The sequence below is a fragment of the Streptomyces sp. R-74717 genome (assembly GCF_047305335.1).
Lineage (GTDB): Bacteria > Actinomycetota > Actinomycetes > Streptomycetales > Streptomycetaceae > Streptomyces > Streptomyces atratus.
In genome coordinates this window covers 6,566,060-6,623,730 of record NZ_CP102361.1, presented here as the reverse complement: position 1 = coordinate 6,623,730, position 57,671 = coordinate 6,566,060, and the positions used below count along the sequence as shown (strand labels likewise).

General features: G+C 69.8%; 43 protein-coding genes, 2 tRNA genes and 1 pseudogene (2 of these 46 running past the window's edge). 12 read left to right on the top strand and 34 right to left on the bottom strand.

What is annotated here, in order from left to right; genetic code table 11:
• The 3 genes in view from NRF20_RS30335 to NRF20_RS30325 are tightly spaced (each overlapping or abutting the next) and all read left to right on the top strand, a layout consistent with a single transcriptional unit that may run on beyond the window.
• Positions 1–1,065: the 3' portion of a hypothetical protein gene (locus NRF20_RS30335; RefSeq protein WP_413753665.1), read on the top strand. It extends 210 nt beyond the left edge of the window; 1,065 of the gene's 1,275 nt are visible here — the last part of the coding sequence; its start codon lies off the left edge, out of view; the stop codon is at positions 1,063–1,065.
• Complete coding sequence (locus NRF20_RS30330; RefSeq protein WP_398628712.1) at positions 1,043–2,644, top strand: glycosyltransferase; 1,602 nt, start codon at positions 1,043–1,045, stop codon at positions 2,642–2,644. The genes NRF20_RS30335 and NRF20_RS30330 overlap by 23 nt, the downstream gene beginning before the upstream one ends.
• Positions 2,641–3,255 (top strand): acyltransferase, encoded by a 615-nt coding sequence (locus tag NRF20_RS30325; protein ID WP_266361544.1) that lies wholly within the window; start codon positions 2,641–2,643, stop codon positions 3,253–3,255. The genes NRF20_RS30330 and NRF20_RS30325 overlap by 4 nt, the downstream gene beginning before the upstream one ends.
• Positions 3,256–3,329: 74 nt before the next feature.
• On the opposite strand, the gene NRF20_RS30320 is transcribed toward NRF20_RS30325, so the two are convergent.
• From NRF20_RS30320 to NRF20_RS30230, 19 genes are all read right to left on the bottom strand, one after another.
• Positions 3,330–4,613, bottom strand: coding sequence for a nucleotide sugar dehydrogenase (locus NRF20_RS30320; RefSeq protein ID WP_266361543.1), 1,284 nt, complete (start codon positions 4,611–4,613; stop codon positions 3,330–3,332).
• A gap of 4 nt (positions 4,614–4,617) precedes the next feature.
• Positions 4,618–6,273: a glycosyltransferase gene (locus NRF20_RS30315; protein ID WP_398628713.1), complete on the bottom strand. Its 1,656-nt coding sequence runs from the start codon at positions 6,271–6,273 to the stop codon at positions 4,618–4,620.
• Positions 6,270–7,847 carry a glycosyltransferase family 4 protein gene (locus NRF20_RS30310; RefSeq protein ID WP_413753664.1) on the bottom strand — a complete coding sequence of 526 codons (1,578 nt, stop codon included), beginning with the start codon at positions 7,845–7,847 and terminating at the stop codon, positions 6,270–6,272. The genes NRF20_RS30315 and NRF20_RS30310 overlap by 4 nt, the downstream gene beginning before the upstream one ends.
• Positions 7,837–8,856: a Gfo/Idh/MocA family protein gene (locus tag NRF20_RS30305; RefSeq protein WP_266361540.1), complete on the bottom strand. Its 1,020-nt coding sequence runs from the start codon at positions 8,854–8,856 to the stop codon at positions 7,837–7,839. Before NRF20_RS30305 ends, NRF20_RS30310 begins: the two co-directional genes overlap by 11 nt.
• Positions 8,853–9,971 (bottom strand): DegT/DnrJ/EryC1/StrS family aminotransferase, encoded by a 1,119-nt coding sequence (locus tag NRF20_RS30300; RefSeq protein WP_266361539.1) that lies wholly within the window; start codon positions 9,969–9,971, stop codon positions 8,853–8,855. Before NRF20_RS30300 ends, NRF20_RS30305 begins: the two co-directional genes overlap by 4 nt.
• 388 nt (positions 9,972–10,359) lie before the next feature.
• Positions 10,360–14,382 (bottom strand): Rne/Rng family ribonuclease, encoded by a 4,023-nt coding sequence (locus NRF20_RS30295; RefSeq protein WP_413753663.1) that lies wholly within the window; start codon positions 14,380–14,382, stop codon positions 10,360–10,362.
• A 232-nt stretch (positions 14,383–14,614) separates the two neighbouring features.
• Positions 14,615–15,397, bottom strand: coding sequence for a TIGR03936 family radical SAM-associated protein (locus tag NRF20_RS30290; RefSeq protein WP_398628717.1), 783 nt, complete (start codon positions 15,395–15,397; stop codon positions 14,615–14,617).
• A 122-nt stretch (positions 15,398–15,519) separates the two neighbouring features.
• Positions 15,520–16,719 carry a hypothetical protein gene (locus NRF20_RS30285; protein WP_413753662.1) on the bottom strand — a complete coding sequence of 400 codons (1,200 nt, stop codon included), beginning with the start codon at positions 16,717–16,719 and terminating at the stop codon, positions 15,520–15,522.
• Between the two features lie 82 nt (positions 16,720–16,801).
• Complete coding sequence (locus NRF20_RS30280; protein WP_398628719.1) at positions 16,802–18,727, bottom strand: TIGR03960 family B12-binding radical SAM protein; 1,926 nt, start codon at positions 18,725–18,727, stop codon at positions 16,802–16,804.
• Between the two features lie 50 nt (positions 18,728–18,777).
• Entirely contained in the window at positions 18,778–20,310 is a 1,533-nt protein-coding gene (locus tag NRF20_RS30275) for a CHAD domain-containing protein (protein ID WP_413753661.1), read from the bottom strand.
• A 51-nt stretch (positions 20,311–20,361) separates the two neighbouring features.
• Positions 20,362–21,552 carry a rod shape-determining protein RodA gene (rodA, locus tag NRF20_RS30270; RefSeq protein ID WP_398628721.1) on the bottom strand — a complete coding sequence of 397 codons (1,191 nt, stop codon included), beginning with the start codon at positions 21,550–21,552 and terminating at the stop codon, positions 20,362–20,364.
• Positions 21,552–23,726, bottom strand: a complete 2,175-nt coding sequence (mrdA, locus tag NRF20_RS30265; RefSeq protein ID WP_266361532.1) for a penicillin-binding protein 2 — start codon at positions 23,724–23,726, stop codon at positions 21,552–21,554. The genes rodA and mrdA overlap by 1 nt, the downstream gene beginning before the upstream one ends.
• A 61-nt stretch (positions 23,727–23,787) precedes the next feature.
• Complete coding sequence (gene mreD, locus NRF20_RS30260; RefSeq protein ID WP_383037261.1) at positions 23,788–24,450, bottom strand: rod shape-determining protein MreD; 663 nt, start codon at positions 24,448–24,450, stop codon at positions 23,788–23,790.
• Between the two features lie 11 nt (positions 24,451–24,461).
• Positions 24,462–25,514: a rod shape-determining protein MreC gene (mreC, locus tag NRF20_RS30255; protein ID WP_398628722.1), complete on the bottom strand. Its 1,053-nt coding sequence runs from the start codon at positions 25,512–25,514 to the stop codon at positions 24,462–24,464.
• Between the two features lie 125 nt (positions 25,515–25,639).
• Positions 25,640–26,659: a rod shape-determining protein gene (locus tag NRF20_RS30250; protein WP_266361529.1), complete on the bottom strand. Its 1,020-nt coding sequence runs from the start codon at positions 26,657–26,659 to the stop codon at positions 25,640–25,642.
• Positions 26,660–26,948: 289 nt separating this feature from the next.
• The gene (gene ndk, locus NRF20_RS30245) at positions 26,949–27,362 is read right to left on the bottom strand and encodes a nucleoside-diphosphate kinase (protein WP_093898216.1); all 414 of its coding nucleotides are present in this window, start codon (positions 27,360–27,362) and stop codon (positions 26,949–26,951) included.
• 96 nt (positions 27,363–27,458) lie between these two features.
• Positions 27,459–27,818 (bottom strand): DUF4233 domain-containing protein, encoded by a 360-nt coding sequence (locus tag NRF20_RS30240; protein ID WP_266361528.1) that lies wholly within the window; start codon positions 27,816–27,818, stop codon positions 27,459–27,461.
• A gap of 3 nt (positions 27,819–27,821) precedes the next feature.
• Positions 27,822–29,345: a bifunctional tetrahydrofolate synthase/dihydrofolate synthase gene (gene folC, locus NRF20_RS30235; RefSeq protein WP_398628724.1), complete on the bottom strand. Its 1,524-nt coding sequence runs from the start codon at positions 29,343–29,345 to the stop codon at positions 27,822–27,824.
• Positions 29,346–29,478: 133 nt separating this feature from the next.
• Positions 29,479–32,100 (bottom strand): valine--tRNA ligase, encoded by a 2,622-nt coding sequence (locus NRF20_RS30230; RefSeq protein ID WP_413753660.1) that lies wholly within the window; start codon positions 32,098–32,100, stop codon positions 29,479–29,481.
• Between the two features lie 153 nt (positions 32,101–32,253).
• On the opposite strand from NRF20_RS30230, the gene NRF20_RS30225 reads away from it, so the two are divergent.
• Positions 32,254–33,306, top strand: coding sequence for a hypothetical protein (locus NRF20_RS30225; RefSeq protein ID WP_413754622.1), 1,053 nt, complete (start codon positions 32,254–32,256; stop codon positions 33,304–33,306).
• 70 nt (positions 33,307–33,376) lie between these two features.
• Here the strand turns inward: NRF20_RS30225 and clpX are convergent, their stop codons facing one another.
• From clpX to NRF20_RS30200, 5 genes are all read right to left on the bottom strand, one after another.
• Positions 33,377–34,675 carry an ATP-dependent Clp protease ATP-binding subunit ClpX gene (clpX, locus tag NRF20_RS30220; protein WP_266361525.1) on the bottom strand — a complete coding sequence of 433 codons (1,299 nt, stop codon included), beginning with the start codon at positions 34,673–34,675 and terminating at the stop codon, positions 33,377–33,379.
• Positions 34,676–34,832: 157 nt separating this feature from the next.
• The gene (locus NRF20_RS30215; RefSeq protein ID WP_093898221.1) at positions 34,833–35,513 is read right to left on the bottom strand and encodes an ATP-dependent Clp protease proteolytic subunit; all 681 of its coding nucleotides are present in this window, start codon (positions 35,511–35,513) and stop codon (positions 34,833–34,835) included.
• 80 nt (positions 35,514–35,593) lie between these two features.
• Complete coding sequence (locus NRF20_RS30210; RefSeq protein WP_266365601.1) at positions 35,594–36,199, bottom strand: ATP-dependent Clp protease proteolytic subunit; 606 nt, start codon at positions 36,197–36,199, stop codon at positions 35,594–35,596.
• Between the two features lie 264 nt (positions 36,200–36,463).
• Positions 36,464–37,861, bottom strand: coding sequence for a trigger factor (gene tig / locus NRF20_RS30205; protein WP_398628726.1), 1,398 nt, complete (start codon positions 37,859–37,861; stop codon positions 36,464–36,466).
• 164 nt (positions 37,862–38,025) lie between these two features.
• Positions 38,026–38,102 (bottom strand) — tRNA-Pro (locus NRF20_RS30200).
• Between the two features lie 167 nt (positions 38,103–38,269).
• On the opposite strand from NRF20_RS30200, the gene NRF20_RS30195 reads away from it, so the two are divergent.
• A tRNA-Gly gene (locus NRF20_RS30195) sits at positions 38,270–38,343 on the top strand.
• A 118-nt stretch (positions 38,344–38,461) separates the two neighbouring features.
• Here the strand turns inward: NRF20_RS30195 and NRF20_RS30190 are convergent.
• Positions 38,462–38,656 carry a hypothetical protein gene (locus NRF20_RS30190; RefSeq protein ID WP_266361523.1) on the bottom strand — a complete coding sequence of 65 codons (195 nt, stop codon included), beginning with the start codon at positions 38,654–38,656 and terminating at the stop codon, positions 38,462–38,464.
• Between the two features lie 479 nt (positions 38,657–39,135).
• Here NRF20_RS30190 and NRF20_RS30185 point away from each other — a divergent pair, with 479 nt between their 5' ends.
• Positions 39,136–40,290, top strand: coding sequence for an acyltransferase family protein (locus NRF20_RS30185; RefSeq protein ID WP_398628727.1), 1,155 nt, complete (start codon positions 39,136–39,138; stop codon positions 40,288–40,290).
• A gap of 10 nt (positions 40,291–40,300) precedes the next feature.
• Here NRF20_RS30185 and NRF20_RS30180 read toward each other — a convergent pair whose 3' ends face one another.
• Genes NRF20_RS30180 through NRF20_RS30170 form a run of 3 tightly spaced genes read right to left on the bottom strand, consistent with a single transcriptional unit; the run spans position 40,301 to position 44,136 of the window.
• A complete protein-coding gene (locus NRF20_RS30180) occupies positions 40,301–40,807 on the bottom strand; it encodes an HD domain-containing protein (RefSeq protein ID WP_398628728.1) in 507 nt (168 codons plus the stop codon).
• 9 nt (positions 40,808–40,816) lie between these two features.
• On the bottom strand, positions 40,817–43,291 hold the full coding sequence (locus NRF20_RS30175; protein ID WP_413753659.1) for an FtsX-like permease family protein: 2,475 nt from the start codon (positions 43,289–43,291) through the stop codon (positions 40,817–40,819).
• Complete coding sequence (locus NRF20_RS30170) at positions 43,291–44,136, bottom strand: ABC transporter ATP-binding protein (protein ID WP_266365599.1); 846 nt, start codon at positions 44,134–44,136, stop codon at positions 43,291–43,293. The genes NRF20_RS30175 and NRF20_RS30170 overlap by 1 nt, the downstream gene beginning before the upstream one ends.
• Positions 44,137–44,452: 316 nt before the next feature.
• Here NRF20_RS30170 and NRF20_RS30165 point away from each other — a divergent pair, with 316 nt between their 5' ends.
• Positions 44,453–45,655, top strand: a complete 1,203-nt coding sequence (locus tag NRF20_RS30165; protein WP_398628730.1) for a cation:proton antiporter — start codon at positions 44,453–44,455, stop codon at positions 45,653–45,655.
• A 122-nt stretch (positions 45,656–45,777) separates the two neighbouring features.
• Here NRF20_RS30165 and NRF20_RS30160 read toward each other — a convergent pair whose 3' ends face one another.
• Positions 45,778–46,923 (bottom strand): PP2C family protein-serine/threonine phosphatase, encoded by a 1,146-nt coding sequence (locus tag NRF20_RS30160; protein ID WP_266361518.1) that lies wholly within the window; start codon positions 46,921–46,923, stop codon positions 45,778–45,780.
• A gap of 104 nt (positions 46,924–47,027) precedes the next feature.
• Between NRF20_RS30160 and NRF20_RS30155 the strand changes: the two genes are divergently transcribed.
• On the top strand, positions 47,028–48,260 hold the full coding sequence (locus NRF20_RS30155; protein WP_413753658.1) for a GNAT family N-acetyltransferase: 1,233 nt from the start codon (positions 47,028–47,030) through the stop codon (positions 48,258–48,260).
• A gap of 7 nt (positions 48,261–48,267) precedes the next feature.
• Here NRF20_RS30155 and NRF20_RS30150 read toward each other — a convergent pair whose 3' ends face one another.
• Positions 48,268–49,077, bottom strand: a complete 810-nt coding sequence (locus NRF20_RS30150; protein ID WP_413753657.1) for an Fpg/Nei family DNA glycosylase — start codon at positions 49,075–49,077, stop codon at positions 48,268–48,270.
• Positions 49,078–49,185: 108 nt separating this feature from the next.
• Entirely contained in the window at positions 49,186–49,674 is a 489-nt protein-coding gene (locus tag NRF20_RS30145) for a ribose-5-phosphate isomerase (RefSeq protein WP_266361515.1), read from the bottom strand.
• Positions 49,675–49,954: 280 nt separating this feature from the next.
• Between NRF20_RS30145 and NRF20_RS30140 the strand changes: the two genes are divergently transcribed.
• Positions 49,955–51,427, top strand: coding sequence for an amino acid permease (locus NRF20_RS30140; RefSeq protein ID WP_398628733.1), 1,473 nt, complete (start codon positions 49,955–49,957; stop codon positions 51,425–51,427).
• Positions 51,428–51,570: 143 nt separating this feature from the next.
• Positions 51,571–51,876, top strand: a pseudogene (locus NRF20_RS30135) (FAD-binding oxidoreductase); the annotation flags it as partial.
• A gap of 116 nt (positions 51,877–51,992) precedes the next feature.
• Here the strand turns inward: NRF20_RS30135 and NRF20_RS30130 are convergent.
• Positions 51,993–52,589: a biotin transporter BioY gene (locus tag NRF20_RS30130; protein ID WP_266361513.1), complete on the bottom strand. Its 597-nt coding sequence runs from the start codon at positions 52,587–52,589 to the stop codon at positions 51,993–51,995.
• Between the two features lie 416 nt (positions 52,590–53,005).
• On the opposite strand from NRF20_RS30130, the gene NRF20_RS30125 reads away from it, so the two are divergent.
• Positions 53,006–54,424: an amino acid permease gene (locus NRF20_RS30125; protein WP_398628734.1), complete on the top strand. Its 1,419-nt coding sequence runs from the start codon at positions 53,006–53,008 to the stop codon at positions 54,422–54,424.
• Here the strand turns inward: NRF20_RS30125 and NRF20_RS30120 are convergent.
• Positions 54,414–55,049, bottom strand: coding sequence for a histidine phosphatase family protein (locus NRF20_RS30120; RefSeq protein ID WP_398628735.1), 636 nt, complete (start codon positions 55,047–55,049; stop codon positions 54,414–54,416). The two genes, NRF20_RS30125 and NRF20_RS30120, sit on opposite strands and share 11 nt — an antisense overlap.
• Positions 55,046–56,473 (bottom strand): FGGY-family carbohydrate kinase, encoded by a 1,428-nt coding sequence (locus tag NRF20_RS30115; RefSeq protein WP_398628957.1) that lies wholly within the window; start codon positions 56,471–56,473, stop codon positions 55,046–55,048. Before NRF20_RS30115 ends, NRF20_RS30120 begins: the two co-directional genes overlap by 4 nt.
• A gap of 160 nt (positions 56,474–56,633) precedes the next feature.
• Here NRF20_RS30115 and NRF20_RS30110 point away from each other — a divergent pair, with 160 nt between their 5' ends.
• Positions 56,634–57,671 carry the 5' portion of an ABC transporter substrate-binding protein gene (locus NRF20_RS30110; RefSeq protein WP_398628736.1) on the top strand. It continues 390 nt past the right edge of the window, so only the first 1,038 of its 1,428 coding nucleotides appear in the window; its start codon is at positions 56,634–56,636; its stop codon lies off the right edge, out of view.

Below are 57,671 nucleotides of genomic sequence, written 5' to 3'. Positions count from 1 at the left end.
GAGGTCGTCCGGAGCGAGAAACTCGACCCGCTGACCGGTGAGGCCGGGCCCGGCGCGGCCGGGGCGGCGAGCCGGGCCGCATGTCTGGCGCGGTGGTCCCACGCCCCCGACATCACCACCGGGGACTCCCGTTACCAGTCGATCTTCTCGTCCCGGCCCGGCTATCCCCTGCTCGCCGCTCCCTTCGTCGGAGCGCTCGGAGTGCTCGACGGTATGCGGGCACTCGGGCTACTGCTGGCCGCGGGCGGCTCACTGGCCCTCTGCGGGCTGCTGCGCGGCGCCGGCCTCTCCCCCGCGGCCGCCGTGGCCGGCCAGATCGCCTTCCTCGCCTCACCGCTCGGCCGGTGGAGTCTCCAGGCGCTGGGCGAGGGGCTGGTCACGGTCTGCGTGCTCGGCGCGGTGTGGGGCGGGGTGCTCATGGCGCGGAACAGACGTGCGGCAGGTGCGGCGCTGTTCATCGGCTCCCTGGCCGTCTGCACGGTCACCCGTTACTCGACGGCACTGGTGCTGGCCGCTCTGATCGCGGTCGCGATGCTCGTCTCCTGGCTCCTGCGGCGGTCCCGGGCGGACCTGTCGCTCGCCGGGGTGGCCACGGGATGCGCCGCCGCCGTGGCGCTCGTGATGAAGCTGCTCGGGCTTCCCTCGTCGGAGATCACCCTCCAGGACACCTTCACCCACCATTTCCGCGCCCCCGAGGTTCCGGACCCCTGGACCCGGCTCGTCGACCTCGATCTGCAGTACTGGAGCCACTGGATCGGCGAGCAGGCCTCGATGCCGTTCTTCCTGACGGCCACCGTGCTCTCGTTGTGGGTGCTGCTGCGTCGCGGCGGGGTGCTGGGCCCACTGGCCTGCGCAGTGACGCTGGCCGGCGCCTTCCAGGTCGCGGCCCATCCCCTGGTCCAGGAGGCCGACCGGCTGGGGGTACTCATGTGGATTCCGGTGACACTCGGAATTGCCTTGATTACAGAAGCAGTTCGGGACTTTCCCTTGCTTCCGTTTGACCGTACGGTCCGAGTTCCTGCCTCAACAGTGGAGCCGTACCGTGCCAATACCACAGATCCCTGATGAACTTCTGGCCAACATCGCCCGGCGCGCGGTCGTCCGGATGGCCCGCGCCGACCGGCCGTTCGTCGCCGAGCGAGTCCTGGGTGTCTGCGCGCACCGCGTACGGAGCCGTCGGCTCAAGGCGGACCTGCTCGGTGAGGCGGCCGCTGCTCAGCTCGGCCGGGGCCTCGTCCCCCGTCATCTCGTCCAGGCGTACGCCGCCGAGCTGGCCTACGCGGACTCCAGGTTCAAGGCGGGCCACAGGAAGGAGGCCGCCGCGGCTCTCACCCGGGCCCTGCTGCTGGCTTTTCACCGGGTTCCGCACGTCGACCGGCTCCACTCCCCCCTGTCGGACGACCCGGCCGGCTTCACCGCCCGGCTGCGCGCCAGCTCCACCGCCCGCGCGGTGGCCGCGCCCCGCGGTCGCAGGACACCTCCCGCCGCGCCGCCGTCCGGCCGGCCGCTGCGCCTGCTCGTGGTGAACCTGGCCAACGCCAACTTCCTGGGTCTGCTCACCGAGCGTTACGCGAACCATCCCGGTGTCGAGCTGCGCACCCTGGACCTGGCGGCCGATCCGGTACTCGCGCCACTGGCCAAGGGGCTGCAGCGAATGGTCGAGCTGCCGCTCGGAGGTCAGGCCGCGTACGGAGCCGCGGTCGAAGCAGCGCTCCGCCCCCATCTGGACTGGGCCGACACGGTCTTCGTCGAATGGTGTTCCACGGCTGCCGCGTTCATGACCCTGGTCGATCCCGGCAGCACCCGGATCGTCGTCCGGCTCCACAAGTACGAGTCGTTCACCCACTGGCCGCACATCATGGACTTCTCCCGGGTCGACGATGTCGTCTTCATCGCGGAGCACATGCGGGAGATGACCACCGCTGCCGTCCCCCGGCTGCTCGCCCCCGACGCGCCGCGCCTTCATTTCCTGCACAACGCGCTGGATCTGCGGCGGTTCGACCGTCCCAAGAGCGATGACGCGCGGTTCACCGTGGGCCTGGTGGGGATCGGGCAGATCGCCAAGGACCCGCGCTGGGCCCTGGAGGTGCTCCGGTTGCTCCGCGCCCGGGACGAGCGGTACCGCCTGCTGATGGTCGGCGGCGGCATCAACCCGGCGCCGAGCGCGGCGGCCGCCGCCTATCACTCGGCCCTGGAGAAGGATCTCGCCGAGCTGGAGCCGACGGGTGCCGTGCGCAGGCTCGGGCCGAGCGACGACGTACCCGGCGTGCTCACCGGAGTGGGAGTGATCCTCAGCAGCTCGGTCCGTGAGGGCTGTCATGTCGGCCTGATGGAGGGAGCGGCGGCCGGTGCCGTGCCGGTCGTCCGGGACTGGCCGTTCGTGGCCGGCCGCCCGCACAGCACGCGGACCCTATTCCCCGAGGACTGGGTCGTCACCACCCCGCAGCAGGCCGCCGAGCGCATCCTCGCCGTCACCACGTCCGAGGAGATCCGGGCCGCCGCCGGGCGCGAGGCGTCGCGGTACGCTCTTTCGACCTGGGACTGGGAGACCGTGCGGGGCGACTACGACCGCCTGCTGCTGGGCGCGGACCGCGACGTAAGCTCGCCGGTCGAGGCCCCACTCCGAAAGGCAGACGCGCAGTGAACTACAGAGTCCAGCCCACCGCCCAGGTCGACGAGACCGCCGAGATCGGCGCCGGCAGCAGTGTCTGGGAGCTCGCCCAGATCCGCGAGCAGGCCCGGCTCGGCGAGGGCTGTGTGGTCGGGCGCGGCGCCTACGTCGGCACGGGTGTCCGGATCGGCGACAACGTCAAGATCCAGAACTACGCGCTCGTGTACGAACCCGCCGAACTTGCGGACGGTGTCTTCATCGGCCCGTCGGTGGTCCTCACCAACGACCACAATCCGCGCTCCGTCGACCCCGACGGCAAGCAGAAGCGCGGCGGCGACTGGGAGGCCGTCGGGGTGAAGATCGCCGAGGGGGCGTCCCTGGGCGCCCGTTCGGTCGCCGTCGCCCCGGTCCGGATCGGCCGCTGGGCCATGGTCGCGGCCGGTGCGGTGGTCACCAAGGACGTCCCCGACTTCGCTCTGGTCGTCGGTGTCCCGGCCCGGCAGGTCGGCTGGGTCGGTCACGCCGGTGTGAAGCTGGTCGAGAGCGCGGGCGAGCCGGGTGTGTGGGAGTGCCCGCAGACCGGTACGCGCTACCGGGAGACCGATGGGTCCACGCTCGTCGAGGCCGGGCCCGCAGCATCGTAGGCACGCCGGAGCGGAACGCGCGAGGGGCCCCGGTCGACCTGGTCGGCCGGGGCCCCTCGTACGCGTACGGGTGATCAGCCGCCGATGACGACGCGGCGGACGCCCTCCCAACGGGCCGGGTCCGTCGTGCGGCGGCCGTCGACCAGGACGCGGACGTCCGGGAGATCGGCGGCGGCGAGCTCGCGGTACTCGGCGTGGTCGGCCTGGAGGATCGCGGCGGTGACGGTCTGGCCCTCGTGCGGGACGAGGCCGTGCGCGGTCAGCTCCTCGGCCGTGTACATCGGGTCCGAGACGAACGGCACCGCGCCGCGCGCCTTCAGCGCCTCGACGGTCGGGAAGACACCGGAGAAGGCCGCCTCCTTCACACCGCCGCGGTAGGCCGCGCCCAGCACCAGCACACCGACCCCGTCCAGGTCGCCGTAGGCGGCGGCGAGCAGATCGACCGCGTACCCGGGCATGGCCGCGTTGGCCTCGCGTGCCGAACGCACCACGGTCGCCGAGGGGTCGTTCCAGAGGTACATCCGCGGGTAGATCGGGATGCAGTGGCCGCCGACGGCGATGCCCGGCTGGTGGATGTGGCTGTACGGCTGGGAGTTGCAGGCCTCGATGACCTTGAGGACGTCGATGTTCTGCTGGTCGGCGAAGCGGGCGAACTGGTTCGCCAGACCGATGTTGACATCACGGTAGGTCGTCTCGGCGAGCTTGGCCAGCTCGGACGCCTCCGAAGTGCCCAGGTCCCAGACGCCGTTGGGGCGCGGCAGATCCGTACGGTCGTCGAAGTCCAGGACCGACTCGTAGAACGACACACCGTGCGCGGCCGATGCCTCGTCGATCCCGCCGACCAGCTTCGGGTAGCGGCGCAGGTCCGCGAAGACCCGGCCGGTGAGCACCCGCTCCGGGGAGAACACCAGGTGGAAGTCCTCGCCGGCCTTGAGGCCGGAGCCCTCTTCGAGCATCGGCGCCCAGCGGGTACGGGTGGTGCCGACCGGCAGCGTGGTCTCGTAGCTGACGAGAGTGCCCGGCTTGAGGCCTGCGGCGATCGCCTTGGTCGCGGAATCCATCCAGCCGAAGTCCGGCGTGCCCTCCGCGTCCACGAAGAGGGGTACGACGACCACGACGGCCTCGGACTGGGCGACCGCGGACGCGGTGTCCGTCGTCGCGGTCAGCAGCCCCGCCTCGACGGTCTCCTTGAGCTTGACGTCGAGGTCGTGCTCACCGGGGAACGGCTCGACACCGGCGTTGACCAGCTCGACGACCTTCTCGTTGACGTCGGCGCCGATCACCCGGTGGCCCTTGGAGGCGAACTGCACGGCGAGCGGCAGGCCGATCTTGCCAAGGGCTACTACACAGATGTTCATGGGGCTACTTCCTCTTGGAGCGTTTGGCGCCGGTCAATCGGGATCGCAGCCGCGAGCCCAGCGATGTCTTGGCCGGATGGAGCGGACCGGTGCTGATCACCATGCGCCCCTTCGGGTTCACCCGGGCCGCGACACGGTAGGGGTCGTCGGCCCCCCACCGCCGGGCGAGCGGCATGGGGTGCCCCTTGCCGCGTACCGGAATCTCGTAGGTCCATCCTCCGGCATCGACCGAGACCCGAAGTCCCAGCTGGGCCTGCCGGCGCTGGAGCGGAATCCGGGCGGTGATCAGGGTGGCTCGGCCATCCGGTGCGGGGGTGCGGGTGAAATCACCCACGGGGGCCGGGAGTTGCTCGCCCTTGTCAAGCCGACGGGCGCCCGCCTTGTCGGCGGACGCGGGCATGCGGCCCGAGGCGAGCCGGACGTACAACGAGTCCGTGTCGCCCAGCACGGGAACTCGCACGACGACGTCGAGCGCGAACCCATCACCCTCCTGGTACCAGTCGGCGGACTGGAGTTCGGTACCGGAGCCGAGCCGTCCCACCACTGTGCCCTTCAGCGCGAAGCTGCTGTCGGGCAGGGTGCAGAGGCTGTCGCGGAAGCCCGGGAAGCGGGCGTACGCGTGGTTGTCTTCCAGTACGGTCGGCGGCATCTTGCCCGCGGTGTCCATCCGGACCAGTTCGGTCAGCTCGTCGACCCGGCCGGCGAACACCCAGCGGAAGCGGAGCCGCTCGGGGACGGTGAGCCGGTGCTCCATGGAGTCGAAGGAGGCGCCGTAGTACTTCTCCATGAACTCCCCGGTGGCGCGCACGCACTCGGCGCGCCTCTCCGGCGTCATGGCGAGGTAGTTCTCACCGAAGATCCAGGCCAGGTCGACCTTGAGCAGTCGTATCGCAAAGGCGTCATAGAGATCGCCGGGCCCTGCCAGGTCGTGGAGCTTGTCGAGCGCATACGCGCACACCTTCAGGCGGTTCTCGAACCGCGCCCGGTAGGTGATGTTGCTGTCGTCCGTGCGCCGGACCGCGTGGTAGCAGTCGTAGTCGGCGACCACCGAAACGGTCTTGGCCCGGACGTACATCTCCAACGTGAAGGGCATGTCGCAGCTGACCGGCAGGTCCTCCGCGTACCGGATGTTGTGCTCCTCGATGAGGGCGCGCTTGTACATCTTGGTGTTGGAGATCGCGTAGAGCGCCCCGGATCCGATCAGCGCGATGTTGGCCTCGGTGGAGCGGAAGACCGCCCGGGGAATCGACCGGTCGCCGACGGCCACCATCTTGCCGAGGACGACGTCCGAGTCGTTCGCGTCGGCCATGTCGATCATGCGCTTCAGCGCCTCGGGGCCGAGGTAGTCGTCGGAGCCCACGAAGAACACGTAGCGACCCGTCGCCTTGGCGAGCGCCACGTTGTTCGGCCCGGCCGGCCCTCCGGAGTTCTCCTGGTGGATGACCGTGAAGGTGCCGGGGAACCGGTCCGCGAAGCGGTCGAGCTCCTTCCCGCTGCCGTCGGTGGACCCGTCGTCCACGGCGATGATCTCGATCCGGTCGAGACCGATGCTCTGTCCGACGAGAGAATCCAGACACTGCGTCAGGGCAGGCATCGTGTTGTACACGGCCACGACGACCGTAACGTCAGGAACAGCGAGGACATCGGGTCTGCCGGTCACACGGTCACCTCGGCGGCTCTCTTGGCGGATGCGCGCTTACTACCGGGAAGCAGCCTCGTGTACACGTCGTCGAGCGCCGCCGCCTGGGCTTCCCAGGTCCACTGGTCGAGCAGTCCGGGCCTGTCGTACGCATCCCGGTACTTCTTCGGGTCCGCCAGGACCGCCTTCACCGCGCGGATGTAGTCCTCCACGTCCTCGGCCTTGAAGACCTCGCCCTGCCCGGTCTGCGCGACCATGGCCCCCATCGTCTTCACATCGCTCACCACGAACGGCAGCCGCGCGTGCGAGTACTCGAAGAACTTGGTGATCAGGGCGATCTCGTGGTTCGGCCAGTGGTGGATCGGGATGACGCCGAGATCCGCCGTCGCCAGGAAGGGCACTACCTGGTAGTGCGGGACATACGGAAGGATGTGCACCCGGTCGGCCACCCCGAGCTCCTCCGCGCGCCGCGCCAGCCCTGCCATGTACGGCGACTTCGGCCGCAGCACGATGAACGCCACGTGCAGATCCGGCAGTTGGGGCAGCGACTCGACCATGATGTCCAGGCCGCGCTGCGGGGCCGCCGCACCGCTGTAGACGGAGAGCGGGACGTCGGGCCCGATCCCGCACAGCTCGCGCAGATCGGGCACCGGCTCCGCGGCCTGCTCGGGCGAGATCTCCGCGTCGGGGGCGTTGAGTACGACCGACGGAGTCGTCGCGAGTCCGTGCCGCTCGACCAGCATGTCCGCGAGGGTCGCCGAGACGGTGGTCACCGCGTCGGCGTACTTGGAGTAGGCCAGCTCGTGGATGCACTGCGCAACATGCCAGCGAGGGTGCGGATCCCACGGCTTGATGCCGGGCAGGAACTCGTGCGCGTCCCAGACGAGCTTGACGTCCCGCTTCGCGGCGCGCGCCCGCAGCACGGCCCGTGCGCCGATGCCCAGCATGCGGAAGTCATTGGCGTGGATCAGATCGGGCTTCAGCTCGTCGATCACCTTGCCGTAGGCGAGGTCGAGGTCGAGCAGGTAGGGGTCGAGCTTCCGCCAGGCCCGCTGGCCCATCATGCGCTGCCAGAACGCCGTGGTGAACCGGTCCAGCGGGGAGTCCATCCGCTTGCGCCGCTGCTCCAGGGCATGGGTACGCCGCAGACGCAGACCGACCCAGCGGCCGGCCACCTTCGCGCCGAGCCGCCCCGGGAGCAGCCTGGCCTTCGACAGTGCCGACCCCTTCACGCCCGCCTCGATGAGGCGGATGTTGAGGTCGGCCCGCCATGCCTTCATCTTCTGCTTGCGGTAGGCGGCGAGCGGTCCCGGACGGTAGGCCAGCGGGGCGCGCAGCGGGGCACGCCGGTACTCGTGCCGGCGGCGCTGCATCGGTCCGGGCACCTTCAGCAGCCGGACCTGTGCCTCGCCGAGCAGCCAGCGCTGCTCGGACTTGCCGGGCGACTTGCCGAGCAGGGTGACGTCCCAGCCGGCATCAGCCGCGGAACGCGCTTCCTTCTGAACCCGGGAGTCCCCGTTCACGGCGTTGTCGACGAGCATGACGATCCGGCCGCGGCTGCCGGGCCGCGGCGTCGTGATGTTCTCAGGCTCCATGTGTGGCCAGCTCTCCCGCGGAGGTCGTGACGGTACGTCCGCTCCTCGCCGATTCCAGTACCGCCGCGGCCACCTCGACCGTGCGGAGCCCCTCGCGCAGCGTGCAGATGTCCTTCGAGGTGCCGCGCACCGCGTCCCGGAAGAGCTCGTGCTCGACCAGCAGCGGCTCGCGCTTGGGAATGGCGTACCGGATCATGTCGCCCTCCGAGACGCCTCGGAAGGCCTGGAGCGCCTCCCACTCGGTGGCCACTGCGGCGTTCGAGTGGAAGGTGAGGTCGGCGGTGAGGGTGTCGGCGATGAAGGTGCCGCGCTCACCGGTGACGGAGGTGAAACGTTCCTTGAGCGGGCTCAGCCAGTTGACCAGGTGGTTGACCATGGTTCCGTCGGAGAGCTGGCCCACGGCGGAGACCATGTCCTCGTGCGGGCGACCGGACTTCGACACGGTGTGGGCGGAGATCGAGGTGTAGGTCTGACCCGTCACCCAGCCGGTCAGGTCGATGTCGTGGGTGGCGAGGTCCTTGACCACGCCGACATCGGCGATACGGTGCGGGAACGGGCCCTGTCGGCGGGTGACGACCTGGAAGACCTCGCCCAGCTCCCCCGACTCCAGGCGGGAGCGCATCGACCGCAGCGCCGGGTTGCAGCGCTCGATGTGGCCGACACCCGCCACCAGGCCGCGCGACTCGAAGGCGTCGACCAGCCGTCGGGCGCCTTCCACGGTGTCGGCGACCGGCTTCTCGATCAGCGCGCAGACACCGGCCTCGGCGAGCTGAAGGCCGACTTCCTCGTGCAGCGCGGTGGGGCAGGCCACGACCGCGTAGTCGACACCGAGGGCGATGAGCTCCTCGACCGTGGACAGTACGGGAGCGCCCTGCGCCCAGCCGTTCTTGTCCCCCATCGGGTCGACGACGCCGACCAGCTGTACGTCGTCCAGGCCGGCCAGCACACGGGCGTGGTGGCGGCCCATCGAGCCGAGGCCGATCAGACCGGCTCTCAGTCCTGCGGTCACTGCATTTCTCCCAGCGAGTTCACGGCGCCGACGATGCGGTCCAGGTCCTCCGGCGACAGCGAAGGATGTACGGGCAGCGAAACGACCTCGGCGGCGGCCCGCTCGGTCTGCGGCAGATCCCAGATCCGGCCCGCCTTCTGGTCGGGCTCCCAGTACGGCTTCAGCCGGTGGATCGGAGTCGGGTAGTACACGGCGTTGCCGATGCCCGCCTCGCTCAGCCTGGCCATGGCGGCGTCACGGTCACCCTGCACCCGGATGGTGTACTGGTGGTAAACGTGGCGTGCACGGTCGGCGACGGGCGGAACGGTGACGTTGGGCGCGGTGATGTGCCGGTCGAGGTACGCGGCGTTGGCGCGCCGCTGCTCGGTCCAGCCGAGCACCTTCCCGAGCTGTACGCGCCCGACAGCGGCGGACACGTCCGTCATGCGCATGTTGGCGCCGACGATCTCGTTGGCGTACCGCTGCTCCATGCCCTGATTGCGCAGCAGCCTGAGGGTGCGCGCAACCTCGGCGTCGGCGGTGGTGACCATGCCCCCTTCGAGGGAGTGCATGTTCTTGGTGGGGTAGAAGCTGAAGGTGCCACCGGAGCCGAAGGCGCCGACCGGCGTGCCGTCCAGTGCCGCGGTGTGCGCCTGGCAGGCGTCCTCGACGACCGCGAGGCCGTGCTTCCGCGCGATCGGCATCAGCGCGTCCATCGCGGCCGGGTGGCCGTACAGATGGACGGGCATGATCGCGGCCGTGCGGGGCGTGATGGCGGCCTCGACCGCGGCCGGGTCCAGACCGAAGCTGCCCGGCTCGATGTCCGCGAAGACCACGTCGGCACCGGCCAGGCGGACCGCGTTGGCGGAGGCCGCGAAGGAGAACGACGGGACGATGACCTCGTCGCCGGGGCCGATCCCCAGGGCGAGCAGCAGGAGATGGAGGGCCGAGGTGCCCGAGTTGACCGCGACGCAGTGACGTCCGTCGACCAGCTCCGAGAAGCCCTCCTCGAAGGCCGCGACCTCCGGGCCCTGCACGACACGACCGCTGCGCAGTACGCGTACCACGGCCTCGATCTCTTCCTCACCGATCACCGGCCGGGCAGCAGGGATCGCTTCCCTGTTGTCGCTCGACATGGACATCCTCCTTGAACACCGCAAGAGCTGTGAGCGGCGATGGCTCCAAGGGCATGCGAATGTCGGATGAGGCTCCGCCGCCCCGGCGCATGGCCGATTCTGTACCAATATATTGCGCACAAATCGCCCTTTTGCCCCGGGGGCGGTGCACCCAGGACATAAAGGTGGTTTGTCCTACCTGAAGTGGGCCGACGCGCCGTCAGCACTCTCGGGAATGGCACATCCGGCGGCAGCCGCGTCACATTATCAGGGTTTTCACAGGGGGTTTCGTAGAGGTTACGACCAAAGAGATGCGGCCCACATGCACCGCGTCTGCGTCCCGCATGCGGAGGAGGTGCGGGCCCCCGAGGGGGCCCGCACCTCGTTCATTGCTCCTCCGACCGGCTGGTCAGCTCTCGGTGTCGGCCGAGACGGAAGGCTGCGGCGACTGCTCCGCGGCAACCGTCTTCTTCGCCGCCGCCTTCTTGGCCGTCGTCTTCTTCGCAGCGGTCTTCTTGGCAGCCGTCTTCTTGGTGGCTGCCTTCTTGGCGGTGGCCTTCTTCGCGGTCTTGCGCGCCGTCTTCTTCGCCGGGGCCACCGCTTCCGCGGCTTCGGTGGTCTCGGCTTCGGGCTTCGGCTCGACGGAACCGGTCACCACGACGACCTCGGCCGCGTCCGCACCTGCGGGCGAGCCCGCGGGGGCGGTGACCTTACGGGTCACCCGGCGACGGGCACGCGGCGGGGCTGCCTCGGGGGCCACCTCTTCGGGTGCGGCCTCGGGCTGCGGGGCCTCGACGACCGGGGCCGCCACCGATACCAGTTCCTCGACCTGCTCGGCCGGGGCCGGCGAGCCCGCCGGGGCGGTCGCCTTACGGGTCGCCCGACGGCGCGTACGGCCCTGAGGGGCCTCGGCGGCCACCGGGGTCTCGGCGACCGGCTCGGGCTCCATGACCACGACCGGCTCCGGCTCCGCGACCACGACCGGCTCCGGCTCCGGCTCGACCACCGGAGCGGGTGCTGCTGCGGCCTTCGGGGCGCCGGCCGGGGCCGTTGCCTTACGGGTCGCGCGGCGCCGGCCGCGGCCTCGCGAGGCAGCTGCCTCGGCCTCGGCAGGGCTGCTGTACAGCTCCTCGTCCGGGACGAACTCCGGCTCGGGCAGCGCCACCGGGGCCGCCACCTCGGCAGCCACTTCGGCCTCGGTCTCGATCTCGGTCTCGACCTCGGTCTCGATCTCCGCCACGTGCTCGTGGTCCACGACGCCCCGGCCGCGCTTCTTGGAACGCTTGCCGTTGCCGCCACCACCGACCGAGGTCGGCTGTTCCATGTGCACGATCACGCCGCGCCCGTTGCAGTGGACACAGGTCTCGGAGAAGGACTCCAGCAGGCCCTGGCCCACCCGCTTACGGGTCATCTGGACCAGGCCCAGCGAGGTGACCTCGGCGACCTGGTGCTTCGTACGGTCGCGTCCCAGGCACTCCAGCAGGCGCCGCAGCACCAGATCCCGGTTGGACTCCAGCACCATGTCGATGAAGTCGACGACGACGATGCCACCGAGGTCGCGCAGCCGCAGCTGGCGCACGATCTCCTCGGCCGCCTCCAGGTTGTTCTTGGTGACGGTCTCCTCGAGGTTGCCGCCCTGACCGGTGAACTTGCCGGTGTTGACGTCGACGACGACCATCGCCTCGGTCTTGTCGATCACCAGCGAGCCGCCGCTCGGCAGATAGACCTTCCGGTCCAGTGCCTTCATGAGCTGCTCGTCGATCCGGTACGTCGCGAAGATGTCGACCTCGGAGGTCCACCGCGACAGGCGGTCCGTCAGGTCCGGCGCCACCTGCGAGACGTAACCGTGGATGGTCTCCCACGCGTCGTCGCCGCTGACGATGACCTTGGAGAAATCCTCGTTGAAGATGTCTCGGACGACCCGGACAGTCATGTCCGGCTCGCCGTAGAGCAGCGTCGGCGCGTTGGAGCTGCCGCTGCTCTTCGACTTCTTCTGGATGTCCTCCCACTGCTGCTGCAGCCGCTCGACATCGCGGCGCAGCTCGTCCTCGCTCGCGCCCTCCGCCGCGGTACGGACGATGACGCCCGCGTCCTCGGGAACGATCTTCTTGAGGATGGTCTTCAGCCGGGCCCGCTCGGTGTCGGGCAGCTTGCGGCTGATGCCGGTCATCGAGCCCTCGGGCACATAGACCAGGTAACGGCCGGGCAGCGAGACCTGGCTGGTCAGGCGGGCGCCCTTGTGGCCGATCGGGTCCTTCGTCACCTGGACGAGGACGGACTGGCCGGACTTCAGCGCGGTCTCGATCCGGCGCGGCCCATGGGCCATGCCGAGCGCCTCGAAGTTGACCTCACCGGCGTACAGGACTGCATTGCGGCCCTTGCCGATGTCGACGAAGGCGGCCTCCATGGACGGCAGTACGTTCTGCACCTTGCCCAGGTAGACGTTGCCGACGTAGCTGGTGGCCTGCTCCTTGTTGACGTAGTGCTCGACGAGCACGTTGTCCTCGAGGACGCCGATCTGGGTGCGTTCGCCGTTCTGACGGACGACCATCACGCGCTCGACGGCCTCGCGGCGCGCCAGGAACTCGGCCTCGGTGATGATCGGGACGCGACGGCGGCCCTGCTCACGGCCTTCGCGGCGACGCTGCTTCTTCGCCTCCATACGGGTCGAGCCCTTGATGGACTGGACCTCGTCGAAGCCGGTGCCGGGCTCCCGCTCTTCCTTCTTGCGGGGCTCGCGGACCTTGACGACCGTACGCTCCGGGTCGTCCGTACCGGCTTCGGCCTCGGGCGAGGCGTCACCGCTGCGACGACGGCGACGACGGCGACGACGGCTGCTGCTGGATCCGGCGGACGACACCTCGTGGTCCTCGTCCTCCTCAGCCTCTTCGGCCTCCTGAGCGCGCTCCTGGTCCTCCTCGGCGTGCTCGGCGGCGGCCTCGTCGCCGAACTGCTCCGCGGCCTCGTCACCTTCGGTGGTCTCGCCACGACGGCGGCGACGCCCTCCGCGACGGCGACGGCGCGAAGGCCGGTCCCCGTACTCGTCCGTCTCCTCGCCCTCGTGCTCGGCCTCGGCCTCGCCTTCCGGCTCGGGCTCCTCCTCGGCGTGCTCCTCCACCTCGACAACAGCGGCCGGCTCGGGCTCGGCGGCCTCACCGCGACGGCGGCGACGGCGGCGCGAACCGGCCTCCGGCACGGCCTCGGCGGCCGGGGCCTCGGTGGTGGCGGCCGGGGCCTCGGTGGTGGCGGTCGGCTCCTCGACCGTCTCGGCCTCTTCCTCGACCTCTTCGTGACGCGAAGCGGCAGCGGCGGCGGCCGCGGTCTCCGGGGTCTGGAACATCGGCTCGGCGAAGACCGGCGCCTGGAACACGGCCACGGCGGGGCGCGTCGCGCGACGGCTCTTGCGTACGGGCTCCTCGACCTTGCCGGTGAACTCGGGCCGGCCCGCGGCGGCGGTGGCCCGGCGGCGCTGACGGCCGCGCGGTGCGGCGTCCTCGACCTCGGCGGGCTCGGCGGGCTCGGCAGCCGGCTCCTCGACAGCGGCCTCGGGCAGGCTCTCGCCGGTTTCGGCGGTGGCCTCGGTGACCTTCGGCGCACCCGCCGGAGCAGTCGCCTTGCGCACGGCACGACGACGTCCGCGCGGCGCCTCGACGGCCTCGGTGACGGCTTCTTCTGCTACTGCTACTGCTTCTGCGGGTGCGGCGGCCTCGGCCGGGGCCTCGGTGGGCTGCGGTGCACCGGCCGGAGCCGATGCCCTGCGCCGGGTGCGACCGCGCGGCGCGGCGGCCTCGGGCTCGGCGGCTGCGGCGGCCTCGGCACTCGCCACGTGCGTTGCTTCCTCGACGATCTCTACGGCCTCGGCGGCCTGCGGCGCACCTGCCGGGGCAGTCGCCTTGCGCACCGCACGACGACGGGTACGCGCGGGCGGCGCCTCCACGACCTCGGGCTCGGCCACGGGCTCGGCAGCGGTCTCGGTGACCTTCGCGGCCTCTGCGGTCTGCGGTGCACCCGCCGGGGCAGTCGCCTTGCGGACGGCACGACGACGGGTACGCGCAGGCGGCGCCTCCACGACCTCGGCCTCGGCCACGGGCTCGGTGGCCCCGGCGCTCGCGGCGGGCTCCACGACTTCGATGGCCTCGGCGGCCTGCGGCGCACCCGCCGGAGCGGTCGCCTTGCGCACGGCACGACGACGGGTACGCGCGGGCGGCGCGGCTTCTGTCGCCGGAGCGCTCTCGGCGTCGGTGGTGGTGTTGTCGGACACTGCGGCGTCATCGGCCGGTATGGCCGGAGCGGCGGCATCCTGTGCGTCCGCCACCGGCGGGCCGGCCGGGCGGGACGCGGCGCGGCGCCTGCGGCGCGGCGGCAGCTTGTCTCCGGGTGCGTTGTTCTCTTCGGCGTTCCCGGTCGTGCCGGGTTCGTTGGACTGGGGCATGCGGGCGGTTCTCCCGTCAGGCTCCCGGGCGCCGCGTCTGAATCCGGTCCGGCGCGGCCCGCGTGATGTACGCGAGACCGCCGTCCGGGGCGCGGGCGCCGCACGGGAACTCAATGTCTGGCTCGCCGGTTCCGTAAGCGATGTGCGTACGGCCTGGCGAAAGTCTTATGGGTCATCGCGCGGCCCGACCCAGGTGGCTCCCGAGTCGAAGGACTGCGCTGCAACGACCGCCTTACGCGGAACCTGCACCTTCCGGCGCCGTCGCGACGGCGGTCCCGGTGGCCATGGGTGGAGCGGCCGGGGCTGCCTCGCGGTCGGGCGCGAGCGGGTCGGTCACCGTGCCGGACTCCTCGTCGAAGAGCCCCTGCGCCAGCCTGGTCACCGCTGCGGGGACCGGCGGCGCCAGGTCGGCCACAACGTGGAGACCGGACAGGACGTCGTCAGGTCGCACGGCAGGTGTCACGTGCCGAACAACCAGCCGCAGTATCGCACAGGGCTTGTCCTCGGGCCTATCAGGCTGCGGATCAAGGGCCTGCAGGTCGACCACGGCGGCGCGGGCGTCGAAGGTCCGCATGCCGTTCTTCGCCCGGCGCTGGACCTCGACGGTCTCGGCCCCGTTGAAAGCGGCCACGGCCTTGACGGCCTCCTCGGTGGAGACACCGTCGAGACGCAGCTCCCAGATGGAGGCGGTCAGCCGGTCGGCGAGACCCGAGGTGCGGGCCTCCACGGCGTCGGTGATGTCGAGACCGTCCGGGAGCGAGGCATTGAGCAGCTCGCGCAGGACGGCCGGATCCTGGGCCTCGGCGAGGGCGATCTCCAGGAACTCGGCCTCACTGCCCGTGCCGGTGGGGGCGGCGTTGGCGTACGACACCTTCGGGTGCGGGGTGAAGCCCGCCGAGTAGGCCATGGGCACCTCGGAGCGGCGCAATGCCCGCTCGAAGGCACGCTGGAAGTCACGGTGGCTGGTGAACCGGAGGCGGCCGCGCTTCGTGTAGCGCAGTCGGATGCGCTGCACTGCCGGTGCGGGCGGCGGGCCTTCGGGCTGTCGCTTGCCCAGTGGTTCTTCTCCTCGATGCGGGGCGGACGCGGTGGCACGCCGCCCTCGAAATGCGGGTGGCCCGGGGTGTCCGGTCCGGCTCACCCCCGCTCGGCGTTTTTCTCTCCGAGCGAGGAGATCTCTGGTTCGGGCGCCGCGCTGGGCACAGTCATTGCTTGTTGCTTAGCACCCAGCCTACGCGCAAGGGGGCTCCCCTGTTCCCGGGGCTCGGGCGCCCTCGCCCCGCCGACCAGTACCCGCCATGCGTCACGGCGTGCCCGGGCCACGGTCTCGCGCGCCGTGCGCAGCGCCGCCCGGGCCGCGCGTCCCGCCTCGACGGCGGCCCGCTTGGCGGGGGCCCAGACGGCATCCCGTACGAAATGTCCCACCGGCGTGCACACCGTGCGATAGACCCAGGTCACCGGCGCCCCGATCAGATGCCACGCCAGCCAGGCGATGGCCCGGCCGACGGCCCGCGAGATGTACCCCGCGATGCGCCAGGCGACGCCGAAGGCTGCAGCGATCTCCCGGCCGACCGGGGCGAGGACCCGCCGGTACAGCCGGCCGAGCGGTGCGACGAGCAGCGTCAGAACCAACCACACCACCACCGCCCACAGACCGCTCCCGACGGCCGCGATCCCGCGCGCCAGCAGTTCGAGCAGCCAGGTGATGCCATGACCGAGCGGAGTGAGCAGCTCCCGGTACACCCAGGCCGGCGGCCGTACGATCAGATGCTCCGCCAGCCAGGCGGCGGCGAGCGCGAAGGGCACCAGGACGTACCGCCACAGGCCGGCCACCGGCCGGACGAACAGGGCGGTGAGCACCCAGCCGACCCCGGCGGCGATCCCCCGCCCGGCAGGGGCGAGCAGTTCGCGGTACACCCGGCGCAGCCCGTGGCCGATCGGGGTGAGCACCGCCTCGTACAGCCACACCACCGGCACCACGAGCCCGTAACGCACCGCCGGCACCAGCACATGCCGCCAGAGCGCGACCCACGGCCGGACGAAGACCGCCGCGGCCAGCCACAGCAGCGCATGTCCCAGCGGGGTGAGCACCGCCTCGTACAGCCGGACCGCGGGGATCACCACCAGCGTCGCCAGCAGCCAGGACAGGGCCCGGCCCAGGGGGCGCAGCAGGATGCGGTCGGCGGCGCGGGCTCCCGCCACCAGGGCGTCCCAGATCATGCGGACGGGCAGGACGATCGCCAGCACCACGATCCGTACCGGAATCCTGATCAGGGTGGTCAGACAGCCCTCGCCGGCTTCGTAGTGCGCGGGGGCCTGGTGCTTGCCGTAGTCCATGCCGTACATGACGCGAAGGCCCGAGCCGGGGTTTCCCGGACCGGGCCTTCGTCACCGAGCCGTCACCCGGAAGGGGTTCGGCCTACTTCACGACCGACAGCGGCAGGAGCTTCTTGCCGGTCGGGCCGATCTGGATGCTGGTGTCCATCTGCGGGCAGACGCCGCAGTCGAAGCACGGGGTCCAGCGGCAGTCCTCGACCTCGGTCTCGTCGAGCGAGTCCTGCCAGTCCTCCCAGAGCCAGTCCTTGTCGAGACCGGAGTCCAGGTGGTCCCAGGGCAGGACCTCCTCGTAGGTCCGTTCACGGGTGGTGTACCAGTCGACGTCCACGCCGTAGTCGGGCAGCGTCTTCTCGGCGGCGGTCATCCAGCGGTCGTAGCTGAAGTGCTCGCGCCAGCCGTCGAAACGGCCGCCGGACTCGTAGACCGCGCGGATGACCGAGCCGACACGGCGGTCGCCGCGCGAGAGCAGGCCCTCGACGATGCCGGGCTTGCCGTCGTGGTAGCGGAAACCGATCGAGCGGCCGTACTTCTTGTCGCCGCGGATCTTGTCGCGCAGCTTCTCCAGCCGGGCGTCGGTCTCCTCGGCGCCGAGCTGCGGGGCCCACTGGAACGGCGTGTGCGGCTTGGGCACGAAGCCGCCGATGGAGACGGTGCAGCGGATGTCGTTCTGACCGGAGACCTCGCGGCCCTTGGCGATCACGTTGACCGCCATGTCACCGATCTGGAGGACGTCCTCGTCGGTCTCGGTGGGCAGACCGCACATGAAGTACAGCTTCACCTGGCGCCAGCCGTTGCCGTACGCGGTGGCGACGGTACGGATGAGGTCCTCTTCCGAGACCATCTTGTTGATGACCTTGCGCATGCGCTCGGAGCCGCCCTCGGGGGCGAAGGTGAGTCCGGAGCGACGGCCGTTACGGGTCAGCTCGTTGGCCAGGTCCACGTTGAACGCGTCGACGCGGGTGGAGGGCAGCGAGAGGCCGATCTTGTCCTCGGTGTACCGGTCGGCGAGGCCCTTGGCGATCTCGCCGATCTCGGTGTGGTCCGCAGAGGAGAGGGAGAGCAGGCCGACCTCTTCGAAGCCGGTCGCCTTGAGGCCCTTCTCGACCATTTCGCCGATGCCGGTGATACTTCGCTCCCGCACGGGGCGCGTGATCATGCCGGCCTGGCAGAAACGGCAGCCGCGGGTGCAGCCGCGGAAGATCTCGACGGACATCCGCTCATGGACGGTCTCGGCGAGGGGAACGAGGGGCTGCTTCGGGTACGGCCACTCGTCGAGGTCCATCACGGTGTGCTTGGACACCCGCCACGGCACGCCCGACTTGTTGGGCACGACACGGCCGATGCGCCCGTCCGGGAGGTACTCCACGTCGTAGAAGCCCGGGACGTAGACGCCACCGGTCTTCGCCAGGCGGAACAGCACCTCTTCGCGACCGCCGGGGCGGCCCTCGGCCTTCCAGGCGCGGATGATCTCGGTGATCTCCAGGACGGCCTGCTCGCCGTCGCCGATGACCGCGCAGTCGATGAACCCCGCGATCGGCTCGGGGTTGAACGCGGCGTGGCCGCCGGCCAGCACGATCGGGTCGTCGACGGTGCGGTCCTTGGCGTCCAGCGGGATGCCCGCGAGATCCAGGGCAGTGAGCATGTTGGTGTAGCCGAGCTCGGTGGAGAAGCTCAGCCCGAAGACGTCGAACGCCTTCACAGGGCGGTGGCTGTCCACGGTGAACTGCGGGACCTTGTGCTCGCGCATCAGCTCTTCGAGGTCCGGCCACACGCTGTAGGTGCGCTCGGCGAGGACGCCCTGGCGCTCGTTGAGCACCTCGTAAAGGATCATGACGCCCTGGTTGGGGAGACCGACCTCGTATGCGTCCGGGTACATCAGCGCCCAGTGGACGTCGCATTCGTCCCACGGCTTGACGGTGGAGTTCAGCTCACCGCCGACGTACTGGATGGGCTTCTGCACATGCGGGAGCAGAGCTTCGAGCTGTGGGAAGACCGAATCGACAGACATCGCGAACTTTCGAGAGCCGGCAAGGGTGACCATCAAGCGTACCCCGATGCTCAGCCTTCCAGAGCCGCCCGCACGCGCGGCTGCGACGCCCGCTCCCACACCTGCGGCAGCTCCCGCTCCCGGGCGGCGGCGGCCGCTTCCTCCCGCCCGTACAGCAGTCCCCAGGTGAATGCCGGCTCCCCCGCCGCGTGCGCCTGGACGGCCAGGGCGCGCAGGGCGTCGCGGGCCACCACGCTGTCCTGGTGGTCGCCGAGGAGGGTCTGCACGGTCTTCATCCGTTTGGCGATCCGCTCGGCCGGCTTCCCGAGCGCGGGGCGGGCCGCCTCGGCCGCGTAACGGGCGCGCTTGGCGGCCTTGCGGGCGTCGTGCATGGCGAGGTCCCGGTCGTGGCCGGGCTGGAGCTCCAGGGCGTGGCCGACGCGGGTCGCGAGGCGCCCGTACTCCTTCAGAACGGCGCGGGGCAGCGCCTGCTCGGGGGCGTGGGAAGCGGCGGGCAGCAGCGGCGGGGCGGCGAGCAGGGCGTCGAGGCTCTCCAGGAGTGCCAGGTACCGCTTCCCGTCGAGTACGGCGACGGTCCGGCGGCGGGAGCCGCCCCGGCGGGCCACCGACCAGATCCGCAGCCGGCTGCGCACGGGGCCGAGGATCAGGGTGCGGGGCAGTTCGGCGAGGCCGGAGCGCAGACGGGCGTCGAGAACCTCCTGGTCGCGGTCGATACCGAGCTCGGCGGCCAGCCACTTCAGCTCGTCGCCGACCGGGTCGGTGACGCTCCGGTCGAGGATCTTCCGGTACGTCCGCAGCGCGCTGCGCAGTCTGCGGGTGGCGACCCGCATCTGGTGCACGGAGTCGGGGAGGTCGCGTCGTACGGCGGGGTCGAGGGCGACGATCGCCTCGGTCTGGTGGCGGATGTACGCGAGGACGTGGTCGCCCGCGGTGGGTTGCCCGGCCTTCCCGCGCGCACCCTTGTCCCGCTTCCGCTTCCGCTCCGGCGCGGTCTCGGCGAGCGCCCTGGCCAGCTTGGACGGCGATGCGGACAGGTGGACACCGGCCTTGCGCAGCCGGCGTTCGACGGCATCGAGGAGGGCGGGGTCACCGTCGTCGGCGAGTTCGACCTCGATCTCGGTCCAGGCGGCCGTGCCGCTGCCGCCCGTCAGCCGTTCGGCCCGCACAGTGTCGATGCTGACCTCGGCGAGCAGCGCGCCCTCGGCATCGAGCAGGTGGTGGACGTCACGGGCGGTGCGCAGCCGTACGACGGGGACCAGTTCGCTCATCCGGACCCGGGAGCGGAGCAGGCCGGCGAGGGAGCTCGGCAGAGTGTCGGAGAGCGGTTCCCGGAACTCGTCCCGGATACCGGAGGCGACCGGGAATTTGAGGTGCCAGCCGGCGTCGCTCCCGCCGGTGCGGCGGCGCAGGGTGAGGGAGCCGGCCACGAGCCGGAGGTCCTCGGTGTCGTAGTAGACGGCGTCCAGTTCGCTGACGCCCCGGTGAGCGACGGCCGAGACCCCGGCCACCCGGCTCAGGTCGGGGAGCCGGGTTTCCGCGGTGGCTTCGTACTTCCGCTCGATCTCACGCTTCGAGTCCGCCATGACCCGAATCTAGACGTGTTGCACGCAGATGGGCAGTGCTCCCGTCCCGGCTCAAGCACTTATCGGCCGCTGCACCCTGATCGACTGGAGCAGTCCGACGGCCACCCAGACGGCGAACATCGAGGACCCTCCGTACGAGACGAACGGCAGTGGAAGCCCTGCGACCGGCATGATGCCGAGCGTCATCCCGATGTTCTCGAACGCCTGGAAGGCGAACCAGGCGATGATTCCGGCGGCGACGATCGTGCCGTACAGCTCGGTCGTCTCGCGGGCGATCCGGCAGGCGCGCCACAGGACGACGCCGAGCAGGACGAGGATGAGCCCGGCGCCGAGGAAGCCGAGCTCCTCGCCCGCGACGGTGAAGACGAAGTCGGTCTGCTGCTCGGGGACGAATTGGCCGGTGGTCTGGGTGCCCTGGAAAAGGCCGGTTCCGGTGAGGCCGCCGGAGCCGATCGCGATGCGTGCCTGGTTGGTGTTGTAGCCGACGCCCGCCGGGTCGAGCGCCGGGTTGGCGAAGGCGGCGAAGCGGGCGATCTGGTAGTCGTCGAGCAGGCCGAGCTGCCAGATGGCGACGGCGCCGCCCGCGCCCGCGCCGAGAAGGCCGAAGACCCAGCGGTTCGAAGCGCCGGAGGCGAGGAGCACACCGAGCACGATGACGGCCATGACCATCACCGAACCGAGGTCCGGCATCCCCATGACGACGGCCATCGGAACGGCCGCGAGGCCGAGGGCCTTGGCGACGGTCCGGTGGTCGGGGTGGAGCTGGTCGCCCGCGTCGACGCGCTCGGCGAGCAGCATCGCCATGATCAGGATGATGGTGATCTTGGTGAACTCGGACGGCTGGAGCGAGAAGCCGCCACCGATGATGATCCAGGCGTGCGCGCCGTTGACGGTGGCGCCGAGCGGGGTGAGGACCGCCAGTACGAGGAGCACCGAGAGGCCGTAGAGGATCGGGACGGCTCCGCGCAGGGTGCGGTGGCCGAGCCAGATCGTGCCGACCATCAGGGCGAAGCCGATTCCGGTGTTGAGCGCGTGCCGGAGGAGGAAGTAGTACGGGTCGCCGTGCGTGAGCGAGTCACGGCCCCGGGTCGCCGAGTAGACCAGCAGCGAGCCGATGAAGGAGAGCGCGATCGCGGACCCGAGCAGCGGCCAGTCGAGTTTGCGTACGAGGGAGTCGCGGGCGATGAGTTTGCCCCAGGTGGAGCGCTCGGGGGCGTACCGCGAGACGGAGAAGCCGGCCATCAGTCACGCCTCCCGAGCACTGCCGCGAGGGTCTGCTCCTCCGGGGTCTTCTGCGAGTTCGGGTCGTACGGCTTGATCTCCGGGGCGTCGATCGAACCGTCGTGCTGGATCTTCGGCAGGGACTTCTGCGGGGTGGGCAGCAGCGCCTTCTTGAGGTCCTGCTTGCCGGAGTCGTCGAGTCCGTAGAGCGCGTCGTAGATGTTGCGCACGGCGGGCCCGGAGGCACCGGAGCCCGTACCACCCTGGGAGATCGTCATGACGATCGAGTAGTCCTTGGTGTACGTGGCGAACCACGAGGTCGTCTGCTTGCCGTAGACCTCGGCCGTACCCGTCTTGGCGTGCATCGGGATCTTGTCCTGCGGCCAGCCGCCGAATCGCCAGGCGGCGGTACCGCGGGTCGCGACGCCCGCCAGCGCCCCCTCCATCTCCTTCAGGGTCTTGGCGCTGGCCGGCAGCTTGCCGTGCGACTTGGGCCCGATCATGCTGACGTGCTTGCCGTCGGGGCTGACGATCGCCTTGCCGACGGTCGGGTCGTAGAGCGTGCCGCCGTTGCTGATGGCGGCGTAGATGGTCGCCATCTGGATCGGGGTGACGAGGGTGTCGCCCTGGCCGATGGAGTAGTTGATCGAGTCATAGGCGTGCAGCTTCATGCCCTCGAGGCAGTTCTCGTGGGCGAGCACGGTGTTGAAGTCCTTCTTCTTGGGCCACTTCTTGGCCTGTTCGCACCACGCGTCCTTGTTGGCCTTCCAGAAGTCCTTCTTCCACTGGCGGTCGGGGACGCGGCCGGTGACCTCGTTGGGGAGGTCGATGCCGGTCTCCTTGCCGAGGCCGAACTGGTGGGCGGTCTTGAAGAACCAGTCCTTGGCGTTCTTCTTCGGCTTCATCCCGCCGTCCTTCTGCCACTGCTGGTAGCCGAGGGCGTAGAAGACGGTGTCGCAGGAGACCTCGAGTGCCCGGCCCAGGGTGATCGGGCCGTGGCTCTGCGATTCGAAGTTCTGGTAGGTGTGACCCTCGGCGGTGTACGAGCTGCCGCAGGTGTAGTGGCCGTCGAACGGGTAGCCCGCCTGGACGGAGGCCGCGGTCGAGACGACCTTGAAGATCGAGCCCGGTGCGGCCTGACCCTGGATGCCGCGGTTGAGCAGCGGGTAGTTGGACTTCTTGCTGGTCATCCGGGCGTAGTCCTTGCCCGAGATGCCGCCGACCCAGGCGTTGGGGTCGTAGTCGGGCAGGGAGGCCATCGCGACGACCCGGCCGGTCTTGGCCTCCATGACGACGACGGCGCCGGAGTCGGCCTTGTAGTTCTCGCCGGTGTTCTTGTCGAACGCCTGACGGGCCGTCTTCATGGCCTCGTTGAGCTCGTATTCGGCGACGGCCTGGACCCGGGCGTCGATGGAAGTGACGACGCTCGATCCGGGCTCGGCCTCGTCGTCCTTCGCCTGGCCGATGACCCGGCCGAGGTTGTCCACCTCGTAGCGGGTGACGCCGGCCTTGCCGCGCAGCTCCTTGTCGTAGGTGCGCTCCAGGCCGGAGCGGCCGACCTGGTCGGAGCGGAGGTACGGCGAGTCGGTGTCCTGGGCCTTGGTGATCTCTTCGTCGGTGACGGGCGAGAGGTAGCCGAGGACCTGGGCGGTGTTGGCCTTGCCGGGTGCGGCGTAGCGGCGTACGGCGGTGGGTTCGGCGGTGATGCCGGGGAAGTCCTCGGCGCGCTCGCGGATCTGGAGGGCCTGCTGGGTGGTGGCCTCGTCGGTGACCGGGATCGGCTGATAAGGCGAACCGTTCCAGCAGGGCTGCGGCGTCTTCGCGTCGCAGAGCCGGATCTTGTCGAAGACGTCTTTCGGCTTCATGCCGAGCACAGCGGCGAGCCGGGTCAGGACGCCCTTGCCGTCGTCGTCCATCTTCAGCAGATCGGTGCGGCTGGCGGAGACGACCAGGCGGGTCTCGTTGTCGGCGAGGGGCACCCCGCGCGCGTCGAGGATCGACCCGCGGACTGCCGGCTGGACAACCTGCTGGACGTGGTTGTTCCTCGCCTCGTCGCTGTACTCCTGACCGTTGCGGATCTGGAGGTACCAGAGGCGCCCGCCGAGGGTGAGCAGCAGGGAGAAGACGAGGACCTGGATGACGACGAGACGGATCTGGACCCGCTGGGTCCGGCCGGTCTCGGGGATATTGCTCACGGGGCGCCCCCGGTGGTGGTCGGGCCGGAGATACGGGGGGTGTCCCCGCTGTGGTGCGGCCTCACAGTCGCTTGACTCCCTTGATCCGTCCGGCGCGTGCCGCTCGGTTGCGGGCGACCTTGACGCGCAGTCCGCCGCGCTGGCTGCCGATCCGCAGTCCGGTGCCGGAGGCCAGCCAGCCAGCGGCGACGTCGCCGCCGCCGGAGGAGTCGGCGAGCGGATCGTTCACCGTGCGTCTGGCGATCGCCATGATCAGGGGAACGACGAACGGCGCGAGGAGCAGGTCGTAGACGGCGGCGGTGAACAGCAGGCTGCCGAGGCCCACATGACGGGCCGCCGTGTCCCCGACGAGCGCGCCGACGAGCGCGTACAGCAGCGTCGAGCCGATCGCCGCGGCGACTACCGCGACCATCGGCACGAAGGCCGACTTGAGCTGCCCGTTCTCCGGCTTGACCAGTCCGGCGAAGTAGCCGATGACGCAGAGGACCAGTGCGTAGCGTCCGGCTGCGTGGTCGGCGGGTGGCGCCAGGTCGGCGAGGAGTCCCGCGCCGAAGCCGATGAGGGCACCGCTGACATGCCCGTACACGAAGGCGAGTCCGAGGACGACGAGGAGCAACAGGTCGGGCACGGCGCCGGGAAGCTGGAGGCGGGCGAGCACGGAGACCTGGACGACGAGGGCGACCACGACCAGGACGATGGAGAGCAGAGTCCGGTTCAAGCGCATGGGGATCAGCTCTACCTCTGCTCGTCTACCGCGTTGCCGGCGCTCGGTGTGTCATTCGGACTGCCGCTCGGGTTCGGGCTTCCGCTGGGGTCCGGGCTCTCGTTGACGTTCCCGACGACGTTGCCGTCGGTGTCGACGATGTCGCCGTTGGGCGAGATCGTGACAGTGACGGTCGGGGTGGGCTTGGGTTTGGCGGGCTTGGCGGGCGCCTTCGGGAGGACCATGTCGCGGGGGTCCTCGCGCGGGGCCTGGACGACGATGCCGACGATGTCGAGCTTGGTGAACCCGACGTACGGGCGGACATAGACGGTACGGGTCAGGCCGCCACCGGACGGGTCGACGCGGACGACCTCGCCGACCGGGACGCCGGGCACGAAGGGCTTGTTCTTGCTGGAGCCGAAGGTGACAAGACGGTCGCCCTTCTTCACCTTGGCCTTGCCGTTGAGGAACTGGACGGACAGCGGCTGGGAGCCCTGGCCGGTAGCGAAGCCCAGTTCGTCGGTCTTCTCCATACGGGTGCCGACGGTGAAGTCGGGGTCGTTGGCCAGGAGCACCGTGGCGGTATCCGGGCCGACGGTGGTGATCCGGCCGACGAGACCGTCGCCGTTGATGACGGTCATGTCGCGCTTGATGCCGTCGTTGGAGCCCGCGTCGATCGTGACCGTCCAGGAGAAGCCCTGGGCCGCTCCTATGGCGATGACCTCGGCGGCCTTGATGCCGTACTGTCCGGCGGCCGACTTCTTCAGCATCCGGTCCAGCTCGCGGACCCGGTTGCGGTTCTGGTCGTCGCTGCCGAGCTTCGTCTTGAGCGCGGCGTTCTGCTGCTCCAGCTCGGCGATCCGGTTGTGCCGTGCACCGGAGTCGCGTACCGCCCCTATGGCGTTGCCCACCGGGTCGACGGCTGCCGCGACGCCGTTCTCAACCGGCCCGAAGACCGTGGCGGCGGCCCGCCGGGCGCCGTCCACCGGTGACTCCTCGCCGCCGCGGATGTCCACCGTGATCAATGCGAATGCGATGGCGATCAGCAGCACCAGGAGCAGCCGGCTCTCTCGTGTGTCCCTCACGTGCGGCGGCCGTGCCTTCCTCGTCGGAATGTTCGTGCCTGTATATCAACGATCGGCCGTACGGAGCAGCAGTGGTCCGCACAGCAGACTGATGTGTTGTTTACCTGTGGGCCGGGCTGTGCCGGCTACCTGCGGGGCTGGGCGTCCAGCACCTGCTGGAGCGCCTCGAACTCCTCGACGCACTTGCCGGACCCGAGCGCCACCGAGTCCAGCGGGTCCTCGGCGATGTGGATCGGCATGCCGGTCTCGCGCCGCAGCCGCTCGTCCAGTCCGCGCAGCAGCGCGCCGCCGCCGGTGAGGACGATGCCGCGGTCCATGACGTCACCGGAGAGCTCCGGCGGGCACTTGTCGAGCGTGGTCTTCACCGCGTCGACGATCGCGTTGACCGGCTCCTCGATGGCCTTGCGGACCTCTGCGGCCGAGACGACCACGGTCTTGGGCAACCCGGAGACCAGGTCGCGGCCGCGGATCTCGGTGTGCTCGTCCTTGTCCAGGTCGTACGCCGAACCGATCGTGATCTTGATCTGTTCGGCAGTGCGCTCACCGAGGAGGAGCGAGTACTCCTTCTTGATGTGCTGGATGATCGCGTTGTCCAGCTCGTCGCCGGCGACCCGGATCGACTGGGCAGTGACGATTCCGCCCAGCGAGATGACCGCGACCTCGGTGGTGCCGCCACCGATGTCGACCACCATGTTGCCGGTGGCCTCGTGGACCGGCAGCCCCGATCCGATGGCCGCCGCCATGGGCTCCTCGATGATGTGCACCTGGCGCGCGCCGGCCTGCGTCGATGCCTCGATGACGGCGCGTCGCTCGACCCCGGTGATGCCGGAGGGCACGCAGACGACGACCCGCGGGCGGGCCAGGTAGCGGCGCTTGTGGATCTTCAGGATGAAGTAGCGGAGCATCCGCTCGGTGATCTCGAAGTCGGCGATCACGCCGTCCTTCAGGGGCCGTACGGCAACGATGTTGCCCGGTGTACGCCCGATCATCTTCTTGGCCTCGGAGCCGACCGCCAGGATGCCGCCGGTGTTGGTGTTGATGGCCACGACGGACGGCTCGTTCAGAACGATGCCGCGCCCCCTGACGTACACCAGCGTGTTGGCAGTCCCGAGGTCGATAGCCATGTCACGGCCGATGAACGACATTGAGTTCCCCTTGTTCCCCATGAGGATGCGTCGGGCCTTCCAAGAAAGCGATGATGGCTTGTTCTGGTCGGCGAGGTGAGCGCTGCGGGCGTGGAAGATTCCATCGTAGTGCCGTGTGCACGGACACCGCGCGAGGGTCCTTCGCCTTGTGGGCGGAACGGGTGGCCGTTCCACTCATGGTGACGTTACGTCGGAGTGATGCGTTCCCGCGATCCGGGACCCTATGCCGAAGGGCGACCGAATTAATTCGGTCGCCCCAGGTCATGAGCGCTGTTCGGCTGATCCGGGGTCAGGAAAGGCCCGGGAAGAAGAGCTTCAGTTCTCGCTCTGCGGACTCCTCGGAGTCCGAGGCGTGGATGAGGTTCTCCCGCGTGATCGTGCCGAAGTCACCTCGGATGGAGCCGGGCGCGGCGGCGATCGGGTCGGTGGGTCCGGCCAGCGTACGGATGCCCTCGATGACCCGCTCGCCCTCGGCGACCAGCGCCACGATCGGGCCGGACTGCATGAACTCGACGAGCGGCTCGTAGAACGGGCGGCCGACGTGCTCGGCGTAGTGCTGCTCCAGCGTGGCGCGGTCGAGGGTGCGCAGCTCCAGCGCGGTGATCCGCCAGCCGGCCTTGCGCTCGATCCGCCCGACGATCTCGCCGACGAGTCCGCGCCGGACGGCGTCGGGCTTGAGGAGAACGAGGGTGCGCTGAGTCATGGTGTGCGGCTCCTTGCAGGCATGCGGGTGCGGTGAAGCGAGGCTACAGGGGTACGGGGACGGGCCTGCGGCCGGGTTTGGCCACGGGGTGCCGGATCAGCCACCGGCCGGGGCCTCGGCCGCCTCCTGCGCGGCCGCCCAACGGGCCTTCGCCTCGTCGATCTTGCGGCCGTAGTGCACCGAGGCCCACCACAGGCCGCCGAAGACCAGGCCGAGGATGAACATCATCGGGACGACGAAACCGCTCAGCACCAGGGCGATCTGCAGCGCCCAGCCGAGCTGCATCCCGCCGGGGCGGGTGATCATCCCGCAGAGCAGCACGGACAGCAGCATGCCGATGCCGCAGACCGTCCAGACCGTGGTGTTGGTCAGGTCGTCGGACTTCATCGCGACGAGTCCGGCGAAGCCGATCACGAAGAACTCGCCGATCAGCGTCGATGCACAGAGCGTACGCACGGGTCAGTGCCTTCCCAGGAGCAGTCGGGCCTCGCCGACCGTGATCACGGAACCGGTCACCAGGACGCCGGCGCCCGCATACTCGTCCTCCTCCTCGGCGAGGGTGATCGCCGCCTCCAGCGCGTCGTCCAGGCGCGGTTCGACCTGGACGCGGTCGTTGCCGAAGACCTCGACCGCGACGGCGGCCAGTTCGTCGGCGTCCATCGCGCGGCCGCTGGAGTTCTGGGTGATGACGACCTCGGCGAAGATCGGCTCGAAGGCTTCGAGCAGCCCCTTGACGTCCTTGTCGCCGCTGGCGCCGACCACACCGATCAGCCGGGAGAAGCCGAACGACTCGGAGAGCCCGTCGGCGGTGGCGCGGGCGCCCGCCGGGTTGTGGGCCGCGTCCAGGACGACGGTCGGGCTGGAGCGGACCACTTCGAGGCGGCCCGGCGAGATCACCGAGGCGAAGGCCTGGCGGACCGTGTCGATGTCGAGTGCGCCGGGCTGCTCGGCGCCGATCCCGAAGAAAGCCTCCACTGCGGCGAGCGTCACCGCCGCGTTGTGCGCCTGGTGGGCGCCGTACAGCGGGAGGAAGATCTCTGTGTACTCGCCGCCGAGGCCGCGCAGCGTCAGCAGCTGTCCGCCGACGGCGATCTCGCGGGAGACGACACCGAACTCCATGCCCTCGCGGGCGACCGTGGCATCGACCTCGACGGCCTTCTTCAGCATGACCTGCGCGGCGTCCACCGGCTGCTGCGCCAGGATGACCGTGGCGCCCTGCTTGATGATCCCGGCCTTCTCACCGGCGATCTCGGCGTGCGTGGCGCCGAGCCGGTCGGTGTGGTCGAGCGAGATGGGGGTGACGACGGCGACCGAGGCGTCGATGACGTTCGTCGCGTCCCAGCTGCCGCCCATGCCGACTTCCACGACGGCGACATCGACCGGCGTGTCGGCGAAGGCCGCGTACGCCATGCCCGTCAGCACCTCGAAGAAGGAGAGCCGGTACGGCTGCTGGGCGTCGACCATCTCCACGTACGGCTTGATGTCCTGGTACGCCTCGATGAACCGCTCGGGGTCCATCGGGGCACCGTCCAGGCTGATCCGCTCGGTGATCGACTGGACGTGCGGCGAGGTGTAGCGGCCGGTGCGCAGGTCGAAGGCGCCGAGCAGCGCCTCGATCATGCGGGCCGTGCTCGTCTTGCCGTTGGTCCCGGTGATGTGGATCGAGGGGTACGCGCGCTGGGGCTCGCCGAGCACATCCATCAGCGCGGCGATGCGCGCGACGGAAGGCTCCAGCTTGGTCTCGCCCCAGCGCCCGGCGAGCTCCTGCTCCACCGCGCGAAGCGCCTTGTCCACCTCGGGGTCGGCGGGGCGGACGGGGACGTCCTGGCCCTGCGGCGGTCCCGAGCGGGTGCGCAGGGTACGGCTCCCGGCCTCGATCACCGCCAGGTCGGGGTCGCGCTGGGTCGCTTCGTCGACGATCTCCGCGAAGGTCTCGTCGGGATCGGAGGCGTCGTGCCGGTCGGAAGGGCGGGGCTCACTCACGGGGCCAGTCTACGGATGGACACGGACATCGCGCGCAGCGCCCGGTCACCGGAGTCCTGACCGTGCGCGGGGACGGTCGAAGCCCCCGTACTCCCGGCAGCGGGAATGCGGGGGCTTCGCCCTCAGCGGGTGATCAGCCCTGTGGCAGGTTCGCCAGCTGGTTGGTGATCCGCTCGATGTCCGCCTCGGCCTTGGCGAGCCGGCCACGGATCTTGTCGACCACGTTGTCCGGGGCCTTGCCGAGGAACGCCTCGTTGGAGAGCTTACCGTTGGCCTGGGCCTTCTCCTTCTCGGCAGCGCCCAGGTCCTTCGTCAGGCGCTTGCGCTCGGCCTCGACGTCGATCGTGCCGGACAGGTCGAGGGCGACGACGGCCCCCGCGACCGGCAGCGACGCGGTGGCGTGGAAGCCGTCGCCGGCGGGCTGCAGGCGCAGCAGCTGACGGATGGCCGCCTCGTGCGGGGCGAGCGCCGTACCGGTCAGGGTGAGCTCGGCCGGGACCTTCTGGCCGGGCTGCAGGCCCTGGTCGGAGCGGAACCGGCGGACCTCGGTGACGACCTGCTGGACGAGCTCGATCTCCTGCTCGGCGGCGTCGTCGCGGAAGCCGGAGTCGGTCGGCCAGTCGGCGATGACGACGGACTCCCGGCCGGTGAGCGCGGTCCAGAGCGTCTCCGTGACGAACGGGACGACCGGGTGCAGCAGCCGCAGCATCACGTCGAGGACCTCACCGAGGACCCGGCCCGAGACCTCGGCCGGCTTGCCGCCCGCGAAGAACGTGGTCTTGGACAGCTCGACGTACCAGTCGAAGACCTCGTCCCAGGCGAAGTGCCGGAGTGCCTCGCTGAGCTTGGAGAACTGGAAGTCGTCGTAGTACGCGTCGACTTCGGCGACGGTCTTGTTGAGCCGGGACAGGATCCACCGCTCGGTCACCGACATCTCGTCGGCGGACGGCAGTTCGCCCTCGATCGTGGCACCGTTCATCAGGGCGAAGCGGGTGGCGTTCCAGATCTTGTTGGCGAACTTGGCGGAACCCTGGACCCACTCCTCACCGATCGGGACGTCGGTGCCCGGGTTGGCACCGCGCGCCAAGGTGAAGCGCAGCGCGTCGGAGCCGTACTTGTCCATCCAGTCCAGCGGGTTGACGACATTGCCGAACGACTTCGACATCTTCTTGCCGAACTCGTCACGGACCATGCCGTGCAGAACGATGGTCTCGAACGGCGGGGTGCCGTCGTTGACGTACAGACCGAACATCATCATCCGGGCGACCCAGAAGAAGAGGATGTCGTAGCCGGTGACCAGGACGGAGTTCGGGTAGAACTTCGCGAGGCTGTCGGTCTGCTCCGGCCAGCCGAGCGTGGAGAACGGCCACAGGCCGGAGGAGAACCAGGTGTCCAGGACATCGCTGTCCTGCGTCCAGCCCTCGCCCGTGGGGACCTCGTCGTCCGGTCCGACGCAGACGACCTCGCCGTTCGGGCCGTACCAGACGGGGATGCGGTGGCCCCACCAGAGCTGGCGCGAGATCGTCCAGTCGTGGAGGTTGTCGACCCAGTCGAAGTACCGCTTCTCCATCTCCTGCGGGTGGATCTTGACGCTGCCGTCGCGGACGGCGTCACCGGCCGCCTTGGCGAGCGGGGCGACCTTGACCCACCACTGGAGGGACAGGCGCGGCTCGATGGTGGTCTTGCAGCGCGAGCAGTGGCCGACGGAGTGGAGGTACGGACGCTTCTCGGCGACGATCCGGCCCTCGGCGCGCAGCGCGCCGACGATGGCGGACCGGGCCTCCAGGCGGTCGAGTCCCTCGAACGGGCCGGGGACGGTGATGACCGCGCGCTCGTCCATGACCGTGAGGAACGGCAGGTCGTGGCGCTTGCCGATCTCGAAGTCGTTCGGGTCGTGGGCGGGCGTGACCTTCACGGCGCCGGTGCCGAACTCCGGGTCGACGTGGTGGTCGGCGACGACGGGGATCGTGCGGCCGGTCAGCGGCAGCTTGATCTGCTTGCCGACCAGGTGCTTGTAGCGCTCGTCGTCGGGGTGGACGGCGACCGCGGTGTCACCGAGCATCGTCTCGGCGCGGGTCGTGGCGACGACGATGGTGTCGTCGCCCTCCCCGTACGTCATGGAGACGAGCTCGCCGTCGTCGTCCTGGTACTCGACCTCGATGTCCGAGATCGCGGTCAGACAGCGCGGGCACCAGTTGATGATGCGCTCGGCGCGGTAGATCAGCCCGTCGTCGTACATCTTCTTGAAGACGGTCTGGACGGCGGTGGACAGGCCCTCGTCCATGGTGAAGCGCTCACGGGACCAGGCGACGCCCTCGCCGAGCCGGCGCATCTGGCCGGAGATCTGGCCGCCGGACTCGTTCTTCCACTTCCAGACGCGCTCGACGAACGCCTCGCGGCCCAGGTCGTGGCGGGACTTGCCCTCCTTGCCGAGCTCACGCTCGACGACGTTCTGGGTGGCGATGCCGGCGTGGTCCATTCCTGGCTGGTACAGCGCCTCGAAGCCCTGCATGCGCTTGCGCCGGACGAGGGCGTCGATCAGCGTGTGCTCGAAGGCATGCCCCAGGTGCAGGCTGCCCGTGACATTCGGCGGCGGGATGACGATGGAGTACGGCGGCTTCTCGCTGTGCTCGTCGGCTTCGAAGTAACCACGTTCTACCCAGCGCTCATACAGCTTCCCCTCTACCTCGGCCGGTGCGTACTGGGTCGGCAGTTCGGGGTTGCTGGCTGGCGTCTGCTGAGTGTTCTCGGTCACGGGGGACAGTTTAGGGCCGTCACAGTCATGCACTGAAACCGGTTTGTTCGGTAACGGTGTCACTCCCGGTGCTCCGCGGCGGTGGACCTTCCGCCAGGATGTTCGGAACGCATAAGCATTCCGATGAGCATTTCCGAACAGGGGACACCGCAGATGAGCTACAACCAGCCGGGCCCGTACGGCGGGCAGCCTCCGCAGGGCCAGCCCGGACCGTACGGTGGCCAGCCGCCGCAGGGCCAGCCCGACCCGTACGGGCAGCAGCCGCAAGGCCAGCCTGGCCCGTACGGCCAGCAGCCGGGCCTGTACGGCGGCCAGCCGCCCCAGGGTCCGCCGCAGGGCCAGCCCGGTTACGGGTACCCCCAGCAGGCCCCCCAGGGTGTCCCGCCGCAGCAGCCCCAGCCGGGCTACGGCTACCCACAGGCCCAGCAGCCGGGCCCGTACGGCCAGCAGCCGCCCACGCCCCCTTACGGCGGCCAGCAGGCATACGGCGGCCAGCCCCCGTTCCCCCCGGCCCAGCCGAAGAAAAAGACCGGCCTGATCATCGGCGGCGCGGTCGTGGCACTGGCGGTCATCGCGGGCGGGGTGTACTTCCTGACGTCAGGCGGGAGTGGTGACACGCTCAGCGACGACGGGCCGCACAAGCTGACCACGCCGGCGAAGGTGCTGGGCGAGTACAACCGCTTCGGCGGTGACAACTCGGGCGTGAAGCAGGACGACAAGACCACGAAGGAACTGACGTCCAGCGGCATCGAGAACGGCAAGACCGTCACCGGCATCTACTCGACCGCGGATCTCAGCAACTACGACCCCAGCGACCCGAGCACCATGCCCGACATCGCCACGGCGAAGAACATCACCTATCTCGGCGCGTACGGCAAGGTCAAGGACCCGGCCAAGGCGCTGGACACATTCTTTGCCACGCTGAAGAAGAGCGCGTCCGAGAACTCGAAGAACGACACCGAGTTGCTCGGCGAACCGGAGGAGGTGTCTCCCTCCGGCTTCAAGAACGGCATCATGAAGTGCCAGGCCGCCAAGGCCAAGGACGCCAAGACCGGCAAGGAGAAGACCGACTGGTTCTGCGCCTGGTCGGACTTCAGCACCATGGCGATGGTGTCCCCCGGCGACGTCACCAAGAACGTGGACAAGGACACTGCGGTCAAGCTCACGACGGATCTCCGCAACGAGATCCGCGTCGAGGCCAAGTAGCAAGCACAGAACGGCAAAAGGGGCGCCCGGCCAGTCCACCTGGCCGGGCGCCCCTTGCGTTCACGAACCGCTACGCGGACTTCTCGTGCCGCCCGTCATCACCCTTGCCGATCGTCCGCGGCTCGCGCGGGACCAGGGTCGGGTTCACGTTGTTGCGGACGACGTCCGCCGTGATGACGACGCGGGCGACGTCCTTGCGGGACGGCACCTCGTACATCACGGACTGGAGGACCTCCTCCATGATGGCCCGCAGACCACGCGCGCCGGTGCCGCGCAGGATCGCCTGGTCGGCGATGGCCTCCAGGGCCGGGCGGTCGAAGTCCAGCTCGACACCGTCGAGTTCGAACAGTCGTTGATACTGCTTCACCAGCGCGTTGCGCGGCTCGACGAGGATCTGCAGCAGTGCCTCACGGTCCAGGTTGTGGACCGAGGTGAGGACGGGCAGCCGGCCGATGAACTCCGGGATCATCCCGAACTTCACCAGGTCCTCCGGCATGACCTCCTGGAACTGGTCGCTCGCCTCGATCTCCCGCTTGGAGCGGATCGTCGCGCCGAAGCCGATGCCCTTGGCACCCGCCCGCGACTCGATGATCCTCTCCAGACCGGAGAAGGCACCGCCCACGATGAACAGCACGTTCGTCGTGTCGATCTGGATGAACTCCTGGTGCGGGTGCTTCCGGCCGCCCTGCGGCGGTACGGAGGCGGTGGTGCCCTCCAGGATCTTCAACAGGGCCTGCTGGACGCCCTCACCGGAGACATCGCGGGTGATCGACGGGTTCTCGCTCTTGCGGGCGACCTTGTCGATCTCGTCGATGTAGATGATCCCGGTCTCGGCCTTCTTGACGTCGTAGTCCGCAGCCTGGATCAGCTTCAGCAGGATGTTCTCGACGTCCTCGCCGACATAGCCGGCCTCCGTCAGCGCCGTCGCGTCGGCGATGGCGAACGGGACGTTGAGCATACGGGCCAGGGTCTGCGCGAGAAGCGTCTTGCCGGAGCCCGTGGGGCCCAGCAGCAGGATGTTGGACTTGGCCAGCTCGATGGCGTCGTCCCGGCCCTGCGCGCCGCCGTTCTCGCCCGCCTGGACCCGCTTGTAGTGGTTGTACACAGCGACCGAGAGGGCCTTCTTCGCGGGCTCCTGCCCGACGACGTACCCCTCGAGGAACTCGTAGATCTCGCGCGGCTTGGGAAGTTCCTCCCACCGCACCTCGGAGGTCTCCGCGAGTTCCTCCTCGATGATCTCGTTGCAGAGTTCGATGCACTCGTCGCAGATGTACACACCGGGTCCCGCGATGAGCTTCTTCACCTGCTTCTGGCTCTTTCCGCAGAACGAGCACTTGAGCAGGTCGCCGCCATCACCGATGCGTGCCACGAGGTGCTTCCCCTTCGCCTGGGAGCAGCTTGGTTCAGCGGCTCCTGGTGCCTCTATCCGACGGTACCTTGCCTTGCCCCCCGTTCGGGCCCCCCTTGGCACGGTTCACACCGCCGATGCGGTGTGAACTCGCCGTGCCAAGGGGTGAAGGCCGATCTCAGACGGCCGTGGCCGCCTGCTTGCGGGTCGACACGATCTGGTCGACGAGACCGTAGGCGAGGGCGTCCTCGGCGGTCAGGATCTTGTCGCGCTCGATGTCGTCGCGGATCTTGTCGATCGGCGTGGTGGAGTGCTTGGCCAGCATCTCCTCCAGCTGGGTGCGCATCCGCAGGATCTCGTTGGCCGCGATCTCCAGGTCGGAGAGCTGCTCACGGCCGGTCTGCGAGGACGGCTGGTGGATCAGTACACGGGCGTTGGGCAGTGCCATCCGCTTGCCGGGCGTACCCGCGGCGAGCAGCACGGCCGCGGCGGAGGCCGCCTGGCCCATGCAGACCGTCTGGATGTCCGGCTTCACGAACTGCATCGTGTCGTAGATCGCGGTGAGCGCGGTGAACGAGCCGCCGGGGCTGTTGATGTAGATCGAGATGTCCCGGTCCGGGTCCATCGACTCCAGGCACAGCAGCTGCGCCATGACGTCGTTGGCGGAGGCGTCGTCGATCTGCACGCCGAGGAAGATCACGCGCTCCTCGAAGAGCTTCGCGTACGGGTCGTACTCACGCACGCCCTGCGAGGTGCGCTCCACGAAGCGCGGCACGATGTAGCGGTTGTCCACCTGCGGGCCGGTGTAGAGGCCGCTCGCGGAGGCGCCGGGGAAGTTGTTCATGTGGGTGTTCACCATCCTGGTGGCGTTCTGTGGCTGGGTGTCTCGGCGTACGAGAGGTGCGCGGGGCGGTGGAACCGGATCCGGTGGGTACCGGATCAGGCGCCGGTGCCGCCGCCGCCCGGAACGCCCGATGCGATCGTGATGATCTCGTCGATGAGGCCGTACGCCTTGGCCTCCTCCGCGGTGTACCAGCGGTCGCGGTCGCCGTCGCGGATGATCGTCTCGACCGTCTGGCCGGAGTGGCGGGCGGTGATCTCCGCCATCCGCTGCTTGGTGCGCAGCAGGTACTGGGCCTGGATCTTGATGTCCGAGGCAGTACCGCCGATGCCGGCCGAACCCTGGTGCATGAGGATGTCGGTGTTCGGGAGCGCGAACCGCTTGCCCGCGGTGCCGCCGGTGAGCAGGAACTGGCCCATCGAGGCCGCCATGCCCATACCGATGGTGACCACGTCGTTCGGGATGTACTGCATGGTGTCGTAGACCGCCATGCCGGCCGTCACCGAACCGCCGGGGCTGTTGATGTAGAGGTAGATGTCCTTGTCCGGCTCGGCGGCAAGGAGAAGCAGCTGCGCCGTGATCTTGTTGGCGATCTCATCGTCGACCTGCTGACCGAGGAAGATGATGCGCTCGCCGAGCAGTCGGCTGTAGACCTGGTCACCGAGGCCTCCACCGAGGGACGGCTCTCCGGCGGCGTAGGGCATCAGATTCGTCACGTATCCACCTGCTCGTCTCTGACGGCTCCGGCCGTCTCAGCGTCTTCGTACCGGGTGGGCGGGGACTCCCCTGCCCTTCCTATTCATGGACCCTAACGCGCAGGTAGGACAACGCCATCCCGCTTCCGCAACTGTTCGCTGGGAGCGCAAGCTCCGCAGTCCGCACAAGGGTTGTGGGGCACCGTACGCCATACGACGACGGGCTCCGAACGCACAGCGTCCGGAGCCCGTCGTACGGGTTCAGCGCGAGGCTCAGGCCTCGGTCTTCTCCTCGGTGACCTCGGCAACGGCCTCGGCGGCACCATCGACGGCCTCGACCGTCTCGATGGCCTCCTCCTCGTCGTCCTCCAGCTCGACGACCTCACCGTTGGTGTCGACGACCTTGGCGGCCTCGACGACCACGGCCAGCGCCTTGCCGCGGGCGACCTCGCCGACGAGCATCGGCACCTGGCCGCCCTCGACGACAGCCTGGGCGAACTGGTCGGGGCTCATGCCGGAGGAAGCAGCGCGCCGCATGAGGTGCTCGGTGAGCTCCTCCTGGTTGACGTTCAGCTTCTCCTTGTTGACGATCTCGTCCAGGATGAACTGGGTCTTGATGCCCTTGATCGCCTGCTCGGAGGTCTCGGCATCGAACTCCTCGACCGTCTTGCCCTGGATCTCCAGGTACTTGTCGAGGGTCAGACCCATCTGACCGAGCTGGTGGTGCTCCAGGTTGTGCTTGCGGGTCTGGACCTCGTCCGCGAGCAGCTTCTCCGGGATCGGGACCTCGGCCAGCTTCAGCAGCTCGTCGAGGACGCGCTCCTGGGCCTGGGTGGCCTGGTCGAACTGCTTGGTGTTCTCGAGGCGCTTGCGGCTGTCCGTCTTCAGCTCGTCGAGGGTGTCGAACTCGCTCGCCATCTGGGCGAACTCGTCGTCCAGCTCGGGGAGCTCACGGGCGGCGACGGCGGTGACCTTGACGGTGACCTCGGCCTCCTTGCCCTCGGCCGAGCCGCCCTTCAGCTCGGAGGTGAAGGTGGCCTCGCCACCCGCCTCCAGGCCGGTGACGGCGGCGTCGATGCCGTCGAGGAGCTCGCCGGAACCGATGGTGTACGAGACACCCTCGGCCACGCCGTCCTCCAGGACCTCGCCGTCGACCTCGGCCTGCAGGTCGATCGTCACGACGTCGCCCTCGGCGGCGGCGCGCTCGACCGGGTTGGTGGAGGCGAAGCGCTCGCGGAGCTGCTCCACGGCCTTCTCGACGTCCTCGTCGCTGACCTCGAGGGCGTCAACGGTGACCTCGATGCCGGAGTAGTCCGGAATCTCGATCTCGGGGCGTACGTCAACCTCGGCGGTGAAGGCCAGCAGCTCGCCGTCCTTCAGCTCGGTGATGTCGACCTCGGGCTGACCGAGGACGTTGAGCTCGCCCTCGTTGACAGCCTCGGTGTAGAACTTCGGGAGGGCGTCGTTGACGGCCTCCTCCAGCACCGCACCACGGCCGAACCGCTGGTCGATGACCCGGGCGGGGATCTTGCCCTTGCGGAAGCCCTTCACCGTGACCTGCTGGTTGATCTTCTTGTACGCCGCGTCGAGGCTGTCCTTGAGCTCCTCGAAGGGCACCTCGACAGTGAGCCGAACCCGGGTCGGGTTCAGGGTCTCCACGGCGCTCTTCACGGTTCGGTCTCCTTGTGGCTGACTTCTTGGGGTTCTGCTCCGCCGCACGGGAGGCGGCTTCGCGGACCGAGCCCGGTACATCAGACACACGGGCACGCATTTTGCATAGTAACGGCAAGGAGACGGACTCCCACAATGCTGCCGGTGGTCTGCGATCTTGCCGATGGTCGGGGTGGCCGGATTCGAACCGACGACCTTCCGCTCCCAAAGCGGACGCGCTACCAAGCTGCGCCACACCCCGTCGGTGCGACACGTAGGGTACATGCAGACGGGCAGTGCATCAGCCGCTTTCCGCGGGCGGCACCGAACGCGACACCGGGTGACCGCAATCGGGTGTGCGGGCAGCGCCCGCGACCCGCTAGGATGCTTCTCGTTGCCGCCGGTCCCCGGACCTGCGGTGCGGTGCTTGCGGGCGTAGCTCAATGGTAGAGCCCTAGTCTTCCAAACTAGCTACGCGGGTTCGATTCCCGTCGCCCGCTCCATGCTTGGGCCCGGTCCGACGAATTCCTCGTCGGACCGGGCCCTTTGCGTTCCGGCTGCGTCCTGCCCGCGTCCTGGCCGGGCCTCTCGCGCCGGAGCGCGGGCGCCGGCCCGGCCGGATCAGAAGGTGATCTGGTTGATGGTCTCCGCTATCGAGTTCATGAACCTGTTTATCGACGGAGCCATGCCGGTCGATGCCAGGAAGAAGCCGAAGAGCACCGCGACGATCGCGGGTCCGGCCTTGATGGAGCCGCCTCGGATCAGGACCACCAGGATGATCGCCAACATCAGCACCACAGACAGTGAAATGGCCACAACTGATCACACCCTTGGTCGGTCCGCCTTGCCGGCCCGGAGGTGTGCGGCCGAGCACTCCTCCGTTCCGTCCATCGTGCCACCAACTCCCCCGTGGTCGCTGCCAGGTGACGGATCGAACGGACGGGATCGCGCCATCCTTGCGCCCCGCGTGCGCCCGGGGGCGCACGGCCGCACAAGGGGTGACACAGGGCCCCGCCAAGGCTCTGCACATCTGCGAGTGACCTGTGAATCAAATAATCACAACAGCTTGCGAATGTGACGGTTCCCATATCCACACACTTCATTCACATGCAATTCCAAGGCTCCAGTGCGATGAAATTCATCCCCCCCAACCGCTTGACGATATGCCCCATTTAAGGGGGATGAAGTCGGGCATAGTGGGCGGTTTTTGGCGGTTTCGCTTTTGATTGGACGCGGACATGCAATATCTCTGGGCGGTTTTACGAATTGCAATCGTGGCGTCTAAGGTGCTTTAGATGTTCCACGCTCCGAACGTATTTCAGAGGGCCCCGCTCCCACCGGCGACCCGGGAGTCGGAGCCCAGACGCCAAGGGACGATGACTGCCACCGCGGCACCCCCCGGACCGGTGGCGAACAAGCCTCCGGCCGCTGCGCAGGCGAAGAAGCGTGACGCCTACTTCGACAACGTCAAATATCTGGCCATCGTGCTCGTCGCGGTGGCGCACTCGTGGGAACCGGTGATGGACGGCAGCCGGACCGCCCGTGCGCTGTACATGGTGGCGTACACCTTTCACATGCCGGCGTTCATCATCATCTCCGGCTATTTCTCCCGCTCGTTCGACATGTCCGCCGCCAAGGTAAAACGCCTGGTCACCGGCGTCGCCGTGCCCTATGTGGTGTTCGAGACGGCGTATTCACTGTTCAAGCGGTACGCGGACGACTCGCCCGATCAGCCGATCAGCCTGACCGACCCCTGGTATCTCACCTGGTTCCTGATCGCGCTGTTCATCTGGCGGATCACCACACCGCTGTGGCAGGCGCTGCGCCATCCACTTCCCGTGGCGCTCTTCATCGCCGTGCTCGCCTCTTTCTCCCCGGCGATCGGTGACGATCTCGATCTCCAGCGTGTTCTGCAGTTCCTGCCGTTCTTCGTGCTGGGACTCCAGCTGAAGCCCGAGCATTTCCAACTGGTCCGCCGGCGTGAGGTGCGGATGCTGGCGCTCCCGCTGTTCGCCGGGGCCCTGCTGTTCGCGTACTGGGCGGCGCCGCGGATGCAGCTGGGCTGGTTCTACCGCAGCAACAGCGCGCCCGAGATGGGCGCCCCGTGGTGGTCCGGTGCCGTGATGACGCTGGCGATGTTCGGCTGTGCGCTGCTGCTCACCATCGGGTTCCTGTCCTGGGTGCCGCGCCGCCACATGTGGTTCACCGTGCTCGGCTCCGGAACGATCTGCGGCTATCTGCTGCACGGATTCCTGATCAAGGGCGCCGGATACGCCGGGGTGTTCGACACCTACGCATGGCTCTCGACGCCCGGCGGCCTGGTCCTCGACTCACTGGTCGCGGCCGGTGCGGTGACGCTGATGTGTACGCCGCCGGTACGGCGGGTGCTGCGCCCGGTGACCGAGCCGGACATGAACTGGGCGTTCCGGCGCGCCGCGTCCAGACTCTGATCCGAGTGGATCAGTCCTTCGCCGTGTTGGCTTGAACCGATTGCTCGACGGGCGATTCGCCCAGGGTGAGCCCGAGCAACCCCCGTACCTGCGCATACTTCTCGGCCAGTCGGGTACGGGTCGCCGGTTCCAGCACGGCGAGGCGGGCCGGGTCGGCGTTGTGTGCCAGGTCGGACTCCTTGATCAGCAGGGCGCCCGGGGTGTCGAGGATGCGCCGGGTGTACGAACCGAGGTCCTCGCCGTCACGTTTGGTGACGGCGAGGACCATGTCCTTGACCTCCTGAGGCAGCGCGGCGCCGGCCAGCCATTCCTCCGACAGCGCGTCGTCCTCGACGGCGTCGTGCAGCCAGGCCGCGGCGATCTGTTCGTCGCTGCCGCCCCTGGTCCGTACCCCCTCGGCGACGGCGGCGAGGTGTTCGGTGTACGGGCGTCCCGCCTTGTCCCGCTGCTCGGCGTGGGCCTCGCGGGCGATCGCCTCGACTTCGGCCAGGGTCAGGTGTGCGTGCGGCTCGGTCATGGTCCGACTCTACGAACGGGCTTCCGTTCCGCGCAGGGCGGCGCGGGCCGGGACGACCATGGCGAGGAGGCCGAGGCCGACGGTCGCGGCGACGAAGCTCCCGTACAGGACCGGCGGGATGTACGGCGACTCGCCGGTCAGGCCCCGCATCATCGGGAAGAGCGTGGCCATGGCGATGCCGGTGCCGAGCGCGGCGCCGGCCACCGTGACCAGCAGCGCCTCCCAGCGGATCATGCCCATGACCTGACTGCGGGTGGAGCCGACCAGGCGCAGCATGGTCAGTTCGCGGCGGCGGTCGAGGACGGTCATCACCAGGGTGTTGACGGCGGCGATCGCGGCGAATCCGCCGAGGACCGCGGCCATGACGGTGTTGGCCCAGGCGTTGAGCTCGCGGTCCTTGTCCTGGGCCGCGGCGTAGCCGGAGGAGTCGGTGACGGTGCCGAGCGCGGTGAGCTTCCGGGCGGCGGCGGGGGTGGCCCGTACCAGGATGTCGGTGGCGTACGGCGAGGTCATGTGGGTCTTCAGGTCGGCCGCGGGGAAGGTGAGGAGGCTGGTGCCGAGGCCGCGTCCGTAGACCGCGACGACCTTCGGGTTCGCCTTGGTGCCATCCGGCAGCCGCAGGGCGAGCCGGTCTCCGGTGCGCAGGTCCGCCGTGTCGGCGAGCGTGGTGTCGACGGCGACGGTCCCGGGCCGCAGACCGGTGAGGGAGCCGGTCCTGACGTCGAGGTCCTGGACCTCGGCGAGCTCCTCGCCGGAGCCGATGACGCCCTGGACGGGGGCGCTCTGCAGCTGCACGCCCCCGCCGCCGGGCACCAGAACGGAGCCGCGGAGCAGCCCGACCGCGGTGGAGACGCCGGGGGTGGCGGCGGCCCGTTCGGTCGCGTCGGAGCCGAGTCCCGCCGGGGCGGTGACGATGTGGTCGGCGGTGATCGCGTCGCGCTGCTGGTGTGCGGTCACCCGTTCCTGGCTGGTCTGCATGAAGACGAGCGTCGACGAGAAGGCCATGGCGAGCACGATCGGGGTGATCGCGGAGGCCAGCCGGCGGGAGTTGGTACGGGAGTTGGCGGCGGCCAGTGAGCCCGACGCGCCGGCGGCGCGCAGCGGGAGGCCGATGACGGCGGCGCAGATCCGGGCGATCACCGGGCCGAGCAGCCCGACCGCGACCATGAAGAGCATGACGACGCCGAGGGCGGCGTTCGCCGAGTCGTCGCCGGACGAGGAGGCCGCGACTCCGGCGAGGACCGCGCCGCCGACGAGGGCGGCGATGCCGAGCGGGGTGCGGATCACGCCGAACGCGGCGCGTTCCACGGCTGTCTGGGCGAGGGCGAGTCCCGGCTTCAGCTTGGCGGGGCGCCGTGCGGCGAGGTAGCCGGCGCCGAGCGCGGTGAGCATGGTGGTGGCGGCCGCGATGGTCAGCGGCAGCCAGGAGATGTGCAGGGCGACGCTGTCGAGGACCGCTCCCCGGTCCTGCAATTGCCCGAACCACCACTTGGCCAGGGCGGCCCCGGGCAGGCAGCCGAGCGCTCCGGCGAGCGGGGCGACGAGCAGGGACTCGGTGGCGATGGTGCGGCGCAGCTGGCGCGGGGTGGCCCCGATGGCGCGCAGCAGGGCGAACTCGCGGCTGCGCTGGCCCACGGAGAGGGCGACCGTGCCGGCGGCGGTGAAGACGGCGACCATGGTGGCGACGCCGCCGAAGGAGAGGCCGAGTCCGAGGAGGAGTTCCTTGGTACCCGCGAGGGCCGGGGTCTCGACGGCACCCCGGTCGTCACCGGTGTGGACCCGGGCGGTCGCGGTGTGGCCGACGGCCTCGCGGACCTGGCCGGCGAGGGTGTCGGTGGCGATGCCGCGGTCGGCGAGCACGGCGATGGCGTCGACCCGGCCGGGGTGGCCGGAGAGCTGTACGGCCTGCCGGTCGGCGAACCAGACGGTGGCGTCGGTGGCGGTGGTGCCCGACACCCGGAACTCCCGTACGCCGGCGGGTGTGTCGAGGGTGACGGTGTCGCCGACCCGGCTCTCGGTGCCGGCCGGGACGACGGCCTCGCCGGTCCGGGGCGCGGTGCCGGTGACCAGCCGCGTGCCGGTGAGGGCGGTGGAGCCCCAGCCGTGCGCGGTGAGGGGGGTGTTGTCGTGTCGTACGGAGTAGCCGACGTCCCCGATCGCGGTGGCCGCGCCGGGTGCCGAGGCGGCCTTCGCCACCAGGGATTCGGGCAGCCGTGCGGTGTCCGGGAGGAGTACGTCGGTCTCCTCCGCGCTGTCGCCGCTGCCGGACTTCAGATGGATCTTCTGGTCGGCGGCGACCACCACGGGGGCCTTCGCGTAGCGGTCCGCGGGTACGGAGGCGCGCAGGCTGGTCTCCGTCAGGATGCCGCAGGCGGAGACGACGGCCGCGGCCAGCAGGAGCGCGACGAAGGTCCCGACGAACGACGAGGGTTTGAAGCGGACGGCCGCGCGGGCGAGGCCGTTCGGGATGTGCGGGGTGAACATCAGGCTGCTGCTCCTGCGTGGGCGGGGGCGGTGCGCGCGGTCAGCGCGGTCATCCGGGCGGCGATCTGTGCGGCGCCGGCGCGCGGCAGGCTGCCGGCGATCGCGCCGTCGGCGAGGAAGAGCACCTGGTCGGCGTAGGCGGCGGCGGCCGGGTCGTGGGTGACCATCACGACGGTGGCGCCGAGGCTGTCCACCGCGTTGCGGAGCAGGGCGAGGATCTCGGCGGCGGTGGTGGTGTCGAGGGCGCCGGTCGGCTCGTCGGCGAAGATCACATCGGGCCGGGTGACCAGGGCGCGGGCGACGGCGACGCGCTGCTGCTGGCCGCCGGAGAGCTGGCCGGGGCGGCGCGCACCCTTGTCGCCGAGGCCGACCCGGGTGAGCATCTCGGCGGCTGCGCGGCGGCTGCGGGCGGAGCCGGTGCGCTGTCCGGCCAGGCGCATGGGCAGGACGACGTTCTGCTCGACCGTGAGGGACGGGAGCAGATTGAAGGCCTGGAAGACGAAGCCGAGGCGGGTGCGGCGCAGCTCGGTGAGCCGGTTCTCGCTCATGCCGGTGATCTCGGTGCCGCCGAGGCGTACGGAGCCTTCGGTGGGGCGGTCGAGTCCGGCCGCGCACTGCAGGAAGGTCGACTTTCCCGAGCCGGAGGGGCCCATGACGGCGGTGAAACTGGCGCGCGGGAGGGCGAGGTCGATGCCCCTCAGGGCGTGGACGGCACAGCCGCCGCGGCCGTACTGCCTGCGGACGCCTCGCAGTTCCACGGCAAGGTCCGAGGGGCCGGGCCCCTGGTGGATGTCCGCCGTGTACTGCCTGTCCTGCGCGCCCTGCTTGGTGCGTCGCAGCCCCATGGTGTCCGCCTTCCGTTGTTCGTCGGCCGGTCGTCCGGCCGATACCTCGAACGTACGGATCACCAGCGGGTCCGGACCATGGCGGCTGCTGGCGGATCGGGGGTGGGGCAAACCCCAGGTGGTTCCGGGGGCAGGCAGACCTCGGGGGCCACCGCGGGGAGCACCCCGGCGGATTCAGAAGGGGTACAGAGGGGGATACAGAGCGGTCATAGTTTCAACGTCAATCGTTCGGTAAACTAATTACTGACGATTTCTTGACGCTCTCTTGACCCATCGAAGGATCAGGCTCATCGGACACGCAGACACGCTCATCGCCATGGGCGGCGCCTTCCTCGCCGCCGCCGTTCTCGCCCGCGTCGGCAGCCGCATCGGACTGCCGACCATCCCCCTGTTCATCCTGGCCGGAATCCTGCTCGGCCCGCACACGCCCGGCATCGTGCTCGTCGCCGACCCGCACGACCTGGAGATGCTCTCGGCACTCGGCCTGGTTCTGCTGCTCTTCTACCTCGGCCTCGAATTCCATCTCGACGACCTCAAGGCCGGCGGCCGCAAGATGGCGCTCGCCGGTGGCACCTATCTCGCCCTGAACGTCGGCGCCGGGCTCGGCTTCGGCTTCGCGCTGGGCTGGGGCACGTCCGAAGCTCTGGTCCTCGCCGGCGTGCTCGGCATCTCGTCGTCGGCCATCGTCACCAAGGTCCTGGTCGACCTGGGCCGTATCGGCAATCCGGAGACCAAACCGATCCTCGGCATCATCGTCGTCGAGGACGTGTTCCTCGCCCTCTATCTGGCCGCCCTCCAGCCGATCCTGTCGGGCGCCGACAGCCTCTCCGCCGCGGCGGTCGACGGCGGAAAGGCCTTCGGCTTCCTGCTGCTGCTCGCCCTGGCCGCCCGGTTCGGCACCAAGGTCATCGGCAAGCTGATCAACACCCGTGACGACGAGCTCCTCGTCATCTCCTTCCTCGGCGCCGCGGTCTTCGTGGCGGGCGTCTCGGAGTGGTTCGGGGTCGCGGACGCGATCGGCGCCTTCATGGTCGGCCTGATGCTCGGCAGTACGTCCTCCGGCACGCGCATTCTCAAGCTGGTCCACCCGCTGCGTGACGCCTTCGGTGCGATCTTCTTCTTCGCCTTCGGCCTCTCCATCAACCCGGGCGATCTGCCGACCGTCCTGTGGCCGGTGCTGGCCGCCGTCGCGGTGACCCTCGCCATGAATGTCCTCGCCGGACTTGCCGCCGCCAAGGTGTACGCGTTCGGCCCGCAGGCCACGGCGAACATCTCCACCACACTGGTGGCCCGTGGCGAGTTCGCCCTGATCCTCGCCACGATGGCGGCGGCCGCGGGGCTGGACGAACGGCTCTCCCCGTTCATCGCCGGATACGTACTCGTCCTCGCGGTCCTCGCACCGCTGGCCGCCGGAAGGTCGCACTGGCTGGCCCGCATCCTGCCGGGCGGGCGAGGCCGGGGTGAAGACAGTGACAGCGGCAGCGGCGCCGGGCATGCCTCGGTCCCGGCCCCGGCCTGAGACGACAGCCGGCGTGTCCGGACTCGGGGGCCCACCTCGCACCCGGACACGTCGACGCCCACGTTCCGGTGACGGACCAATCCCCGTTGACGCATGTCCGGTTCATGCCGTTTGCATATGGTTCAGGATTTGCGCGACAACAGCAGCAGCGCCCGGTCGTCGTTGACGTCCTTGGCGCATGCCTCGATCAGATGCCAGGCCGCGCCCTCGAAACCGGTGGCGACATAGCGGTCGGCCTCACCGGTCAGCCGGTCGATGCCCTCCGCGATATCACGGTCGGACGCCTCCACCAGGCCGTCCGTGAACAGCATCAGCACGTCGCCGGGGGCCAACGAGCCCTTCACCGCGTCGAACTGCGCCCCGTCGTACACCCCGAGCAGCGGGCCCTCCGCGACCTTCTCCTCCCACTGGCCACTGCCCGAGTGGAGCTGCAGGGCCGGCGGGTGACCCGCCGAGAGGAGTTCGTAGTCGCCCGATTCGAGGTCCAGGACCAGATGGATCGAGGTGGCGAAACCCTCGTCCCAGTCCTGGCGCAGCAGATAGCCGTTGGCCGCCGGGAGGAAGCCGTGCGGGGGCAGCGAACCGAGGAGGCCGCCGAAGGCGCCGGACAGCAGCAGGGCGCGGGAGCCCGCGTCCATGCCCTTGCCGGAGACATCGGTGAGTACGGCCTCCAGGGTCCGTCCGCCGTTGGTACGGGCGGCAACGACGAAGTCACCGGAGAAGGACTGACCGCCCGCCGGGCGCAGTGCCATCTCGCGGTGCCAGCCCTGCGGCAGCCGGGGCAGGGCGCTCTGCACCCTGATGCGTTCGCGCAGGTCGAAGAGCATGGTGCCGCCGCGTCGCCACGGCACCCCGACCCTGGCCCGGAACTGGGCGAGGACCAGCCCGAAGAAGCCGCAGGCCGCGACCACCAGGACGATGCCGGGGGTCACCCGGGCCGGGCCGTCGCCGTACGGCCCCAGTGCGACCGACTCCACGATCAGGGCCGTGGCGGCGGTCGCGTACAGGCCCAGCAGGCTGGCCGGCCGCAGCAGCAGGCCGCCCGCGACGATCGGCAGGACGAGCGCGGCCGGTGAGCACCACACCGGATTCATCAGGGTGGCGCAGGTGATGGCCGGAATGGTGAGCAGCAGACCGGCCAGTGCGATCCAGTCCGATCCGTCGCCGCGGAAGTAGTCGACGCCGGATTTGCGCAGCGCGATGCGTGCCCGGTGCGCCGATTTCCGAAATCGGGCCGGGTACGAGTCTGCTCCTGCGCGACGGGCCATTGCGGGGACCTTATCTACCCGGCCGCCTCCGGTGCAGGGGGACCCCGTGACAATGCGTTCGAAATCGGGTCGACCGGGCGCCATGCCCCTGATAGGCATGGCCCATGACTACTGAGCTTCGCGTGTTGCAACCGTCCGAATGGAACCAATGGTTCAAGTGTCTGGAGCTGGCGTTCGGCGGGGACCCGGAGACTCCCGAGGAGCGCGAGCTGTTCGAGCAGCTGACCGAGCACGAGCGGTCACTCGGCATCTGGGACGGTGACGACGTGGTCGGCACGGCGGGGGCGTTCAGCTTCCGGGTCGCGGTGCCGGGCGGGGCGCTGGTGCCCGCCGCCGCGATCACGATGGTGAGCGTCGCATCCACCCACCGCAGGCGCGGGCTGCTGACCTCGATGATGCGCCGGCAGCTGGACGACATCCGCGCGCTGGGCGAGCCGATCGCCGTACTGACGGCCTCGGAACCGGTGATCTACGGCCGGTTCGGCTACGGCGCCGCCTCGCGGCAGATGTCCCTGACGATCGATAAGGACCGGATCCGGCTGGACGTGCCGCCGGGCACGGACGAGGTGCGGCTGCGCCACGCGAAGCCGGACGAGGCGATGGCGGCGTGCGAGAGCGTGTACGAGCAGCTGGTCTCCGGCCGTCCCGGCGTCCCGGCCCACGGGCCCGGCTGGGAGCGCAAGCCCATGGTCGACCCGGTCTCCAGTCGGCAGGGCTCCTCGGCGCAGCAGTGCGTGCTGGCGGAGCGGGACGGGGAGATCGTCGGCAATGTGACGTACCACATCAAGCCGGAGTGGGAGCCGGCCGGCCCCAAGGGCACCGTCGTGGTCAACGACCTGGCCGCCCTGGACCCGGCGGCGTACGCGGCGCTGTGGCGGTTCGTCTTCGACATCGACCTGATGACGACGATCGTGGCCCGGAACCGGCCGGTCGACGACGCGGTGCTGCACCTGGTGTCGGACGTGCGGCGGTGCAACATCCGGGTCCGCGATTCGCTCCATGTGCGCCTGGTGGAGCTGGGGGCGGCGCTGGAGGCCCGGTCGTACCGGGGCCCGCTGGACGTGGTGTTCGAGGTGGAGGACGCGTTCTGCCCCTGGAACGCGGGGCGTTGGCGGCTCACGGCCGACGAGAAGGGCGCCGCTTTGTGCCGGCGGACCGATGACGCGGCCGATCTGGCGCTCTCGGTACGGGAGTTGGGCTCGGCGTATCTGGGCGGCGAGTCGCTGAGTTCGCTGGGGCTGGCCGGGCGGGTACGGGAGCTGCGGGCGGGCGCGCTGGCGGAGGCGTCGCCGGCGTTCCTGTCCGACACGGCGCCGTGGCTGCCGCGGGGGTTCTAGGAGCTCTCTAGGCCTTCTGGCAGCCCGGGCACCAGAAGAGGTTGCGGGCGGCGAGGTCGGCGGTGCGGATCTCGCCGCCGCAGATGTGACAGGCATGCCGGGCCCTGCGGTACACGTACACCTCGCCGCCGTGGTCGTCGACGCGCGGCGGACGCCCCATCGCCTCCGGCATGTGCTCGGGGCGGACCGTGTCGATCCGGTTGTTCCGTACGCCCTCGCGCATCAGCACCACCAGGTCGGCCCAGACCGCGCCCCACTCCGCCCGCGTGAGGTCCCTGCCCAGGCGGTACGGGTCGATCCCGTGCCGGAACAGCACCTCCGCGCGGTAGACGTTGCCGACCCCCGCGATGACCTTCTGGTCCATCAGCAGCGCCGCGACGGTGATACGGCTGCGGGAGATCCGCCGCCAGGCCCGCTCGCCGTCCTCGTCGGTCCGCAGCGGGTCCGGGCCGAGGCGGTCGTGTATCGCGCGCTTCTCGGGGTCGGTGATCAGCGCGCACGTGGTGGGGCCGCGCAGATCCGCGTGGTGGCCGTCGGTCACCAGGCGCAGCCGGACGGTGTCGGTGGGCGGCGGGGCCGGGGTCGTACCGAAGCCGAGCTTGCCGAAGAGACCCAGGTGGATGTGGACCCAGCCGGCGCCCTCGAAACCGAGGAAGAGGTGCTTGCCGTGGGCGTCGACGCCGGTGAACGTGCGGCCGTCCAGCAGCGCGGCGCTGTCGGAGAACTTGCCCTGCGGGCTGCTCACCCGCACCGGCCGCCCGGCGAACCTGTCCCGGTGGTCCGCCGCGAGGCGGTGGATCGTGTGTCCCTCGGGCACGGCGGCGACTCTCCTCGGTGACGTAGGGACGTGGGGACGCGGCGACGGGGTGACGCGGGGAAACGACGGTGCCGCCGGGAGCACCGGCGGCACGGGGGTGGAGGCCGGTCAGCCCTGCTGCGGGTGGTGGGCCGGGATCGGGGGGAGCTCGCCGGTCGTCTCGTACGCCGTCAGCATCTCGATGCGACGGGTGTGACGCTCCTCACCCGAGTACGGAGTGGCGAGGAAGATCTCGACGAACTTGGTGGACTCCTCCACCGAGTGCATCCGGCCACCGATGGCGACCACATTGGCGTTGTTGTGTTCGCGGCCGAGCGCGGCGGTCTGCTCGCTCCAGGCGAGTGCGGCGCGCACGCCCTTGACCTTGTTGGCGGCGATCTGCTCGCCGTTGCCGGAGCCGCCGATCACGATGCCGAGGCTGTCCGGGTCCGCGGCCGTCTTCTCGGCGGCACGCAGGCAGAACGGCGGGTAGTCGTCCTGGGCGTCGTAGACGTGGGGGCCACAGTCGACGGCCTCGTGGCCCTGGGCCGTGAGCCACTCGACGAGGTGGTTCTTGAGTTCATAGCCGGCATGGTCCGAGCCGAGGTACACGCGCATGTTCCGAGTGTGGCACGAGCGTCGCCGGGTAGGCGCCATCGGGGTCGGGACCCTCCGGCCGGGTCCGCCCGGACCGGTCGGCCGGCGGCGGAAGCTGCGTGTGGACTCCATGTGCGGGCCCTGTGTGTGCAACGCCACTCGGGCAACGATCTGGTCAACGATTCGGAAGAGGGGGTTCCGCTTCCACGGTTCGACGAGCTTCAATGCATCACTCGCTGCCGCACCCCACTTCGGCGGCTGGGCACGCACAGCGTGATCCGAAAACGTAAGGATTCGATCCATGACGTCGCAGACGACTCTGGCCGAGCCGGGCCACCAGCCCGGCAAGCCGGACCGGTCGAACGGACCGGACACACCGGGCTCCTCCGACGGTCTCCAGGCAGGTCTCAAGAACCGCCATCTCTCGATGATCGCCATCGGCGGTGTCATCGGCGCGGGCCTCTTCGTGGGTTCCGGCGCAGGCATCGCCGCCGCGGGACCGGCCATCCTCCTGTCGTACGCGCTGGTCGGCCTGATGGTCGTCTTCGTGATGCGGATGCTCGGCGAGATGGCCGCGGCCCGCCCCAGCTCGGGCTCCTTCTCCGCCTACGCCGACCAGGCGCTGGGCCGCTGGGCCGGCTTCTCGATCGGCTGGCTGTACTGGTTCTTCTGGGTCGTGGTGCTCGCCGTCGAAGCCACGGCGGGTGCCAAGATCCTGGAGGGCTGGGTGCCGGGCGTCCCGCAGTGGGCGTGGGCGCTGATCGTGATGGTCGTACTGACCGCGACGAACCTGGTCTCGGTCGGGTCGTACGGCGAGTTCGAGTTCTGGTTCGCCGGGATCAAGGTCGTGGCGATCGGTGCGTTCGTAGTCGTCGGACTGCTCGCCGTCTTCGGGCTGCTGCCCGGCTCGGACAACCCCGGCTCGGGGCTCGCGCATCTCACCGACACCGGCGGGTTCTTCCCCAATGGACCCGGCGCCATCCTCACCGGTGTGCTGATGGTCGTCTTCTCCTTCATGGGCAGCGAGATCGTCACCCTCGCCGCCGGCGAGTCCGAGAACCCGCAGCGCGCCGTCCAGAAGGCCACCAACAGCGTGATCTGGCGGATCGCCGTCTTCTACCTGGGCTCGATCTTCGTCGTGCTCACCCTGCTGCCGTGGAACGACCCCTCGATCCTGAAGGAGGGCAGCTATGTGGCCGCCCTCAACTCCATCGGCATTCCGCACGCCGGTCAGGTGATGGACGTCATCGTGCTGACGGCCGTGCTGTCCTGCCTCAACTCGGGCCTCTACACCGCCTCTCGGATGGCCTTCTCGCTCGGCGGCCGCGGGGACGCGCCGAAGGCATTCGCCCGGGTGAACAAGCGGGGCGTGCCGCAGGCGGCCATCCTGTCGTCCGTCGTGTTCGGCTTCGTCGCCGTGTTCTTCAACTACCAGTGGCCCGACACCGTCTTCCAGTTCCTGCTGAACTCCTCCGGCGCGGTCGCCCTCTTCGTCTGGCTGGTCATCTGCTTCACCCAGCTGCGGATGCGCGGCATGATCCTGCGCGAGTCGCCGGAGAAGCTGGTCGTACGGATGTGGCTCTTCCCGTATCTGACCTGGGCGACCATCGCGATGATCTCGTTCGTCCTGGTCTACATGCTGACCGACGACAGCGGACGCGAGCAGGTGCTGCTCTCGCTGCTCGTCGCGGCCGTTGTGGTGACGATCTCGCTGGTCCGTGAGGTCCGGAACCGCAAGAACCGCACCGCTGTGGAAACCCCCAGCAATACCTGACGGCCGATGTCAGGTTTAGCGAGAAGGCTCTCCGTCGCAACGCCACCGAGCGAGCGAACGGAGAGCCTTCTCATGTCTTGTGCCCCTGCCCAGGTCCCTGCCGATGTCCCGGCCGATTTCGGGACCGGCTTTCAGGCCTCGCCATCCGCCCCGACCTCGTCCTCGATGCCGCCCACGCCGATGACGTACGGACCGCCGTGGCCGACGCCGTCGGGCGCGGCCTCCCGGTCCACGTCCACGCCACCGGCCACGGGCTGCCCGGGGCCGTCGAGGGCGGGGTACCGATCAGCACCCGCCGGATGGACTCCGTCGAGGTCGACCCGGTGCACCGCACCGCCCGAATCGGCGCGGGCGTCACCTGGGGCCGGGTCATCGAGGCCGCCGCACCGCCCGGACTCGCCCCGCTGAACGGCTCTTCCCCGGGTGTCGGCGCCGTCTCCACTGAACTTCTCCTTCGGCGGCGGGGACCGCACCGACGGCTTCCACGACGCGCGGACATGGAAGAGGCTCGCCGGTCTGGTGTCGCGTCACGACCCGGCGAGCCTCTTCGGAGGGAGCTACGGCATCAGCCGCGACGGCCGATGAGCTTCCAGGAAGCGGGCAGCGCGCCCATCGCCAGTGCCGCCTTCAGCGCGTCGCCGAGCAGGAACGGCACCAGGCCGGCCGCGATCGCGGCGCTCGCCGACATGCCGGTGGACAGCGCCAGGTACGGGACGCCGACCGCGTAGATGATCGCGGAGCCGACCACCATCGTGCCCGCGGTGCGCAGCACGGAGCGGTCTCCGCCGCGGCGGGCGAGGCCGCCGACCACGGTGGCGGCGAGCAGCATGCCGAGGACGTAGCCGAACGACGGGAAGCCCACTCCGGAGGTGCCCTCGGAGAACCACGGCATGCCCGCCATGCCGACGAGCGTGTACACGGCGAGGGAGAGGAAGCCACGGCGGGCGCCGAGCGCGGTGCCGACGAGGAGCGCGGCGAACGTCTGGCCGGTGACCGGGACCGGGGAGCCGGGGACCGGGACGGCGATCTGGGCGGCGATACCGGTGAGCGCGGCGCCACCGAGGACCAGGGCCGTGTCGACGGCGTAACGGTGCCTGGCGGCGGGCAGCAGGTCGGCAAGGACCGCTCCGGTACGGGCAGGGGCGGCGGCAGCAGTGCTCATCGGGACTCCGCGGGGTGAGGGCAGGTGGGGACAGACTGAGGCTGACGTTAGCCCAAGGGTTAACGCTCGATCACCATCAGTGGCCCACAAAGCGGTGGTTGAGGCATTGGTGGGGTTCACACAAAGGGGCTTGCGCAATCACAGGACGGCGTGACGCTCGTCACTGAGGTGGGTGCGGATCGGCTCATATTTTGCCGGGAGAGACCATCGGGACAGACTGTAGGTTCCTGCCAAAACCGTCCAGGAACCGTCCAGGGTCCGCCGGGCGACCGCACCGGCCGTCGCCGCGTGCCCGGGTGTGCACCTTGTGTGAGCATCGTGCCCGTATAGCGGACAGCGGTTCCCTGTGAACGGGGTGCGTGTTCAGACTGTGCGCGCACGTCCCCCCACGTCTCACTACCGAACAGAGCTTGTCCATGTCTCGGAATTCCGCGTCTCCCCCCACCGGCTCCCCGGTCGCCGTCTCCGACGCCAAGACCGATTCGGCGCTCACCCACGGGCTCAAGCAGCGCCATCTTTCGATGATCGCCCTCGGCGGTGTCATCGGCGCCGGACTCTTCGTCGGCTCGGGCGCGGGTATCGCCGCCGCGGGCCCGTCGATCATCATCGCGTACGCCGTCTCCGGGCTGCTGGTCATGCTCGTGATGCGGATGCTCGGCGAGATGTCGGCCGCGAACCCGGCCTCCGGTTCCTTCTCCGTCCATGCGGAGCGGGCGATAGGGCCGTGGGCGGGGTTCACCGTGGGCTGGGCGTTCTGGGTGCTGCTCTGTGTCGCCGTCGGCCTGGAAGGCATCGGCGCGGCGAAGATCGTCACCGGCTGGCTGCCCGGTACGCCGGAGTGGGCCTGGGTCGCGCTGTTCATGGTGGTCTTCCTCGGCACGAACCTGGCCTCGGTGAAGAAGTTCGGCGAGTTCGAGTTCTGGTTCGCCGCCCTCAAGGTCGTGGCGATCACGCTCTTCCTGGTCCTGGGTGTGCTGGCGATCCTCGGTGTGCTGCCCGGTACGGACGCCCCCGGCACCACCAACCTCAAGGGCGAGGGCGGCTTCATGCCGAACGGCGCCGAGGGCCTGGTGATCGGACTGCTCGCCTCCGTCTTCGCGTACGGCGGTCTGGAGACCGTCACCATCGCAGCGGCCGAGTCCGAGAACCCGGTGCAGGGTGTCGCCAAGGCCGTGCGGACGGCGATGTGGCGGATCGCGCTCTTCTACGTCGGCTCGATGGCGGTCATCGTCACGCTGGTCCCGTGGGACGACCCGAAGGTCGTGGAGGTCGGCCCGTTCTACGCGGCCCTGGACCACCTCGGCATCAGCGGCGCCGCGGAGATCATGAACGTGGTCATCCTGGTCGCCCTGCTCTCCGCGATGAACGCCAACATCTACGGCGCCTCGCGCATGGCCTGTTCGCTGGTCGCCCGTGGCCAGGGCCCCAAGCGGCTCGGCAGGATCTCCTCGGGCGTCCCGCGCACGGCCGTCCTGGTCTCGTCCGTGTTCGGCTTCCTGTGCGTGCTGCTCAGCTACTGGCGTCCCGACGACGTCTTCCCGTGGCTGCTCAACATGATCGGCGCGGTGATCCTCGTCGTCTGGATCTTCATCGCCCTCTCCCAGCTGATCCTCCGCGACCGGCTGGAGCGCGAGGCCCCGGAGAAGCTCGTCGTACGGATGTGGTTCTTCCCGGTCCTGACGGTGGTGGCGCTCCTGGCGATGCTCGGCATCTTCGTCCTGATGCTGCGCGAGCCGGACACCCGTGACCAGTTGATGGCGTCCGGCGTCCTGACCGTCGTACTGGCGGCCATCGGTGTCGTACGGCAGCGGCGGTCCGTGGCCGTCAGGGGCTGACGTCCGGTGCGCACGGCACATTGAGGGAGAACAGCGCACCGCCCTTCTCCCCGATCCGCACCTCGCTCAGGGCCGTGTTCCGCAGCCGCGGGAAGACCCGGCGGTAGGCGCCCAGCGGAATCGACAGCAGTTCGCACAGCACGAGCCGCAGCAGTGTGTTGTGCGCGACGACCAGGACCCGCTGCCCCGGGTGCCCGTCCGCGATCCGGCGCAGCGCCATCGCCCCCCGGGCCGCCGCCGACCGGGGGTCCTCGGCACCGGGGAAGGGGTGGGCCACCGGGTCGGCGCGGTACTCCCGGGCCCGCTCCGGGTGTTCGGCCGCGAACTCCGCCAGGGTGCGCCCCTCCACCTCGCCGAAGTCGCATTCGCGCAGGTCGTGTTCGCGCCGGGGGACGAGACCGAGCGCCCGGCACGCGGGCTCTGCCGTGTCGATCGCGCGCGTGAGCGTCGACGTCCAGATCGCGTCGACCGGGTGCCGGGCCGCCCACTCGCCCAGCTGCCCGGCCTGGCGGCGTCCTTCGTCGGTGAGGGCGATGTCACTGACCCCGGCGTAGCGGTTCTCCGCATGCCAGACGGTCTGACCGTGGCGGGCGAGCAGCAGGGTGGCGCTCGGACGGGCGGTCATGGTTTCTCCGTTCGGGTACGGGCGTGGGCGGCGACCGGGCCGGGGAGCCAGTCGCGTCGCTCCAGTTCGTCCACCAGCGTGAGGTACGACTCGGTGTACCACGCCGTACGCACCGGATGCGGGCGCAGCACGTGCCGCAGTCGCACCATCCGGCCCGCCGCCGCCTGCAGCGTGGGCGTGGCCCGCGCCCCGTACGCGGCGAGGACGGCCATGCCGAGCGCCGGTTCGCTGTACTGCGGGATGTACACGGGCCGGCCCAGGATGTCGGCGCGCAGCCGGCTCCAGTAGCCACTGCGAACCGCGCCGCCGGTGAAGGTGAGCCGGCCGTACAGCGGGGCGCCGAGCAGGTCGAGGTAGTCGAGGCAGAGCCGTTCGACCAGGCCCACACCGGTCAGCAGGGCCGCCCAGTGCTCGGCGTCGGTGGCGGGCTCGCCGAGCAGGAACCCGGTGGCCTCCGGCACGACGAAGGGGAAGCGTTCACCCGTGGCCACCAGCGGATACGCCACCACACGCGCCGGCTCGTGCTCGCGGGCGAGCGCGTCCATGCGGGCCGGGTCCGCGTCCGGGAAGGCGGTGGCCAGTGCCCCGCCGCCGACCCCCGAGGCCCCACCCGGCAGCCAGCTCCCGTCCGGAGCACGATGGCTGTAGACCACCCCGGCCCGGTCCACGACCGGCGACGAGGTGACCCCCTTGAGGACCAGCGTCGTACCGAGCACCGAATTCCAGGAGCCCACGGTGAGTGCACCGGAGGCGATCTGCGCCGCGCACCCGTCCGTCATCCCGGCCACCAGGAGCGTGCCCGCCGGAATCCCGGTCTCCTCCGCCGCCGCCCGCCCCACCTCGCCGATCCGCCGGCCGGGCCGCACCACGTCCGGGAACAGCCCGTCCGGCAGGCCCAGTTCGCCGAACCTCCGGTGCGGCCAGGCGTCCCGCTCCAGGTCGTAGCCGGTCTTCAGAGCGTGGCTGGAGTCGGTGGGCAGAGGGGTTCCGGCGAGCCGCGCCAGGACCAGATCGGCCTGATGCATGACGCGTACGGCCTCGCCCGCGCCTCGCCCGTACTCCCGCAGCAGCCACATCACCTTGGGCAGCGCCCAGCTCGGCGGGGTCCGGGCCCTGGCCGCCTCGGTCACGGCGCGCCCGTCGTCGTACATCACCCCCGGGGTCAGCGGCCGTCCCTCCCGGTCGCCGAGAAGAACGGTGCCGGAGGTGGCGCAGACGGCGAGCGCACGCGGTGCCGGGCAGTCGCGCAGTGCCTGGCGGCTGGCCACGCACACGGCCGTCCACCAGTCGAGGGGCCGCTGCTCGTGCCGTACACCGTCGCGTCTGCCCGCGAGCGGGGCGGAGCCGCTGCCGAGTATCTCGCCGCGGTCTCCCGCCACCACCGCACGGACGCTCTGCGTGCCGAGATCGATGCCCATCCACATATCGGCCCTCTCTGTGAACTTCTCACTCTGCACCGAGAATTTCCGTTGCGCGAGGGATTGACGGCCAACTTCCGTTGTTCCAAGCTCTGTTAACCAGTCGACTCAACGTGTGAATGGGCACCGCCCCCACTCGTCTCCGGCCGGACCGTGGAGGTCACGGATGGACATGGACGCGCACGACCGGCGACGGTTCCTCGCCATCGGCGCGGCGGCGGCCGCGTCCGCCGCCCCGCTGCTCACCGCCTGCGGCGCGGGCTTCGGCGGTGACAACAGCAAGGGCGGCGGCTCCGCGGCCGACGATGTCACCGGCTCCTTCGACTGGAAGCGGGCCAAGGGCAGGACGGTCAAGGCGCTGCTCAACAAGCATCCGTACACCGATGCCCTGATCGCCGATCTGAAGGCGTTCACCGAGAAGACCGGCATCAAGGTCGAGTACGACGTCTTCCCCGAGGACAACTACTTCGACAAGCTCACCGTCGACCTCTCCAGCGGACGCGCCTCCTACGACGTGTTCATGCTCGGCGCATACATGGTGTGGCAGTACGGCCCGCCGGGCTGGCTGGAGGATCTCGGCCCTTGGATGCGCAACTCCTCGGCGACCGGGGCCGAATGGGACCAGGCGGACTTCTTCCCCAATCTCCTCTCGGCGGACCAGTGGTCGCTGAAGGCGGGCGCCCCGCTCGGGCAGGGCGGACAGTACGCGCTGCCGTGGGGCTGGGAGACCAATGTCGTCGCGTACAACACCGAGGTGTTCGAGAAGCTCGGCCTGAAGCCCGCCGAGACCTTCGACGAGCTGCGCGAGGTGGCCGGGGCCATCACCCGCCGGGCGCCGGGTGCGGGCTTCGACGGGATGTACGGGGTCGCGGTGCGCGGCTCGCGCAGCTGGGCGACGATCCACCCGGGCTTCATGACGATGTACGCCCGCAACGGGCTGAAGGACTTCACCGTCGAGGGCGGGAAGGTGAAGCCCGCGATGAACTCCCCGGAGGCGATCGCGTTCACCCGGGACTGGGCGGAGATGGTCAAGAAGGGCGGGCCGCCGTCCTGGACCTCGTACACCTGGTACCAGTGCTCCAGCGACCTCGGCGCGAAGAAGGCGGGGATGCTCTTCGACGCCGACACCGCCGCCTATTTCCAGGCGGTGAAAGGGGCCTCCCCGGCGTCCGGGAAGATCGCCTTCCACCCCGGCCCCAAGGGC

What these genes read in the sequence shown, in the direction of transcription:
- NRF20_RS30320 (WP_266361543.1), bottom strand. Translation starts at nt 4,613, where the DNA reads ATGAACATCTGTGTAGTAGCCCTTGGCAAGATCGGCCTGCCGCTCGCC.
- NRF20_RS30310 (WP_413753664.1), bottom strand. Translation starts at nt 7,847, where the DNA reads ATGGAGCCTGAGAACATCACGACGCCGCGGCCCGGCAGCCGCGGCCGG.
- NRF20_RS30300 (WP_266361539.1), bottom strand. Translation starts at nt 9,971, where the DNA reads ATGTCGAGCGACAACAGGGAAGCGATCCCTGCTGCCCGGCCGGTGATC.
- NRF20_RS30295 (WP_413753663.1), bottom strand. Translation starts at nt 14,382, where the DNA reads ATGCCCCAGTCCAACGAACCCGGCACGACCGGGAACGCCGAAGAGAAC.
- NRF20_RS30285 (WP_413753662.1), bottom strand. Translation starts at nt 16,719, where the DNA reads ATGGACTACGGCAAGCACCAGGCCCCCGCGCACTACGAAGCCGGCGAG.
- NRF20_RS30280 (WP_398628719.1), bottom strand. Translation starts at nt 18,727, where the DNA reads ATGTCTGTCGATTCGGTCTTCCCACAGCTCGAAGCTCTGCTCCCGCAT.
- NRF20_RS30275 (WP_413753661.1), bottom strand. Translation starts at nt 20,310, where the DNA reads ATGGCGGACTCGAAGCGTGAGATCGAGCGGAAGTACGAAGCCACCGCG.
- rodA (WP_398628721.1), bottom strand. Translation starts at nt 21,552, where the DNA reads ATGGCCGGCTTCTCCGTCTCGCGGTACGCCCCCGAGCGCTCCACCTGG.
- mreD (WP_383037261.1), bottom strand. Translation starts at nt 24,450, where the DNA reads ATGCGCTTGAACCGGACTCTGCTCTCCATCGTCCTGGTCGTGGTCGCC.
- NRF20_RS30250 (WP_266361529.1), bottom strand. Translation starts at nt 26,659, where the DNA reads ATGTCGTTCATCGGCCGTGACATGGCTATCGACCTCGGGACTGCCAAC.
- ndk (WP_093898216.1), bottom strand. Translation starts at nt 27,362, where the DNA reads ATGACTCAGCGCACCCTCGTTCTCCTCAAGCCCGACGCCGTCCGGCGC.
- NRF20_RS30225 (WP_413754622.1), top strand. Translation starts at nt 32,254, where the DNA reads ATGAGCTACAACCAGCCGGGCCCGTACGGCGGGCAGCCTCCGCAGGGC.
- NRF20_RS30215 (WP_093898221.1), bottom strand. Translation starts at nt 35,513, where the DNA reads ATGGTGAACACCCACATGAACAACTTCCCCGGCGCCTCCGCGAGCGGC.
- NRF20_RS30210 (WP_266365601.1), bottom strand. Translation starts at nt 36,199, where the DNA reads ATGCCCTACGCCGCCGGAGAGCCGTCCCTCGGTGGAGGCCTCGGTGAC.
- NRF20_RS30185 (WP_398628727.1), top strand. Translation starts at nt 39,136, where the DNA reads ATGTTCCACGCTCCGAACGTATTTCAGAGGGCCCCGCTCCCACCGGCG.
- NRF20_RS30180 (WP_398628728.1), bottom strand. Translation starts at nt 40,807, where the DNA reads ATGACCGAGCCGCACGCACACCTGACCCTGGCCGAAGTCGAGGCGATC.
- NRF20_RS30175 (WP_413753659.1), bottom strand. Translation starts at nt 43,291, where the DNA reads ATGTTCACCCCGCACATCCCGAACGGCCTCGCCCGCGCGGCCGTCCGC.
- NRF20_RS30170 (WP_266365599.1), bottom strand. Translation starts at nt 44,136, where the DNA reads ATGGGGCTGCGACGCACCAAGCAGGGCGCGCAGGACAGGCAGTACACG.
- NRF20_RS30165 (WP_398628730.1), top strand. Translation starts at nt 44,453, where the DNA reads ATGGGCGGCGCCTTCCTCGCCGCCGCCGTTCTCGCCCGCGTCGGCAGC.
- NRF20_RS30160 (WP_266361518.1), bottom strand. Translation starts at nt 46,923, where the DNA reads ATGGCCCGTCGCGCAGGAGCAGACTCGTACCCGGCCCGATTTCGGAAA.
- NRF20_RS30155 (WP_413753658.1), top strand. Translation starts at nt 47,028, where the DNA reads ATGACTACTGAGCTTCGCGTGTTGCAACCGTCCGAATGGAACCAATGG.
- NRF20_RS30145 (WP_266361515.1), bottom strand. Translation starts at nt 49,674, where the DNA reads ATGCGCGTGTACCTCGGCTCGGACCATGCCGGCTATGAACTCAAGAAC.
- NRF20_RS30140 (WP_398628733.1), top strand. Translation starts at nt 49,955, where the DNA reads ATGACGTCGCAGACGACTCTGGCCGAGCCGGGCCACCAGCCCGGCAAG.
- NRF20_RS30130 (WP_266361513.1), bottom strand. Translation starts at nt 52,589, where the DNA reads ATGAGCACTGCTGCCGCCGCCCCTGCCCGTACCGGAGCGGTCCTTGCC.
- NRF20_RS30125 (WP_398628734.1), top strand. Translation starts at nt 53,006, where the DNA reads ATGTCTCGGAATTCCGCGTCTCCCCCCACCGGCTCCCCGGTCGCCGTC.
- NRF20_RS30120 (WP_398628735.1), bottom strand. Translation starts at nt 55,049, where the DNA reads ATGACCGCCCGTCCGAGCGCCACCCTGCTGCTCGCCCGCCACGGTCAG.
- NRF20_RS30115 (WP_398628957.1), bottom strand. Translation starts at nt 56,473, where the DNA reads ATGTGGATGGGCATCGATCTCGGCACGCAGAGCGTCCGTGCGGTGGTG.